A 55,670-nucleotide genomic window follows, 5' to 3' on the forward strand; every position below is an offset into this window, starting at 1 on the left:
GTTGAGCTGATCGTGCCGATCGCCATGGAAGACGGTCTGCGCTTCGCGATCCGCGAAGGTGGCCGCACCGTAGGCGCTGGCGTCGTCGCCTCAATCATCGAATAATCGACAGCCGGGCCTGCTGGCACCTTATTACAAGTGAATGCGGGCAGGCCCGCCAGTCTTATTGGGAACAACAACAATGAACGGTCAGAATATCCGGATCCGCCTGAAGGCTTTTGACCACCGTATTCTCGATGCTTCCACCAAGGAAATCGTCAATACGGCCAAGCGGACCGGTGCACAGGTACGGGGTCCCGTGCCGCTGCCGACGCGGATCGAAAAGTACACCGTACTTCGTGGCCCGCATATCGATAAGAAAAGCCGCGATCAGTTCGAGATGCGCACACACAAGCGCCTTCTCGACATCGTTGACCCGACACCGCAGACCGTGGACGCGCTGATGAAGCTCGACCTGGCCGCTGGTGTCGACGTCGAGATCAAGCTCTGAGGCGAGGCGAAGGGGACACATCCATGCGTTCTGGAGTGATCGCTCAGAAAGTGGGCATGACCCGCATCTATAACGATGCAGGCGAACATGTTCCGGTCACAGTATTGCGGCTGGAAAACTGCCAGGTGGTTGCCCACCGGACTGACGAAAAGAACGGTTACAACGCACTGCAGCTCGGTGCCGGTACCCGTAAAGTAAAAAATACGCCGAAGGCACTGCGCGGTCACTTTGCTGTTGCAAAGGTTGAGCCGAAGCGGACCGTGGTCGAGTTCCGCGTTTCTGCGGACAACATGATCGACGTTGGCGCGGAAATCACCGCTGACCACTACGTCGAAGGCCAGTATGTCGACGTGACCGGAACTTCCATCGGTAAAGGTTTTGCCGGTGTTATGAAGCGTCACAACTTCGGTGGTGGCCGTGCATCGCACGGTAACTCGATCTCGCACCGCTCACACGGTTCTACCGGTCAATGTCAGGACCCGGGCCGCGTGTTTAAGGGCAAGAAGATGGCCGGTCACATGGGCGATGCCCGGGTGACCACGCAGAACCTCAAGGTTGTGCGCACTGATGTTGAGCGTGGCCTGATCATGGTCGAAGGCTCTGTACCGGGCGCCAAGGGCGGCTGGATCCAGGTCCGCGACGCGATCAAAAAGGCGCTGCCGGAAAACGTTCCGGTCCCGGGTGCTTTCAAGGCGTCCGAAGCGGCTGAGGCTGCCGGGAAGGAGAGTGAGTGATGGAACTCCAGGTCAAGACCCTCGAAGGTGGGGCGGCCGGTTCGATCACGGTGTCTGACGAGATCTTTGGTCTCGAGCCGCGCACCGATTTGATCCACCGCGTTGTGCGCTGGCAGCTTGCCAAGCGCCAGGCGGGTACCCACAAGACGCTTGGTCGTTCGGAAGTTACTGGTTCTACGAAGAAATTCGTTCGCCAGAAAGGTTCCGGCGGCGCGCGTCACGGCAACAAGAAGGCTCCGCAGTTCCGCGGTGGTGGTAAGGCATTCGGTCCGGTCGTTCGCGATCATGGCCATGACCTGCCGAAGAAAGTCCGCGTCCTCGGCCTGAAGCATGCACTGTCCGCGAAAGCAAAGGCAGACAGCATTGTTGTTGTTGAAGATGCAAAAGCTGCTGAAGCGAAAACCAAGGCTCTCAAGTCCCAGCTGAACAAGCTCGGCCTGACCAGCGCTCTGGTGATTGACGGCGCCGAAGTTGACAACAACTTCGCACTGGCGTCCCGCAACATTCCGCACCTGGATGTGTTGCCGGTTCAGGGCATCAATGTTTACGACATCCTGCGCGCCAACACCCTTGTGTTGACGAAAGCTGCGGTGTCCGCACTTGAGGAGCGCTTTAAATGAGCAATCTTCCTCACTACGACAAAATCGTTGGCCCGGTAATCACCGAAAAGTCGACGATGGCTTCTGAAGAGAACAAGGTTGTCTTCAAGGTTGCCAATGATGCAACCAAGCCGGAAATCAAGGCCGCTGTCGAAGCACTGTTCGGCGTCAAGGTCACGGCAGTCAACACTCTTGTCCGCAAGGGCAAAGTGAAGCGCTTCCGCGGACGTCTTGGCCGCCAGTCTGACTTCAAGAAGGCCGTCGTAACGCTGCAGGAAGGTCACGCAATCGACGTGGCCACCGGGCTCTAAGACGGGGACTTAAGAAAAATGGCACTTAAGACATTCAATCCGACGTCCCCGGGCCGCCGTCAGCTGGTACAGGTTGACCGCTCCGGTCTTTGGAAGGGCAAGCCGGTCAAGACCTTGACCGAAGGCCTTTCTAAAAAGGGCGGCCGGAACAACACTGGACGCATCACGTCTCCGAACCGCAGTGGCGGTCACAAGCGGACTTACCGTCTTGTCGACTTCAAGCGCCGCAAGTGGGACGTGCCGGCAACGGTTGAGCGCCTGGAATACGATCCGAACCGGACCGCATTCATCGCTCTGATCCGTTACGAAGACGGCGAGCTGAGCTACATCCTGGCTCCGCAGCGCTTGTCCGAAGGCGACACTGTTGTCGCCGGTGAAAACGTAGACGTGAAACCGGGCAATGCGGCTCCTCTGTCGCGCATTCCGGTTGGTACGATTGTGCACAACATCGAGCTGAAGCCGGGCAAAGGCGCCCAGATCGCTCGCTCTGCCGGTGCGTTCGTTCAGATCGTCGGCCGTGACCAGGGTTACACAACGCTGCGCCTGATGTCTGGTGAACAGCGCCGTGTTCTCGGCACTTGCATGGCAACCATTGGCGCTGTGTCCAACCCGGACCACTCCAATGTGAACCTCGGCAAGGCAGGCCGTTCCCGCTGGCTGGGCATCAAACCGCACGTTCGCGGTGTTGCCATGAACCCGATCGACCACCCGCATGGTGGTGGTGAAGGTCGGACCTCCGGCGGTCGTCATCCGGTTACTCCTTGGGGTAAACCGACCAAAGGTAAGCGCACGCGGAAGAACAAGCAGACCGATAAGTTTATCGTCCGCTCCCGCCACGCGCGTAAGAAGTAAGGGACAGGATCGTGGCACGTTCGATCTGGAAAGGTCCGTTTGTCGACGGGTATCTGCTGAAGAAAGCGGAGAAGGTCCGCGAGGCCGGCCGGAACGAGGTCATCAAGACCTGGAGCCGCCGCTCGACGATCCTCCCGCAGTTCGTTGGTCTTACCTTCGGCGTCTACAACGGTCAGAAGCACGTTCCGGTGCTGGTGTCTGAAGAGATGATTGGTCACAAGTTCGGTGAGTTCTCACCGTCCCGGACCTATTACGGGCACGGCGCCGACAAGAAGGCGAAGAGGAAGTAACGATGGGCAAGCCGAAGCGTGAGCGGGTGCTCGCTGACAACGAAGCTCGGGCAATGACGCGGATGATCCGCGTCTCTCCCCGCAAGCTGAATCTCGTTGCTGCTGCTATCCGCGGTAAAAAAGTCGGTTCCGCAATCGCGGACCTGACATTCTCCCGCAAGCGCATTGCGCAGGACGTCAAGAAAACCTTGATGTCTGCGATTGCAAACGCGGAAAACAATCACGACCTGGACATCGACAACCTGGTGGTTGCCGAAGCTCACGTTGGCAAAGCATTTGTCATCAAGCGCTTCCAGGCCCGTGCACGCGGACGGGTTGGCCGGATCGAGAAGCCGTTCTCGAACCTGACCATCGTTGTGCGCGAAGTTGAGGAGAGTGCCTGATGGGACACAAAGTTAACCCGATCGGCATGCGCCTCGGGATCAACCGCACCTGGGACTCCCGCTGGTACGCCAACAAAAACGAGTACGGCGATCTTCTGCACGAAGACTTCCGCATTCGTGAGTACCTGATGAAGGAACTCAAGCAGGCGGCGGTGTCCAAGGTAGTTATCGAGCGCCCGCACAAGAAGTGCCGTGTGTCCATTCACTCCGGTCGTCCGGGTGTGGTCATCGGTAAAAAAGGTGCGGACATCGAGCGTCTTCGCAAGAAGATTGCTGAAATCACCAATTCCGAAGTGCATCTCAACATCGTTGAAGTGCGCAAGCCGGAAATCGACGCGACATTGGTTGCCGCTTCGATCGCTCAGCAGCTGGAACGCCGTGTTGCTTTCCGCCGCGCCATGAAACGGGCTGTTCAGTCCGCCATGCGTCTGGGCGCACAGGGCATTCGGATCAACTGCGGCGGCCGTCTCGGCGGTGCGGAAATCGCGCGTATCGAATGGTACCGTGAAGGCCGTGTGCCGCTTCACACTCTGCGTGCGGACATCGACTACGGTGTTGCAAGTGCGCACACAGCTTACGGCGTGTGCGGTGTGAAGGTCTGGATCTTCAAGGGTGAAATTCTGGAACATGACCCGATGGCGTCCGAACGCCGTGCGACGGCTGCTTCCGAAGGCAACCAGGGTGATCGCGGCGGACGCCGGGATCGGGGCCGCGAGCGCGCAGCTTAATATAAGCTGCCTGCCGCTCGTAAGATAAGAAAGACGAGAGAAGAACGATGCTGCAACCGAAGCGCACTAAGTTCCGCAAGCAGCACAAAGGCCGCATTCACGGCTTGTCGAAGGGGGGGACTGACCTCAACTTCGGCGCATTCGGTCTGAAGGCTCTGGAGCCGGAGCGGGTTACCGCTCGTCAGATCGAAGCGGCCCGTCGTGCTATGACCCGTCACATGAAACGTGCGGGTCGTGTTTGGATCCGCATCTTCCCGGATCTGCCAGTTTCCTCGAAACCGGCTGAAGTCCGCATGGGTAAAGGTAAGGGTTCTCCGGATTACTGGGCTTGCCGTGTCAAGCCGGGCCGGATCATGTTCGAAATTGACGGTGTGCCGGAAGACGTTGCTCGTGAAGCAATGCGTCTTGCCGCTGCCAAGCTGCCGATCAAGTGCCGTTTCGTTCAGCGTATCGGCGAATAAGGCAGGCCAGGAGAGACAGCCATGAAGGCGACCGATGTACGGGCTAAGACCCTCGACGAGCTCCGCACAGAGCTTGAGGGCCTGAAGAAAGAGCAGTTCAACCTGCGCTTCCAGAAGGCTACGGGTCAGCTTGAAAACACTGCACGTGTCCGGCAAATCCGCCGTGATATCGCGCGTATCCAGACCATCATGCGCGAAAAGCGCGTGTCGGCGACCGCATAAGGAGACGGATCAATGCCAAAGCGTATCCTGCAGGGCACCGTTGTCAGCGACGCCAATGACAAGACGGTGACGGTAAATGTGGAGCGCCGCTTCACACACCCGCTGCTGAAAAAGACTGTGCGCCGGACTAAGAAGTACCGCGCACATGATGAAAGCAACCAATACAAGGTTGGCGACACAGTTCAGATTGAAGAGTGTGCGCCGATCTCGAAAAACAAACGTTGGACTGTGGTCACTACTCAGTGATCACGCTCCGTCAGGTGAGCATCAGGCGCCCGCGTAACGGTGCGCCGATAGAAGAACAAGGCAGCCAGTCATGATTCAGATGCAAACAAACCTCGACGTCGCCGACAATTCCGGCGCCCGTCGTGTCATGTGCATCAAAGTGCTCGGCGGCTCCAAGCGCAAATATGCCCAGGTAGGCGACATCATCGTCGTCTCCGTCAAAGAGGCTATTCCGCGGGGCCGCGTTAAAAAGGGCGACGTGATGAAGGCTGTCGTCGTGCGCACGGCTAAGGATATCCGCCGTCCCGATGGCAGCGTGATCCGGTTCGACCGCAATGCGGCCGTGCTGGTGAATAACAACAAGGAGCCAGTCGGCACCCGTATCTTTGGTCCGGTGCCGCGTGAACTCCGCGCCAAGAACCATATGAAAATCATTTCGCTCGCGCCGGAGGTGCTCTGATGGCTGCGAAAATTAAAAAAGGCGACACGGTGGTCGTATTGACCGGCCGTGACAAGGGCAAATCTGGTGAAGTTATCCAGATGCTGCCGGCTGACAACAAGGCGCTGGTACGCGGCATCAACATGGTCCGCCGTCACCAGAAGCAGACCCAATCGCAGGAAGCTGGCATCGTGTCCAAAGAGGCACCGATCCACCTGTCGAACATCGCTCTGGCCGATCCGAAAGACGGCAAGGCGACCCGCGTCGGCTTCAAGGTGCAGGACGATGGTGCCAAGGTTCGTGTGGCCAAGCGTTCGGGAGACCTGATCGATGGCTGAGACCACTAACGTACCGCGTCTCAAGACGCATTATGACGAAGTCGTGCGCAAGCAGCTTCAGGAGAAATTCCAGTACAAGAACGTTATGCAAGTTCCGCAGCTGGAAAAGATCGTCCTGAACATTGGCGTTGGCGAAGCCGTAGGCGACTCCAAAAAGGCGCGTACTGCAGCAGAAGATCTGGCAGCGATTGCCGGTCAGAAGCCGGTCATCACCAAAGCGAAGAAGTCCATCGCGACCTTTAAGGTTCGTGAAGGCATGCCGCTTGGTGTCAAGGTGACCCTGCGCCGCCAGCAGATGTTCGAGTTCCTGGATCGCATGATCACAATCGCGCTGCCGCGCGTTCGTGACTTCCGCGGTCTGAACCCGAAGAGCTTCGACGGTCGCGGCAACTACGCTATGGGCATCAAAGAACACATCGTGTTCCCGGAAATCGAGTACGACAAAGTCGACCAGATCTGGGGCATGGACGTGATCGTCTGCACCACGGCGCCAAACGATGACGAGGCGCGCGAGCTTCTGCGTGCTTTCAACTTCCCGTTCACGAAGTAACGGGCAAGGAAGGGAAACACGATGGCGAAGAAAAGCGCAGTCGAGAAGAACAAGCGTCGCGAGAAGCTTGTCAAAAAGTATGCCGAGAAGCGTGCTGCTCTGAAAGCCATGGCCAAGGACGATACCTTGAGCCCTGAAGAGCAGTTCAATGCCCGCCTGAAGCTGGCCAAACTGCCGCGGAACTCCGCGCCGAACCGCGTTCGCAACCGTTGCGAAGTGTCCGGCCGTCCGCGCGGTTATTACCGCAAGCTAAAGATGTCGCGTATCGCGCTTCGTGAACTGGGTTCCCTGGGTAAGATCCCGGGCCTGGTTAAGTCGAGCTGGTAAGGAGAAACTCCGATGGCAATTTCTGATCCGTTGGGGGATATGCTGACCCGGATTCGCAACGCGCAGCTGCGTCGCAAAAACAAGGTCAGCTCACCAAATTCTAAATTGCGTGCACACGTACTTGATGTGCTTGCAAAAGAAGGGTACATCCGTGGCTACACCACGGTTGAATACGAGGGCGGTAAGTCCGAGTTGGAAATCGAACTGAAGTATTTCGACGGTGAGCCGGTGATCCGCACGATTGAGCGCGTATCCAAGCCGGGCCGCCGCGTTTACTCGTCGGTGAAAAACATCCCGCATGTCTCTAATGGCCTGGGCGTGTCGATCATTTCGACCCCGCGTGGCGTCATGAGCGACCATCAGGCGCGGGACGAAAATGTAGGTGGCGAGGTTCTGTGTCGCGTCTTCTGACGCGGCATTCTCGCTGTTAAAACAACGACAAGGTTGGTCAAATGTCTCGTATTGGCAAAAAGCCAGTCCCCGTGCCAAGCGGGGTAACGGCATCGATCGACGGTCAGACAGTTACGATCAAGGGCCCGAAAGGCGAAAAGTCTTTCATGCTCAATGAACTCGTTCTGGCCGAAATGACTGATGACGGGATCAAAATCGATCCGCGTAACGACTCCAAGCCGGCTCGCTCCATGTGGGGTATGAGCCGCACCATGGTTCAGAACCTGATCACCGGCGTGACCGATGGCTTCAAGAAAGACCTCGCGATCACTGGTGTTGGTTACCGTGCACAGGTCCAGGGTCAAAACCTTCAGCTGGCACTCGGCTTCTCACATGATGTGATCTATGCGATCCCGGAAGGTATCGAGATCAAATGTGCGAAACCGACGGAAATCAGCGTTTCTGGCACCGACAAACAACGTGTCGGCCAGGTCGCAGCTGAAATCCGCGAATTCCGCCCGCCGGAGCCGTACAAAGGCAAAGGCGTTCGTTATGCAGACGAGTTCATCGTCCGCAAAGAAGGCAAGAAGAAGTAACGGACCGAGATCATGGCGAACAGCAAACAAGCTTTCGAACGCCGCCGCGATCGCGTGCGCCGTTCAGTCAAGAAAGCCGCGAACGGTCGTCCGCGCCTTTCTATCTTCCGCTCGTCGAAGCAGATCTATGCCCAGATCATCGACGATGCGCAGGGACATACAATTGTCTCCGCTTCCACGATCGAAAAAGATCTGAAGGGCGGCCTGAAAACGGGCGCCGACGTGTCTGCAGCTGCAGCCGTTGGCAAGCTTGTCGCCGAGCGTGCAGCTGCCGCAGGTGTCAAGCAGGTCGTGTTCGACCGGGGCGGTTACCAGTATCATGGGCGTGTGAAAGCGCTCGCCGATGCTGCCCGCGAAGGTGGACTTGAATTCTGACCAGCGCCCGTTGGCGCTCCTAAGTACGGAAGACGTATAATATGGCGAGACAAGAAAATCGCGAGCGCGAAGAGCGCGACAGCGAATTCGTCGACAAGCTCGTACACATCAACCGCGTTGCCAAAGTGGTCAAGGGTGGCCGCCGTTTCGGTTTCGCAGCCCTCGTCGTGGTTGGTGATCAAAAGGGCCGTGTCGGCTTCGGTCATGGTAAGGCACGCGAAGTGCCGGAAGCCATCCGGAAAGCAACTGAAGCTGCAAAGCGCACGATGATCCGTGTGCCGCTGCGTGAAGGCCGGACTCTCCACCACGATGTGGAAGGCCGTCACGGCGCTGGCAAGGTTCTGCTGCGCGCAGCACCGGCCGGTACCGGTATCATCGCAGGTGGTCCGATGCGTGCGGTCTTTGAAACGCTTGGCGTTCAGGACGTTGTGGCAAAGTCTTTGGGGACATCCAACCCCTACAACATGGTTCGTGCGACCTTTAACGCGCTGACCAAAGAAGACAGCCCGCGCTCCGTCGCTGCCCGCCGTGGCCTCAAGGTCTCTGTGTTGCAGTCCCGGCGCCGTGACAACAACGATGAGGCGGCTCCGGCTGCCGCTGAGGCTTGACCTTAGCGGCGCCAGCCACCAGCTGAATGAGGGTTAGTTCCATGGCGAACACCGAAAAGACTGTTACGGTCGAACAGATCGGCAGCCCGCTGCGCCGTCCGAAGGACCAGCGCGCGACGCTCGTCGGTCTCGGCCTGAACAAGATGCACCGCCGTTCCACACTGAAGGACACACCTGAAGTGCGCGGCATGATCAATAAGGTCCAGCATCTCGTTCGCGTCGTCGAAGACGCGTGAGGACGGGGTGAGGAGAAAAGACATGAAGCTCAACGAACTTCGTGACAACGATGGTGCCTCTTCCGAGCGCACACGCGTTGGCCGCGGTATCGGGTCTGGCAAGGGCAAGACCGGTGGCCGTGGTGTAAAAGGTCAGAAGTCCCGTTCTGGCGTGGCGATCAAGGGTTTTGAAGGCGGTCAGATGCCGCTTCACCGCCGCCTGCCGAAGCGCGGCTTCACGAACATCTTTGCCAAGGACTTCAACACTGTGTCCATTGGCCGTGTTCAACAAGCGATTGATGCCGGCAAGCTGAACGCGTCTGAAGCGGTTACCGTCGAAGCGCTCAAGGCTGCTGGTGTTGTCAAGCGGGTCCGCGATGGCGTGCGCCTCGTTGCTTCCGGTGAGCTCACCGCGGCAGTGACCTTTGAAGTTGCCGGTGCCTCCAAGGGCGCTGTTGCAGCGATCGAAAAAGCGGGCGGCAAGGTCGCCGTTCTGGGAGCTCAGGCTTAACAGCCTGGGCTTTTCCCATTTGTCAGCAAGCATCTGACCGGAGTAGGGCATGGCATCGGCCGCCGAGCAACTGGCGTCAAATCTAAATTTCTCAGCTTTCGCCAAGGCTGAAGAACTCAAAAAGCGCATCTGGTTCACGCTGGGGGCGCTTTTGGTTTATCGACTGGGCACTTACATTCCGATGCCCGGCATCAACCCGGAAGCCTTCGCGCAGGCCTTTAACCAGGCTCAGTCCGGTATCATTGGCATGTTCAACATGTTCGCCGGCGGTGCCGTCGAGCGTATGGCGATCTTCGCCCTTGGCATCATGCCGTACATCTCCGCTTCCATTATCATGCAGCTCATGACGACGGTCGTTCCGTCTCTTGAGCAGCTGAAGAAGGAAGGCGAGCAGGGCCGCAAGGTTATCAACCAGTACACCCGGTACGGAACCGTTGTATTGGCTGCATTCCAGGCCTACGGAATCGCCGTTGGTCTTGAGGGCGCCACCAATGTTGTGACCGATCCGGGCTGGTTCTTCCGTGCATCGACCGTGATCACACTTGTTGGCGGCACCATGTTCCTGATGTGGCTGGGTGAGCAGATCACTTCGCGCGGCATCGGTAACGGTATTTCGCTGATCATCTTTGCGGGCATTGTCGCAGGACTGCCGTCCGCGATCGTGCAGACGCTCGAGCTGGGCCGTCAGGGGTCGCTGGCAACCGGCATCATCCTGGCAGTCATCCTCCTGGCCATTGTCGTGATCGCGTTCATCGTGTTCATGGAGCGCGCACAGCGCCGTCTTCTGATCCAGTATCCGAAGCGCCAGATGGGCAACCGCATGTTCGAGGGCAACACCTCGTTCCTGCCGCTCAAGCTGAACACAGCTGGCGTTATCCCGCCGATCTTTGCATCTTCGCTGCTTTTGGTTCCGGCAACGATTTCCGGCTTCAATGCAGGTGGCGGCAATGAATGGCTGACAACGATCACGGCTCTGCTCGGACATGGACAGCCATTGTTCATGGTGTTCTACGCAGCCATGATCATCTTCTTCTGTTTCTTCTACACGGCGATTGTCTTCAATCCGAGCGACACCGCTGACAATCTGAAGAAACACGGTGGCTTCATTCCAGGCATTCGTCCAGGAGAGCGCACCGCCCAATACATCGACTTCGTGTTGACCCGGATTACGGTCGTTGGTGCGATTTACATCACCATCGTTTGTCTATTACCCGAATTCCTCATTTCGGCGACTGGCGTTCCGTTCTATTTCGGTGGAACATCCTTGTTGATTGTCGTGAGCGTGACAATGGATACCGTATCGCAGATCCAGGGTCATTTGCTGGCGCATCAATATGAGGGGCTGGTGAAGAAATCGAAACTTAGGGGGAAACGTCGATGAGGCTCATTCTGGTTGGACCGCCAGGAGCGGGGAAGGGGACACAGGCCGCAAGGCTGGTTGAGAAATATGGTATTCCTCAACTTTCCACTGGAGACATGCTGCGTGCAGCTGTCGCCGCGGAGACCCCGGTCGGACTGCAGGCCAAGGCTGTCATGGACGCCGGTGGTCTTGTGTCAGACGAAATCGTTGTCGGCATCATCCGGGACCGGATTGCTGAGGACGACGCCAAGAAGGGATTTATCCTGGATGGCTTCCCACGCACATTGGCCCAAGCAGAAGCACTCGACGACATGCTGAGTGAAAACAGCCTGAAGCTGAACGCCGTGATTGAACTCCGCGTTGATCAGACCAAACTGGTCGACCGGATTATCAACCGGGCGGAAGAAGCCAAGGCTGCCGGCCAGCCGGTTCGCAAGGATGACGACCCTGAGGTCTTCAAGGATCGGCTCGAGGCTTACAACCGGGATACAGCGGTTGTTGTTCCCTACTACGAGAAAACAGGTCTCCTGTCCGTCATTGATGGCATGCAGGCAATTGATGACGTAACGGCTTCTATCGAATCCGTACTTCAGGGACTTGACGAGAAGGTTTAGAGCGGCTAAACGACGCGCTCACCTTACAGTTAAGCCGGTTCCATGCCCATGGGACCGGCATTCTCTGTGCCGGGGCTGCCCCGGCATTTTCGTACCCTGCAAGGGCCGGACTCCACCGGACGCGGGGCTTTTTGAAACGCGGTCAGGCGCAAGTTTTGCCCGCAAAACATGGAGACGAACGTGGCACGTATTGCTGGCGTTAACATCCCAACGAACAAGCGCGTGGTTATCGCGCTTCAGTACATTCACGGCATTGGTGCGAAATTCGCCCAGGAAATCATCGAAAAGAACAACATCGATGCGGCCCGCCGTGTAAACGAGCTTTCCGACGCAGAAGTTCTGCAGATCCGTGAAACCATCGACCGCGATTACCTCGTGGAAGGTGATCTTCGCCGTGAGACTGCGATGAACATCAAACGTCTGATGGACCTTGGCTGCTACCGCGGCCTGCGTCACCGCCGCGGCCTCCCGGTTCGTGGTCAGCGGACGCACACGAACGCACGTACCCGTAAGGGTCCGGCGAAACCGATCGCAGGTAAGAAGAAATAAGATCGCTTTGCGATTGGTGGTGGAGCTGCCGGGATTACGGCAGTGACGAGATCAATACAAGGACAACAGAATGGCTAAAGACACGACGCGCGTGCGTCGCCGCGAGCGCAAGAACATCTCTTCTGGCGTTGCGCATGTGAATTCCACATTCAATAACACGATGATCACGATCACGGATGCTCAAGGCAACGCGATTTCCTGGTCTTCCGCTGGTGCACTCGGCTTCAAGGGCTCCCGTAAGTCCACGCCGTATGCCGCTCAGGTTGCTGCTGAAGATGCTGCTAAGAAAGCAGCTGAACACGGCATGCGTACTCTGGAAGTAGAAGTCCGTGGTCCGGGTTCTGGTCGTGAATCTGCTCTGCGTGCTCTGCAGGCTGCCGGTTTCCTCATCACGTCCATCCGTGACGTGACGCCGATTCCGCACAATGGCTGCCGTCCGCGCAAGCGCCGCCGCGTCTAAGGCTTTCCAGCTTTAGGTACTTGTTTCTCCAAATGGCAAAGAATAGCCCGGCATTGAATTGACCCGGGCGGGATAGCCGAAGGGACGAAAACGTGACCATTCAAAAAAACTGGCAAGAACTTATCAAGCCGACCAAACTCGAGATCAAGCCGGGTGATGACCCGCGCTTCTTGGCAACCGTTGTTGCCGAGCCGCTCGAGCGTGGCTATGGCCTGACCTTGGGCAACGCGCTGCGCCGCATCCTGCTGTCTTCTCTGCAGGGTGCTGCTGTGACCGCGGTACAGATTGACGGCGTTCTTCATGAGTTCTCCTCGATCCCCGGCGTTCGTGAAGATGTCACCGACATCGTTCTCAACATCAAGGAAATCGCCATCCGTATGGAAGGTGAAGGCCCCAAGCGCATGGTTGTGCGCAAGCAGGGACCTGGTGTTGTGACCGCAGGCGACATTCAGACCGTTGGCGACGTGGAGGTTCTCAATCCGGATCTGGTGCTATGCACCCTGGATGAAGGCGCTGAAATCCGCATGGAGTTCACTGTTAACACAGGCAAGGGCTATCATTCGTCAGACCGGAATCGTCCGGAAGACGCACCGATTGGCCTGATCCCTGTCGACAGCCTCTACTCTCCGGTCAAGAAGGTTTCTTACAAGGTGGAAAACACCCGTGAGGGCCAGGTTCTTGACTATGACAAGCTGACCCTGACTGTTGAAACCGACGGTTCCGTCAAGCCGGATGATGCCGTGGCATTTGCCGCACGCATTCTGCAGGATCAGCTTTCCATCTTCGTCAATTTCGAAGAGCCGCAGCGCGAAGTCGCCGAGGACACTGTCCCGGAACTGGCTTTCAACCCGGCGCTTCTGAAGAAAGTCGACGAGTTGGAATTGTCTGTCCGGTCTGCAAACTGTCTGAAGAACGACAATATCGTGTATATTGGCGATCTCATTCAGAAGACCGAAGCGGAAATGCTGCGGACCCCGAATTTCGGCCGCAAGTCGCTCAACGAGATCAAGGAAGTTCTCGCCCAGATGGGTCTCCATCTTGGCATGGAAGTGGCCAACTGGCCGCCTGAGAACATCGACGATCTCGCCAAGCGCTACGAAGATCATCAGTATTAAGGGCGTACGCGTCCTAACGGAGCAACCGGGCAAGCGCTCAACACACAAAGAGCGGACTGCCTGAAAGACAAAGGAGAGGGCCATGCGCCACGGTAAATCCGGCCGCAAGCTCAACCGGACCGCTAGCCACCGCAAGGCTATGTTCGCAAACATGGCAGCGTCGCTGATCAAGCACGAACAGATCGTCACGACCCTGCCGAAGGCTAAAGAAATGAAGCCGATCATCGACAAGCTCATCACTTTGGGCAAGCGCGGTGATCTTCACGCACGCCGCCAGGCAATCTCGCAGATTCGCGACGTTGCTATGGTCAAGAAGCTGTTTGACACGCTTGGTGATCGCTACAAGGACCGCGAAGGCGGTTACTCCCGCGTTCTGAAAGCTGGTTTCCGCTATGGCGACAACGCTTCGATGGCTGTCATCGAGCTGGTTGACCGGGATCCGGAAGCACGCGGCGCTGACGACCGGGCACGTGTTGAAGCTGAAGAAGCGGCTGAAAACGCAGCGTAAGTCGAGCCTACAACGTTCAAGAAAAGGCAGGCCTTCGGGTCTGCCTTTTTTGTTTCGGAGGGCTTAATGAAGGTCGCGGGCGGAATTGTAACTCGCGAATTATCAATACTTTAACGGTCGTTCGGTAGTTTTTCCAATATGTCTCGCGGGGGGACCAGGAGAATTACTTTGACCCACTCAGCTTCCTCATCCAAGGCCAGCAAATGGCCGTCTATTCGTTTGTCATTTTTGATACCGGCGCTCATGGTTTTCCTGACGATCGGTGCATGTACGGCAGTCGGCGTGATCGGTTTCTTCAATGCACGAGACGGTCTGCGCGAAGCCGCAGAAGGCGAACTCGGTATGGTCGTCAATGCCAAGTCGGCATTGCTCGAAGCGCGTCTTGCTTCCATCGAAAATGAAATTGTCAATGTGGCGACGGGTGCCGGTATTGGGGAAGCCTTGGTCAACATGACCAACGCCACCATGAACCTGGAGAAGCAGCGCCAGGAAATCTTCGATTACTACAAGGCAGGTGCCACCGCTGAAGAGCGCGCTCAAAAGATGGGCGATGACCACAAGTCCATGTACTCATGGCGCCACTCCGAAATTCACGGCTCCTTCGCCTCTATCTGGAAAAAGGGTGGTTACGGCGACGTCTATCTCATGGATCCGAACGGCCTGGTCATGTACTCGGTTGCCAAGGGCGATGAGTTTCTTTTTCCGGTGACTGAAGTCGGTGGCGGCAACACAGGTCTGCAAACCGCTTTCGAAATGGCCAAGGAAGTCGAAGCCGGCCAGGTCGCAGTCAGCAACTTCGAAGTCTACGCGCCGGGTGGCAACTCCGCGTCGATGTTTGTGGCAGCGCCGGTGTTCGTAAATACCTTCGGCGATATCTCCTTCGGTGGCGTGGTTGCCATCCGGATCGATGCCGGTGTGCTCGATAACGTGGTTTCCTCACGCGCCGATCTCGGCACAACGGGCCAGGCTTTTGTCGTCAACGCCGAAGGCTACACACTTTCCAACAAGCCACTTTCAGATAGTGCTACAGCACTTAACGAGATGAACAGCGGGGATGTTGTCGCGTCAGCGCTCAACGGTGTTGAAAAAGCCGGCATCGAGGCCGGACCCGATGGTGTTGATCGTTTGATGGTCGCAAAGCCTTTGACCTTCCAGGGACGTCAGTGGGCGGTTGTTGCTGAAAAGACCGTTGAAGAAACCTTTGCCAGCGTGACAGCCATGCGGAACTCCATGGTCACCTGGTCGTTGATCGCAATCGCCATTGCGGCTGTTGTCGCGATCTTCTTCTCTCGCAACATCACCAAGCCGCTGACGACACTGGTCGGCGCGCTGAACGCAATCGCGGAAGGTGATCTCAACGCGGAAATCACCGCGGCTCGCCGGAAAGATGAAATCGGTGACATTGGCCGTGCTGTCCTGCAGATCCGTCAGAACGCAGCCGAAGAAAACGAGCAGCGCGCTGCAGACCAGGCCGAAACAGCAGAACGTCAGGCCGCGCAGCGGCAGGAAATGCTGGCAAGCCTTGCCGGCGACTTTGAATCGACCGTCGGTACAGTGGTCGACAAGGTGGCTCAGTCCGCTGCTTCCTTGCGCGAATCTGCCAACAACATGCGCCAGATGACAGAAAGCGCTGGCGAGACATCGTCTAAAGCAGCCGAGATGTCGAAAGAGACCCTGTCTGAAGTGGAATCCATTGCAGCAGCGTCCGATCAGCTGTCCAGCTCCATTCAGGAAATCTCGACCCTGATCGAGCGGTCTTCCAGTGTTGCAGCAGATGCGACCCGCCGGGCCCAGACAACCAACCATACCGTGAAGTCGCTTGCAGAAGCGGCCAACCGGATCGGCGAAGTTGTCACGCTCATCAGCGACATTGCAGACCAGACCAACCTTCTTGCCCTCAACGCGACGATCGAAGCGGCGCGGGCAGGGGAAGCCGGTAAGGGTTTTGCGGTTGTTGCTTCCGAGGTTAAGGACCTTGCAGCTCAAACCGGTAAGGCAACCGGCGAGATCCAGCAGCAGATTGATGCGATCCGCGGTGCGACGGATGACGCGGTCGGTGCGATCGGTGACATTCAGAAGACCATCGACGAGATCACCCAATCCGTCAGTGAAGTTGCTGCAGCTGTCACCGAGCAGAGCTACGCGACCCAAGGCATTGCCGAAAACACTCAGCGTGCTGCCGGCGGGACATCTCAGGTCTCTCAGGATGTCCAGAACGTGTCGTCCCTGTCCGAACAGACAAACGGCGCCGCGACATCCTTCTCCGAAGAAGCTGTTGCCATGGCCAGCCAGGCAGAGCATCTCGATGAAGAAGTGCGCAAGTTCCTGCATCAAGTGCGCTCCGCCTGATCTCAGAACTCATGACAAGTTGAAAAGCCGCGGGCAGGGTCCGCGGCTTTTCTTTTTGTATTTGCCTCCATTTTTCCCTATCTGCCGTGTAAGCATCTTGAAGATATAAGAATCGGGAAAAGGGAAGTGTTCATGGGTCTGTTGGGAACGCGGGCTAGGTCCGGCACGAAAGCCATTACCGCAGGTCTGTTGGCATTGCTCTGGATTGGATCAGCTGCGGCACAGGCGCAACAGCCGACGCCTTCAGACTTGCGTCTTGTTCCGGACAGCGCTGCGCAAATCAAGCTGTCCTTTGCGCCCCTGGTGAAGAAAGTCGCTCCCGCCGTTGTGAATGTTTATGCGAGCCGCAAGGTGGTTCAGCGCCAGCAGCTGTCACCGTTCTTTGACGATCCGTTTTTCCGGCGCTTCTTCGGCCAACCGAATGGCGGATTTGGCCAGCCGCGTGAACGGGTTGAATCTTCCCTCGGCTCCGGCGTGATTATTTCAGCGGATGGAACGGTGATCACCAACCATCACGTGATCAAAGGCGCTGATGAAGTCCGGGTTGCGCTGAATGACCGGCGTGAATTTGATGCGGACATTGTTCTGATGGACGAGCAGACAGATTTGGCGGTGTTGAAAATCCGTGAAGGCGGCCCTTTTGAGCATGTCGAATTCGCGGATGCGGACTTGCTGGAAGTCGGGGACATCGTTCTAGCGATTGGCAATCCGTTCGGAGTTGGCCAGACCGTGACGCAAGGGATCGTCTCCGCGCTTGCGCGAACGCAGGTCGGTGTGACGGACTACCAGTTTTTCATTCAAACCGATGCAGCGATCAACCCGGGCAATTCCGGCGGCGCACTGATTGACATGACGGGCAAGCTGGTTGGGATCAATACCGCGATTTTCTCGCGCTCTGGCGGGTCGAACGGCATCGGTTTTGCGATCCCGGCGCATATGGCGCGCTATGTTGCCCGCGCCGCAGACCAGGGTGGCAAGGTTCAGCGGCCCTGGCTCGGAGCAACTGTCCAGCTGGTCAGTGCGGAAATTGCAGAAGCTTTGTCTCTCGACCGGCCAAAAGGGGTTTTGGTGACCGCTGTGTTTGACGGCTCCCCGGCCCATGAAGCTGATCTGCGTGTAAGTGATCTGGTTGTCGCGATTGACGGCAAGGAAGTGATTGACCCGAATGCATTCGGCTATCGCTTTGCGACCAAGATGATCGGAGAACGTGCCGAGTTTACGGTGCTGCGGTCCGGCCGGGAGGAGACCGTATCCATCAGCTTGCAACCGGCCCCAGAGACCATTCCTCGGGACACTCGCGAACTGCTTGAGTTTTCGCCCTTTGAGGGGGCGACTGTTATGAACCTGTCGCCCGCGGTTGCTCAGGAGCTTGGGCTCGACGGGCTGCCGGAAGGCGTGATCATTGCAGAGGTGCGCAGAGGTGGTCAGGCAGACCGTGTTGGCCTGCGTCCAGGCGATATCGTCCGCGCGATCAACAACCAGTCGATCGACAGCACGCGCATGCTGGAGACGATCACGAAGACACCACCGCGTATCTGGCGTCTTGATATCGAACGGGACGGCAAGGTGTCCCAAATCGTTCTGAGATAGTCAGGCAAAGTACGTGAGTGATCTGTTCGAAGCTTCTGGTTTGGCTGCGTCTGCGCCGCGTCCGTTGGCAGATCGCATGCGTCCGGCACGGTTGGAAGACGTTGTCGGGCAGGACCACTTGCTGGGACCAGAGGGGACGCTGTCCCGGATGCTGAAAACCCGGACGCTCGGTTCCCTGATCTTCTGGGGACCTCCAGGCACCGGAAAAACCACGATTGCACGGCTGCTTGCCAACGAGACTGATCTGGCATTCGAGCAGATCTCGGCCATCTTTTCAGGTGTTGCTGATCTCAAGAAAGTGTTCGAAGCCGCCCGTGCCCGGCGCATGGGCGGGCGGGCAACTCTCTTGTTCGTCGATGAGATCCACCGCTTCAACAGAGCTCAGCAGGACAGTTTCCTGCCCGTGATGGAAGACGGAACGATCACGCTTGTTGGAGCGACCACGGAAAACCCGTCTTTTGAGCTCAATGCGGCTCTTCTATCACGCTCGCACGTGATGACGTTTCAGTCGCTCAACAAGGAAGCGATCGAACAGCTTCTGGCGCGCGCTGAGGAGGTGGAAGAGCGCAAGCTGCCGCTAGATGACGAAGCGCGTGGGGTCCTCATTCGCATGGCGGATGGTGATGGGCGTTCCGCGCTCACGCTGGCAGAAGATGTCTGGCGGGCGTCTGCCGAAGATGAGGTGTTCGATGCTGAACGCCTGCAGGAAATCGTGCAGCGCCGGGCCCCGATTTACGACAAGAGCGCAGACGGCCATTACAATCTCATCTCAGCCCTGCACAAATCGGTGCGTGGATCCGATCCGGACGCGTCCCTTTATTGGTTTTGCCGGATGCTGGATGGCGGCGAAGATCCGATGTATCTCGCCCGGCGCCTGATCCGGATGGCGGTTGAAGATATCGGTCTTGCGGATCCCAATGCGCTGGTTCAGGCAAATGCTGCCCGGGACGCCTACCAGATGCTTGGCTCGCCGGAAGGTGAGCTCGCGCTTGCTCAGTGCGTGATCTATCTGGCGACTGCGCCAAAATCCAACGGAGCATACACCGCCTATAAGGCTGCGATGCGGGATGCCAAGACCAGCGGGTCTCTTCTGCCGCCCAAGCATATCTTGAATGCGCCGACCAAGCTGATGAAGCAGGAAGGATATGGCGACGGCTATCAATATGACCATGACGCGCCAGACGGCTTTTCCGGTCAGAATTATTTCCCGGAAGATATGGGCCGCAAGACTTATTACGATCCGCCGCAACGCGGTTTTGAACGGGATCTGCGGAAGCGCCTGGAGTATTGGGACAAGTTGCGCAAGGACCGCAGTTAGAGCATCGGTCGTTTTGATGAAAACGCCCCAAGATGCTCGACCACTTTATGAGTGATCAGCTTCGGGCGTGAAATCGATCCCGTTTTAACGCCTGTTGATCTAGCGGATCTATTTGTCATCAGCCTCGTTGAGGCGCGCCAAGGCATTTTTCAACGAAGACACAAGGCTTTCACGCTCTTTGCTGCCAATTTCCGACGGCAGTTCGAAAGCAAGATCCTCAAGCTGTTTGGACATGTCCATGAGCTTGTCCGCCGACTGAAAATCTTCCTGCATCTCTTCGCGCAGCACTTCAAAGGTTGTGATCGGATAGGCGATCCCCTTGACGGTGGCATCGCCGGTTTCCCGGCAAACGATATGGTCTTTGACCTGTGAGTAGGTTTCAAAGGAAATCGTGATCGCCCCGGGTGCTGCCAAGCTCTCGAGGCGGGAAGCAATGTTCACACCCCGGCCGATGATCGTATAGTCCAGACGGTCCTCACTGCCGAAGTTGCCAACGGTGCAGTAGTCGGTGTGGATGCCCATCCGGCATTTCAGCGGTTTGGAAATCCCAGCCTTGCGCCAATCCGCCTGCAATTCACTCATGCGGATTTGCATTTCAATCGCCATCCGAACACAGGCGAGGGCATCTTCGCGCGCGCCTTTTGTTTCCGGGTCCCCGAAGAAGATCAGGATTGCATCGCCGACATATTTGTCGATGGTCGCACCGTGTTTGAGCGCGATGTTCGACATCTCTGTCAGATAGTGATTGAGAAGAGCCGTAAGCTCTTCCGATTCCAGCCGGTCGGCGGTCTCAGTGAACTCGGCGATATCGGAGAAGAAAACGGTGAGCTTCTTGCGCGTCGAAGCAATTTTGACGTCCTGCCGCCCTTCGAAAATCGACTTGTAGACCTGCGGAGAGAGGTATTTCGAAAGCTTGCCGGAGAGCACTTCGAGCTTGGCGGTCTGGCCAGCAAGCTGATCCTCGATTGCCTCACTGTGCTCAATCGTTGCTTCATAAAGCAGTGTCAGATCATCCAGCTCCGCCCGAAGGGCAGCATTGTCCTTGCGGAGCTTTTGCAATTCCGAACCGGATTTCGACCGCGTCTTATTGGGCGCTTTGGCGCGGTCCTCCGATTTGATGCTTTTCGTATCTTCCATAAACGCTTGATCCACACCGGCGGTTCGCCGCGGTTGAATGGCTGTTGGCGCCAATGGCCTTGCCTATCAGCAATCTAAAACGCTGCAGATTAATTTGCACGAGTTTCTAAGGGGAAAGCGGTACGCCAGCTCCGAAAAACCATCTGTGAACAGGTTTGAATAAGAAACGCCTGATAGATTCTTAAGAGGGGCGGGGCGAATGCCAACATGAATGATACGGGCGCCGATCTGCGGTAGCATTTGGATAGAAGGACCGAATCAATCCCATGAAGGAAGTCGAGCTCAGACTTGCGCTTGTTTTGTACGGCGGGGTGTCCCTCGCCATCTACATGCATGGTGTGAGCCGTGAAATTCTGAATTTGGTGCGGGCGTCGTCTTATCGCGCAGACCGGAAAACCAAAAATGGCGACAAGCCGGACAGGGCGCAGCACATGGCGCCGTCCCAGGCTGCCTATGAAGACCTACTCAATCTCTTGTCGCCTAAGGCGGACATACGCGTTGTCGTTGACGCGATTGCCGGGGCCTCTGCGGGTGGGGTCAACGGGATCATGCTCGGGCGCGCAATCGCCCACGATCTGCCGCTGGACAGTCATAGTGAGATGTGGCTGAAAAATGCGGATGTGACCCGCCTTGCCCGGCCCCAGAACGGACTGTCCCGATACTTCAAGATGTCGGTGTCACCGATGCTGGACCGGTTGGTCTCTGCGCGGCTTTCCCGGCGGGTTGAAGATCCTGAAACACGTGAAAAGCTGCGCCAGTTTATGCAGTCACGATGGTTTTCTCCGCCGTTTTCCGGGGAACGGTTCATCGGCTGGATGCTCGATGCAAGCCAAAAGATGGAGATCAAACGGCCAGCGGAACGAACCTTGATTCCGAGGGGGCAAACCCTCGATCTCTTTGTGACGATCACCGATTACAACGGTATCAAACGGCGCATTTTGCTGGATGATCCGGATTATGTGGAGGAGTGGGATCACCGGCGCATTCTGCATTTCCGTGCTTCGCATCGGTCGAACCATTTCATTGACAGCCAATTCGACGAAAAAAGCATTCCGGAATTGGTGTTCGCGGCTCGTGCCACATCGTCGTTTCCCGGGGCCTTTCCCCCGGCAACGATTGCTGAGATGGATCGTGTTCTCACCCGCCGCAAGGAACGCTGGGCCAATCGCGACCGATTCTTGTCCCGGGCACTTCATCTCGATGATGACACGACCTCGCGTCACTGTTTTGTGGACGGCAGTGTGGTGATGAACAAACCTTTCGCGCCAGTGATCGATGTCATCAAGGATCGCCCTGCGGCAAGAGAGGTGTCGCGGCGGTTATTGTATGTCGATCCAACCCCGCTTGAATACGCGACCGAGGAGAGGGGTGTCACTGAATTGCCCGGCTTTTTCCGGGTTATTTTGGCATCGCTAGCCCACATCCCTCGCAATGAGCCGATCGGGGATGATCTCAAAGAACTGGAGCAAAACAACCGCCGCAGCCGGTGGCTGGCGAAATTGATCGACACCGCCAACCCGATCGTGGAACAGGCCGTGTCCGGGATTTTGCCAAGCTGGCGGGCCATCACGCCCGATGTCGTGTCGCGTTGCCGGAAACAGGCGACGGTCAAGGCATTTGAGCAGGCCGGATTTGCCTTTCTGAACTATCAGTCCTTGAAACTGCATGCACTGGCAGAACGGCTAGCCACCTTGGTAACAGCCTTCGATAAAAACCAGAATGGGACTCGCCAGGAAGAACGGCTGCTCAACCAATTCTACAATCACTTTCTGAGCTTGCCATCTGATCGTCCGGATGAGCTTGGCAGAAGCGACCCGGCGGTGATTGCACTTCTGAAAGGGCTGGACGTCGACTATCGGATCCGCCGCCTGCGGTTTGTTATTCGCAAGCTGAACGAGTTCTACAACTACGATCGCACTTCCAAACTGCCACCGCCAGACACCGCCGCCCTGGACCGGCTGAAGGGCCTTCTTTACGAGCAGGTTGATCATTTGTCGTGGCGTTGGCAGGAGCGGTTCTACGGAGGGCAATTTGTGCAGTCGGCCCACGAGCTCTGTGCTCGAGAACCCGCATCAGTGTCGTGTGCTCAATCGCTAGAACAAATGATAGATCAGCTGAGCGGCATGATGGGGCTGGCTGATCTGGATCGGTTGCAGGACGAACTCTTTGCCGAGGCAGCAGGAGGGGCGCTGGACAAGGACCGGCATCGGGCACTTCTCCAAGCCTATATTGGCTTCGGCTTTTATGACCTGATCACATTCCCGGTCCTGCAGCGGAACGACTTTTCGGAAGTCACGGAGATCCTTGTCGACCGGATCAGTCCGAAGGATGCCGAAAGCCTCTACACCGACGGGTTTGAGCTCAAGGGAAAACAGCTCAACATGTTTGGCGCATTCTTCAACAGGTCCTGGCGCGAGCATGACTATCTATGGGGCAGGCTCAACGCTGCCGACCGGCTGGTCAGCGTCATTCTCTCAGCTGTCGGCGAAACCACGTTGCCTCAACACCAGGTGAACCAGGCGCGCGCGCGGGTCTTTCTGGCCATATTGGACGAGGAACGGGAAAAATTGGCGAACATTCCCGAAGAACTCGACCGCGTGGATGCATTGGTCCGGTCGATCTACCCTGACTTTGCCCATGTCGCGGAGAATGTGTGACGCAACTCTCGCCGCCCGTGAGCTGCAACGGCCTTTTGGTGTGCAAGAAACCAGACGTCATGGTTGATTTAAGGCGCCGGTCCGGCAAAGACTGAAAGTAGATAACGGAACAGGGCGGATTGGTTTGTATCATCTCCTACTGGTTATGATCGGTGGCGGTATTGGCGCTGGCGGAAGGCATCTCGTGTCGATGGCAACCCTCCGGTTGTTTGGCCCCGGATTTCCGGTTGGCACACTAGCGGTGAATGTGATCGGTTCGCTGGCCATGGGGCTTTTTATTGGCTGGTTGGTCAAGCATGAGGCCGCACACCTGCAACCACTGCGATATTTCCTTGCAACTGGTCTTCTCGGCGGCTTTACGACCTTTTCCGCTTTTTCTCTCGATACGTCGGTACTGTGGGAGCGGGGCGATACAATGCTGGCCTTGATCTATGTGGTTGGCTCTGTCGTGCTCTCTATTGTTGCGGTGTTCGCCGGTCTTGCAGTTATGCGCATTGGCGGAACTTGAGGCCATCGGGTTGCCTGCCTGCACGTTTTCCTTTCCTTTCGGCCCAAATCCGCCTATACGCGGCGGGATGTTTGTTTTGCCTTTGCGACGCCGCGAAGGCCCAGATCGAGCGCAGCACATTCAAGCTGCAGCTGAACGAGTCCAAAAATGTCCGCGATTGAACAGAAAAAAGTGACCGCTGATGAGGCGGGCATGCGCCTCGACCGTTGGTTCAAGGCCCATTATCCCGGATTGGGTTTTGGCCGCTTGCAAAAACTGCTGCGGACCGGACAGGTGCGGGTGGATGGCAAGCGCGTGGAAAGCAACACGCGGATCGCCAAAGGGCAGATTATCCGCATTCCACCGCTCGGTGTTGAACTGCCGGCGGATGACAAGAAAAACGCCCGGCCGAAATCGACCAAGTTGATTGCCGACGACAAAAAGGCAATCGAGGACATGCTGCTCTATGAGGACAACCAGGTCATGGTCCTCAACAAGCCGGCTGGTCTTGCGGTTCAGGGTGGTTCGGGTTTGAAGCGCCACCTGGATGGCATGCTGGATGCCTTTACCGATCAAAAGGGCAACAAGCCGCGCTTGGTCCACCGGCTTGACCGGGAAACCTCAGGGATCATTCTTGTTGCGCGGACCCGTCAGGCGGCCCAGGAACTGACCAAGGCGTTCCGGCATCGCAATACGCGCAAGGTGTATTGGACAATCCTCGCCGGTGTTCCGAAGCCTCATCAGGGACGGATTTCAACCTTCCTCGCTCGCGATGAAGAAGAAGAGCGTATGCAGGTGGTTCGCCAAGGCGGTGCGGATGATGCGCAACACGCAGTCTCGCTCTACTCCGTCTTCGAAAAATCCGGCCAGAAACTCTCATGGGTCACGATGAAGCCGATTACGGGCCGGACACACCAGCTACGCGCGCATGCAGCTCATATCGGTCACCCGATCATCGGGGACGACAAGTATTTCAACATCGAAAACTGGGAGCTGCCGGGCGGTATCCAGAACCGTTTGCATCTCTTGGCGCGGCGGATCGTCATTCCGCACCCCTCCGGCCACGGAAAAATCGATGTGTCCGCACCGCTCCCGCCGCACATGCAGCAGACCTGGAACCTCCTGGGCTTTGATGCGACCGACTATGATCCGGAAATAGATGATCCGGATGAGAACGTCATCAAGCGCTAGGGCCGTTTCTTTCATGCCAGAGTTTGGACATGGTTGATCACCTGGCCGAGTTTGGCCGGACCGCTCATGACCTAGCTGATGCCGCAGGTGAAATCGTGCGGACAGCTTGGTTCAGTGAGGGCGCGGTTTCTTACAAGGCCGACCGTTCTGCCTTGACTGAAGCAGATACAGCTGTCGAACACCGGCTCCGTGATCTGATCGCTCACCGTCATCCGGACCATGGCGTCCTCGGCGAGGAGTTTGGTGCAGAAGATCTCGACAAGGAGTTTGTCTGGGTCCTGGACCCGATTGACGGAACACGGCAGTTTGGTGCCCGGCTGCTCAACTTCGGTGTCCTGATTGCGCTCTGCCACCACGGGAAACCTGTCATAGGCGTCATCGATCAACCGATGGGACATATCCGGTATTGTGGGATCAAGGGCGGTGGGGCGACCTTGAACGGCCGGTGCATCACCAGCCGCAAAGACACAGACTTGGATCACGCGGTCCTGTCGCTGGCCAATCCGAATTCGTTTTGCGGTGAGAGCCGGAGTGGCTTTGAAGCTTTGAACAGCAAAGGCGCCATGACGGGGTTTGATGGCGGATGTCTGGCCTACGGTGCCTTGGCGCGGGGTATGGTGGACGTATGTCTGAACGGTCCGGACCTTGATCCGTTCGATATTTGTGCGCTGGTCCCAATCGTTGAAGAGGCGGGGGGAAGCATCACGGATTGGAGTGGCGCTCCGTTATCGCTGTCGTCACGAGGTGCAATTGTTGCCTCAGGCTCAACGCGGCTTCATGAAACGGTATTGGATCTCCTTCCAGGGCGGACTTAAAGTCCCTGAAACAGTGCGGTCAGAATAACGGATCCGATGGTGACGGCGACCACGCCGGCGGCCAGTTTCCAGGCATCGGACCGCTTCTTAAGGCCTGGCCAGCCGAGGGGCTTGATCACCTGGATTGCAGCCACCAGGATCAAGAATAGCGCGATTATTTTGGTCAAGGATGGCTCCGGGCAGGCTTCGTTTGGAGATGCCTAAAACCCATACCCAATCAACTGACAGACCACAAGCACGCTATCTGGAGGCGTATTTCCGTTCGTTGTAGAGCGCCATGTATTTCGGCAGTTTGCTCATGTCAGGCACGACGATCATCGTTTTGACCTTGCCCTGTTTGAAGGCTCTCAGGAACTTGTCGTAGTGCGTGAACGCAACACAGCCATGCGAGCCCTTGCTGCGCCGAAGAAGCGGAGAGTGCGCCAACATACCGTCACGGCCGCGCATGGCAGCAACGTCGTAGGGCAGCATCCGGATCGCTTCGACCCCATGGAAACGCCGCTCGCGCATCCGCAACTTGTAAACGTTCGGCGGCGTGGGGCCGAGGTTCTTCACATAGGCGTATTTGGGTTTGTTCATCCGGTGTCCGATGCCGGAATTTGCCTTCAGCTTGCTGCCATCCGGCATGTGAACGACAGCTGCGCTGATGTCATACACCGCGATTTTGCTGCTTCGTCCCGGCAAGCCGCCACCTTTGCCGTTAAACAGTTTTCCAAGGCCGCTGAACGGTGAATCTTCCCCACCCGGTTCTTGCGGCTTGGCGTATGCCAAGACAGGCGCCTGATTGGTCTGGCGCGTGTTTGGTACAGAGGAGGGCTTTGAAATTGCGCCGGGTTTCGTTCGAACCAACGGTTTCGGGCGCATACCGGGGACAGGCAGCGCATTTGATGGCGACAGGCTTGCCACCTGAACAGTCGCAGTTTCCGCGTCGATCATCGGCAAGGCATCGACCGTTGACGGATCTGCCGTGATATCGGCCGGTTCTCTAAGGCCCGCAACGACCGTTTCCGGGTCAGCTGTGTCGGCAGCTAGTCCTGCTGGCGCGGTTGCTTCAGCCGTCAGAGTGTTGCTACCAGCTGGAGCGGATGGACCATAAACATCCTCGTTTTTGGCAGGCCTGCTCGCCAAAAGCGCATAGCGGAGGTTTAGGGACGCAAGGCGTTGTGCGAGGGCCACCTTGGCGACGTTCTCTTGGTCCTGTGTTGGCAGTCGCTGTGCCGTAGCCGGGGTACTCCTTGCCTTGTCCACGGCGTCTAAAGAAGTGCGATCGTTTGTAGGAAAGTCCGGTACCTGGATCGACGTTGCGATACGAACCGTGTGGTTAGCATCTTCGGCCTTGGCAACCTGCACCGTAGCCTTGATTGGAGTGAGCGCGACTGCCTTATGCTCAGCTGTGCCTTGCAGGGCAGGCAGTGCCGCCTTGATGGCGAGAGCACCGGCGAGGACTGTAACCGCACCGATTGTCAAAAGATGGCCGCCGAAGCTGCTTTGCTTGGATACCGGAGTGTGCGCCTTGGGCGTGGACTGGTGTGTCTTTGGCATAAAGCACGTATTTCCCTGAGGCCGCAGATCGAATCACACGGCAATGTTTACTGATACTCGCCCGTCAAGCTTGCCTGAGGCGTTTATATAAACTTTTAACCATACGGCGATTTTTTGCCGTTTCGGCCGGGGCGTGGCGCACTCGAAACTCAGACCACCTTGACTGAGGTGTCCGCGAAGTGCCCGTTTGTTTTCCGCGATATCCAAAATTGCTCGCCCGGGAGGGTCGGTTCTGTGGAGGAACCCGGCAACTTCTGCAGGGGCGGGAAAAAATGCTCTATCCGGCAGCGCGCCATTTGACTGCAAATGCGGGCCAAAATATGTCCCAGACCGCTTGACCCTGGCTGGAAAACCCGGCACATGCGGCCAATTGGTGGACCCAACGGACATGGATCCTAATGTACCTGATCATATTTGACGTCGATGGCACGCTTCTCGATAGCCAGAACACCATCGTGCATGGCTTCGAAACAGCGTTTTCCGCTGTCGGGCTCCCAGCTCCCGATCGAAAGACCATCCTGTCAATAGTGGGGCGGTCGCTGGAAGAGGCGTTTCAGGATCTTGTTGGTCCAGATCACACGCATCTGGTCGCGCAAATGGCGGACGCTTACCGGACGGAAAAAATCGCGCGGCGGACGTCCGGGCTGGACCTTGATCCGTTGTATCCGGGCGCCCGTGAAGCGATCGATCGGCTGCATGCACGGCCTGATGTTTTGCTTGGTATTGCAACAGGCAAGGCGATGCGCGGGGTTCGGTACATGCTGGATGTTCATGATCTGCATGGACGCTTCATCACCATCCAGACCGCGGACACATCCCCGTCAAAGCCGCATCCGGACATGATCGAACGGGCTATGCGGGAAACAGGTGCAGAAGCCATAAAGACGGTCATGATCGGCGATACCGGGTTTGATATGGCCATGGCGCGGTCTGCCGGGGTCCATGCGATCGGTGTGACTTGGGGCTACCATGATCACAGCCAGTTGGTAAGTGAGGGCGCGGAGCGGATCGTCGATACTTTCGATGAGCTCGGTGTGGCAATCGATGAGATATTGGAAATTACAGAGGAAGCAGTGTGATGCGTGATTATCTTGAAGCATTGCATGAAGATGCGGTGAAGGATCCGGAGCAACGGGCCCGGGAACTGTCCCGCCGCGAGCTGCCAAAGAGATTCTACAAGAGCGCCGAACACGTTGAAACAGATGATGGTTTTGCCATTCATCTGGATGGGCGTCCAGTCAAGACGCCGGCCAAGTCGACACTTTTGCTGCCAACCGAAGTCTTGGGCGCTGCTGTTGCCGCGGAGTGGGAGGCTCAGGAGAAGGAAATCAATCCGGCCCGAATGCCGCTGACCCGGATTGCCAACTCGGCTCAAGATGCAGTTGCCAAGCGATTTGGCGACGTCGCGGATGACATCACCGGGTTTGCCGGAAATGATGCGCTTTGCTATCGGGCCGACGATCCGGAGAGCCTCTGCGACACCCAGCGCCGTGTGTGGGACCCGGTGGTTGAATGGGCCGGCGATCAACTTGGCGGACGGTTCGTGCTCATCGAAGGCATCATGCACACGCCGCAGGACCCAGCCCTGTTGACCGCGTTCCGCACCAGGATCGGCGAAGACAGCCCTTTGCGCCTTGCCGGGCTTCACACCGTCACCACGTTGACCGGGTCGGCGCTCCTTGCGCTCGCACTGCGCGAGGGTTTCCTGGATGCAGACAGTGTCTGGACTGCCGCCCATGTTGAAGAAGACTTCAACATAGAGCGTTGGGGCGAGGATGCGGAAGCCAAACAGATCCGCGCATACAAGCGCTCAGAGTTCGATGCGGCCGCTCTTGTTCTGGCAAACGCTTAGGGCTCGATAGCCCTGATGGCCTCGGTCTCAGTGGTTACTAGGCCCCTGCCTTCGCAGGGGCGGCCAGTTGTCAATGCGTGTTCAAGCAGGGAAACAAATCGACCCAATGCGGATTATGCTCCTCAATTAAGCGGATCTTCCAACTTCTTTTCCATTTCTTGATGTTGTGTTCCCGCTGATAAGCCTCTTCCGGGCGATCAAACATTTCGAAATATATCAGTCGATGAAGTTTGTGTTGGCGGCTAAAAATGGAGCCGGTGCCGTCGCGATGTTCGGACATCCTGCGAATGAGATTATTCGTCATCCCGACGTATAAGGTTCCGCCGATGCGGTTGGTTAGGATATAAACGAAATACGATCGCTCAGACCGCACGTGTCATGGCGTTTCTTCCCTCCACGCCTGGAAAGCGCTTTTGCCGCCCCTGCGAAGGCAGGGGCCCAGTAACCACTATAATTGGCCTTGCTCTGATTCCTGTCAAAGGCTGACAGTGTCACTGACTTTCGGCTTAGCTTCCCCTAGGAGTTGGAACACCAGACCCCTGCCTTCGCAGAGGTGGCGCATGGATCAGAGACCTGGGCGACCGGGACATCAGCCCAGATAGAATGTTGTTGCCATCAGGAAGAAGATCAGAACGCCTAGCACGTCATTGGACGAGGTGATGAAGACACCGATGGCCATGGCCGGATCGATGCCGATCTTGTCGAGAATAATCGGAATGGTGGCGCCGACCATGGCGGCGATCGTGGTGACGCACAACAAGGAGAGTGATGTCGCCAAAGCCAGATCGAGCGGCGCTTCAAGCGGCACGACGAAAGAGGCGAGCATGACCAGCGTCCCAAGGATAAGGCCCGCCACAGTGCCATTCAAAAGGGCTGCCAGGAATTCCTTGAGCAGCCGGAACACAATGTCACCGGACCAAAGGGCGCCGGTGGCGATCCCCTGAACGGCAACAGCAGAGGCCTGAAGGCCGGCATTGCCCGCCATGGACATGGTCACGGGAATGAAAGCCGCCAGGATCGCAGCTTCGGCCAGCTGGTCTTCGTAGGAACCAACAACAGTTGCCGCAACACTTGCGCCGATCAGTCCGGCAAGCAGCCAGGGCAGGCGGCCCCGGACGATCCGGAACACTGTGTCATCGGAACGGGATTCGGCTGACACACCGCTCATCAAGAGCATGTCTTCATTTGCTTCATCGGATGCGATCCGGGTCAGCTGCTTTGGCGTGATCCGCCCCACCAAATGGCCGTCCGCACCAACAACCGGGACGGTTCGCATGTCCCGTTTTCGGGCGAGGCGCAGAACCTCTTCCTGATCCATATCGGCTGAGACTGAGATGACATCGCGGTTCATGATGCTGGACAACGGCGCGTCTGCTGGGGCCAGCAAGAGTTTGCCGACTTCGACCGTCCCGGTCAGCCGGCCGTCTTTATCGGTGACATAAACGGTGAAAACCTTGCGGATACGGTCGGCCTCCGCGCGCATCTGTTCGACGGCTTCCCCGGCCGTGCAGGCCTCCGGCAGCGCGACAAACTTGCGGGCCATAACCCGCCCCGCCGTGTCGTCGGCATAAGAGGCACGCGTCGCAATATCTTCCACATCGGGCAGACGCGTGATCAACTCATCGGCGGCATCTTCGGGAAACTCGTTGAGGATCTCGATTGCGTCTTCCGGGTCGAGGCCAGCCAGGATATCCCGGAACTGATCGAGGGTGGACTCCTCCATCAAAATAGACCGGAATTCCGGACTAAGCTCCGCAACAACCTTGATCGACGGATTGGCCGGGAGCCATTTGAACAGCTTTCGGGCGTGTTTCAGACGGAGCCGTGTCAGCATCTGCATGACGTCGGTCGGATCCCACAGCTTCAATAGATCAAGGAGTTCTTGCCGTTTCCCGGCCTTGATCATGTCGCGCACGGCGCTCAGCGTTGCGTCGTTCTCGTCAAGGTGTTCCTGGGCCGGTTCGCGGGTCCAGACAAAGTCTGGAAGTGCGGACGCCATTGTGTCGGCTTTGCTCATTCAGGCAGGACTCCGGTTGTCTCCGCACGCTTTTAGAAGCTCAATGTGACGGAACCCTAACAAAGGCGGGCAGTGCCGGAAATCAGTTAGACGTCGAACTCTTCCAGATCGGCAAAACCTTCGCGAAGTTTCTCTGACCAACCGTGGGACAGCTTCTGGAAATACGGGTTGTCCTGCTCGATGCGAATTTGCCGGTCGGTGTTGAAGCTGTCTGTGTTGTAGAGCAGCATGTCGATCGGCATGCCGACGGACAAGTTCGAGCGCAAAGTGGAATCAAAGGACAGGAGGATCATCTTGGCAGCTTCGCCAAGACGCATGTTTTTTCGTGTGACACGATCGAGGATCGGTTTGCCGTATTTGTGCTCGCCGATCTGCAGAAACGGTGTGTCATCCGCGACTTCGATGAAGTTGCCTGCTGCATAGACCTGGAACAGGCGCGGTTCTTCACCCTTGATTTGGCCGCCGAGAATGAAGCTGACATAGAAGTTGTCTGCGTTCGCGGCCAAGGCCTCACCATCGATCGCCTTGACCTCACGAATGGCGCTGCCGACAAGACGCGCGACCTGGAACATGGTCTTTGCGGTCATCACGGTGGTGCGTTCATCGCTTGAGTTGTCGGCGTGCTCGCTCAACAGGGACACGACCGCTTGTGTGACGGCCAGGTTGCCGGACGACAGCAAGGTGATGACCCGCTCGCCGGTGTTTTCCCAGACATGCAGCTTCTTGAAAGACGCAATGTTGTCGATGCCGGCGTTGGTGCGCGTATCGGCAGCCAACACAAGGCCACGGTCCAGTTTAATTCCAACGCAATAGGTCATACGGCTCTTCCCGATCCCGCGAATTTTGGCCGACGCCGTTTAGTCCCAGTTCCCGGCGTTGGCAAGCGGATTCAAAAAGACCCGATTATTGTTGCTGCTGAAGCGCAGCTTGCGCCACATCCACCTCGACATGCAGGTTTTCTTCCTGCCCGCCAAAACGGATCCCCCGGATAGGAGCAGCGGAACGCGAGTCGAGGCCCGTGGTCAAGCGGATATACCGCTCCGTTGGGCAAATAGCGTTGGATACATCGAAACCAACCCAGCCAAGGCCCTCGATCCGGACTTCGGCCCACGCATGATGCGCCTCCGAGGCCTGTTCGTCTTCCAGCAGCAAATACCCGGACACATAGCGTGCCGGTGTCCCGATTGAGCGGGCTGCGGCGATGAAAATATGGGCATGGTCCTGGCAAACACCTTCACCGGCCGCAAGTGCGGTCGTCGCACTGGCGTGGGTCTCTGTCACGCCCACCTTGTAGTCGACCTTGTCGCGGATGGCGTGCATGAGCTCGTGAAACCCGGCGATCGGATCCGGGACTTCTGCAAGGGCTGCCAGTTTCCGGATCGCCTGGTTCGAATGGGTGAGGGGTGTGACACGGGTGTAGATACGCGCCGGTGCGCTCGCACCCTTTTCTTTGCCGATCACGCCATTGGTTTCCGTTGTTTCCACAGTGCCGGTGGCAGTGATTTCGACGTCTTCAACAGGTCCTGCGCGGGAGACCATATGCACGATGTTGTCAAAAGCATCGGAATAGGTTGTTGCGCGCTCAATGCCGGGCGCTTCGATATTCCAGTCAATGATCCGTTGCGCAGGATTGTCGACCGGCGTGAGCCGAAGCTGCTGCATGGCGTTGGCAAGCGGTTGATCGTATTTGTAGCGAGTTGTATGTCGGACGAATAATCGCATCTCGGTTCCGAAATTGTTCGGTTAACAGGTCAGGCGAAGTTGTAGTCTTCACATAGTTGGTGGGCGAACTGGTTGTTCTTGCCGATAAAGTCGATCAGGAAATCATGCAGGCCTTCCTGGTAAATGTCCCGCATCTGCTTTTCCTTCAGATCCTTGAAGATGTCGGCTGCCAGATCCAGGCTGGGTTCCCTTGAACCATAGAACTGACCGAGGTCTTCGGCTGTGTCGGCGAGCCAGTCGTAGCAATAGGCAAGCGACCTCGGCATTTCGCGCCGGAGGATTAGAAATTCGGCAATATTGAAAGCCTTCAACTGAGCATTTGGATAAGCAAATCGGTAGCTCCGGCGGCCGGACAGGGCGCGAAGGATTGCAGACCATTGATACCGTTCCGAACTGCCGTCTTCGATGATGTCGTTGTCCGGCAAGAGCACCCAGTATTGGTTGTCGAGGATCCGTGCCGTGTTGTCGGCCCGTTCAACAAATGTGCCCATCTGGCTGAAGTAGTAGCCGTCATCCCGCAATACGGTGTTCAGAAGGGCGCCCCGGAACAGGTGTGAGCGCTGACTGAGCCAAGCCAGAAAGTCCGGAAGTTTTTCCTGGGTGACTGATTGCGGGCTGGTGTCGCAAAACTCAATCCAGGTCGTATTGATGGCTTCCCAAAGCTCGGCGGTGATGCCTGTGCGCACCGCACGGGCGTTGTTGCGCGATAACTCCAGGCAATTGCGGATGCTGATCGGGTTGTCTTTTGAAAAGACCATGTAGTTCGTGACGTGCCGCGAGTGCAGCTCGTCATGTTTTTCGTGGTAGCCAGTCTCAGCGCCAGAACAGGCCAGAGCGAATTGCCAATGGTGGCCTTCGGCTTGCCCATCGTAAGCCATGATAGCCCCACGATAAGCGACTTCCATCAGTCGGGTGATGTTTTGGGCGCGCTCCTGATAGCGCGACATCCAGAACAAGGAGGCGGCGGTTCTTCCTAGCATGTCGTCTCAGTCCTCCAGTACCCAAGTATCTTTTGTGCCGCCGCCCTGGCTGGAGTTGACCACCAGGGAGCCTTTCTTCAGCGCAACGCGGGTCAAGCCGCCAGGTGTGATCCGCACTTGATCACCGATGAGGACGAAGGGGCGCAAATCCACGTGGCGGGGCGCGATGCCGGAGGCAACATGGGTTGGACAGGCCGACAAGGCGAGCGTCGGCTGAGCGATGTAGTTGGAGGGGTTGTTCTGCAGGATTTTCCTGAACTCTGCGATCTCCCGTTTTGAGGCTGTTGGACCGATCAACATGCCGTATCCACCAGATCCGTGAACCTCCTTCACAACGATGTCGGCGAGATTGTCGAGCACATACGCAAGATCATCTTCCCGCGAACAGTTCCACGTGGGCACATTGTTGAGGATCGGTTTTTGACCGGTGTAGAACTCAATGATGTCCGGCACATACGCGTAAATCGCCTTGTCATCGGCAATTCCTGTGCCCGGCGCATTGCAGATCGTCACATTACCGGCTCGATATGCATCAAACAGTCCGGGCACGCCCAGCATGCTGTCCGGATTGAAAGTGAGTGGGTCGAGGAACGCATCGTCGATCCGGCGGTAAATCACGTCGACCTGTTTTGGCGCCCGGGTGGTGCGCATGAAGACCTTGCCGGCATCGACAAACAGATCGCGGCCTTCAACCAGCTCCACGCCCATACTGTCGGCGAGGAAGGCGTGCTCAAAATAGGCGGAGTTGTAGATACCAGGTGTCAGGACGACGATGGTCTGTTCTGATTTCGCCGGATCCGGCGCGACGCTTTCGAGCGTCTGGCGCAAGTTTTCCGGATAACGTTCGACGGGGGCCACATTGTGCGTTTGGAACAACTCCGGGAAAAGACGCATCATCGTTTCCCGGTTCTCCATCATGTAAGAGACACCGGACGGGGTCCGCGTGTTGTCTTCCAACACATAAAACTCGTTCTCAGAAACCCGGACCAGATCTGTCCCGATGATGTGGGAATAGACCTTTCGCGCCGGGGTGAACCCGGCCATTTCCGGCAAGAATGCCTCGTTCTGCAGGATAAGGTTCGCCGGAATGCGCCCGGCACGGATAATTTCCTGGCGGTGATAAATGTCGTGTAGGAAGGCGTTGAGGGCGCGAACACGCTGGTCGATACCGGCCGACAGGCGGCGCCACTCTGAAGCTGAGATGATCCTGGGGATGGGATCAAAGGGAATAAGCCGCTCAGTGGCTTCTTCGGCACCATAAACCGCGAAGGTAATCCCAAGGCGGCGGAAGATGGTTTCCGCGTCGCGGCTCTTCTTGGTTAGAAAACTGTTCGGCTTGTCTTGAAGCCAATTGGCGATTCTTGAATATGGGGCCCGTGGACTGCCGTCCTGTTCGAGCATCTCATTGAAAAACCCAGAGCTGTCTGACATTGCCTCCCCGCTTGCTTTGTTAATTAAGACTAGGATGGCAGGCCGGATCTGACAACCCAAGGTCATTTTAACGGCGTATTCTGCCTAATTTCTAGGCAAAATTGATAGGACTTCGGGCGGAGGAAGGCGGATAGCTCACCAAATCGCACCGAATTCAGATTTCTAGATCGCACCTGCCATTCTCCCTTGTGCTGACTTTGCCGGGTTCGGTGGGCATGCTAGGACCAAGCAAGACAAAGACATTGGGAGACCCAGATGAGAGACGTTCTGGTGGAGTTGGAGCAGCGGCGGGAAACGGCCAAGATGGGTGGCGGCCAGCGGCGCATCGATTCCCAGCACTCCAAAGGCAAGCTGACCGCTCGGGAGCGGATCGAAATCCTTTTGGACGAAGGTTCGTTTGAAGAGTTCGACATGTTCAAGCAGCACCGCTGCACCGATTTCGGCATGGACGAGCAGCACATTCCTGGCGACGGCGTGGTCACCGGCTGGGGCACGGTCAACGGCCGAACCATCTACGTGTTCTCCAAGGACTTCACAGTTTTCGGCGGGTCCCTGTCAGAAGCCCATGCCGAAAAGATGGTCAAACTGCAGGACATGGCTCTGCAGAACCGGGCACCGATCATTGGTCTTTTCGATGCGGGCGGTGCGCGGATCCAGGAAGGGGTTGCCGCGCTGGGCGGTTATGGCGAGGTGTTCACCCGCAATGTTCAGGCTTCGGGTGTCATTCCGCAGATTTCCCTGATCATGGGCCCCTGTGCGGGCGGTGACGTGTATTCGCCGGCAATGACCGACTTCATCTTTATGGTTCGCGACACCTCCTACATGTTTGTCACCGGACCGGATGTCGTGAAAACGGTGACCAATGAAACGGTTACCGCAGAAGAACTCGGCGGTGCGTCGGTGCACACAACCAAATCCTCAATCGCCGACGGTGCATTCGACAATGATGTTGAGGCGCTTTTGGAGATGCGGCGTCTTATCGACTTCCTGCCGATGAACAATCAGGCAGAGCTGCCCGAGGTCACAAACTACGATGACCCGGACCGGATCGACATGAGCCTCGACTCCTTTATCCCGGACAATCCAAACAAGCCTTACGACATGAAAGAGCTTGTGTTGAAGACTCTCGATGAGGGGGACTTCTACGAGATTCAGGAGAACTTTGCGGGCAACATCATCACCGGTTTCGGCCGCATGGAAGGGCGCACCGTCGGTGTGATTGCGAACCAGCCGATGGTTCTGGCCGGTGTTCTGGACTCAGATGCAAGCCGCAAGGCAGCCCGCTTTGTGCGGTTCTGCGATTGCTTCAATATTCCGATTGTCACCTTCGTCGATGTGCCGGGGTTCTTGCCAGGCACGTCTCAAGAGTACGGCGGTCTGATCAAGCACGGCGCGAAGCTACTGTTTGCCTATACCGAGGCGACAGTGCCAAAAGTTACGGTCATCACTCGTAAAGCGTACGGCGGGGCCTATGACGTCATGAGTTCCAAGCACATTCGCGGTGACATCAACTATGCCTGGCCGACGGCGGAAATCGCCGTGATGGGTGCAAAGGGCGCTGTTGAGATCCTCTACCGCTCTGAACTGGGGGATCCGGAAAAGATCCAGAAGCGCACGCAAGACTACGAGAACCGGTTTGCAAACCCGTTCGTCGCTGCGGAGCGTGGATACATCGATGATGTGATCCGTCCGCATTCGACCCGCCGCCGTGTCTCGAAAGCCTTGGCTTTGCTGCGCGCCAAAAAGGTCGAAACGCCTTGGAAAAAGCACGACAACATTCCGCTCTGATTGCGAAAGATGTTTAGCCTCAAACCCGCCGAGAAAAAAACTTGGCGGGTTTTGTTTTTTAGGCTGACTTTATTGCCGTCATCTCTTCAAAAGTTGACCGTGGCCGCGGTGTCTCAATCGATGAACAGCAGATCCGGGTCTTTACACTCAAAAGCAACATAACACTGCGGATTATCGCGCGTTGTGCCATACTGCGGTGCTAGGGCTTTATCACGTTCACAATATCTGAGGTTCGCGACGAACCTGGAATAAGTGTACTGGCCTGTCGTAAAGACCACCGCTCCGTTTCGAAGCACCATATTTTGTGCCTGGGCACAGGTCATCTGACGTAGATCCGGCCGAGCTTCTGCAACGTTCGCGGCTGACAGAAGCGAAAGAACAGCGGCGGGGATTAGTAGGGCATGCGGCTTCATACGAACCTCCAGCGTGTTTCAGGCACCGCACTTTGCAAGCCTGGTAAGCAGGAGTATAGCGCGATCAAGCCGCCGGACATGTGACCGACAACACGGATTGTCTTGCTTTACGGGATGAAGACCTATTGGTGGTTGGCCTGAAGGCCCGGGTCCGGTTCACAGACCGTTGGCGGGATCACTTCGCCAACGCCGCGGGTTGAAAAGCCCGCATACCGCCGATCCTCGTCAAACAGGACGGCAAAGCGCGCTGAGTTGCGAAGAAGCTGCCAGAAATACCGCATGTTGTCGGCGCAGGCAGGGCAGTCCGGGCGGATGTACCCGTCTCTGTCGGCAGTAAATTTGATCAAGCGGTGGTCGAGTTCGACCCGGATCAAGGTTCTCGGGACCGGAAGACGCCCTTTAATGTCAATGCTGATCAGTGGAAGCACAGCCTTCTTGCTATCAGGGCACCAAATTGAAAACCGCGAACCGAGCTTGTTCTTGGTCCAATAATGCTGATAGCCATTCACTTTTTCACTGTGCCAACTGCCCACGGTTCCCGAAACGCTCGGCGTGACGGAAAGACCGATAAACATTGCAATTAGAAACAGGCGAGTGAACATCTGGAGCCCCAATGTATGCACTGCTGAAAATACCGAGGGTTGTCTTAAATTTTAGCTAATTCCGCTGAGTAGAAACGCCTTGAAATGACACTTGCCGCTCTTGTCTGAGATGCTGCTCATGACGCTTGCTTTTTTTGCCAGTCAGTCGGGCAGACATTTGCCGGTAATATTTCTTTCGCACCTTTGAGCGAGAAACCGGCGTAGCTGTCGTCCTTGAACTTCACCGCAATGGCTGTTGCGGCGCGGAGCCGATGCCAGACATATTCGAACGTGTCGGCGCAGGTTGCGCATCCTGTGTCGATATATCCCTGTTCGTTGACCGGAATTTCCATGATTTCGTTGTCGATGATCAGCTTCATGCGTGTGTTTGGAGTGGGTGTTTTGCCGTCAATGACGACGTGCAACAAAGTGCCGTTGACTGGACGCTGTGGATGGCACCAAACGACGAAACTCGCGCCGATGTTGTTTGTGGTCCAATAGCGGGTGAAGCCGTCGACTTCTCCGGCATGCCACTTCTCGATCGTTTTTGCCTGAACAGAACTCGTCAGGGCAAAGCCGATGATCAGTGATGTTATTAGTTTTTTTGCCACGTCGTCTTCCTCCAAATACATGGTAGAATTTGCAATATATTTGTTAAGAAAAAGGAAAATCAGCGCCTTGCCGCAATAGACAGTGATCCAAATCTATCGATTGTTTTGCCTGAACGGCCGTAGAAAGATGGTTCTCACATCGTCTGACCACCCTTTGGATAAGTTGCACTGGAGGGGAGGACCGGCCTACAACTCAGAAAACAGATCCAGCTGGGTGGAATTGCATGTTCTCGAAAATACTGATCGCCAACCGGGGTGAGATTGCGTGCCGCGTTATCAAGACGGCACGGAAGATGGGAATCAAAACCGTTGCGGTCTATTCAGATGCCGATCGGAATGCACTGCACGTGGAGATGGCTGACGAGGCCGTTCACATCGGTCCTGCAGCGGCGGCTGAATCCTACCTGATTGCCGACAAGATCATTGCGGCTTGTAAGGAGACTGGTGCTGAAGCTGTGCATCCCGGCTATGGCTTCTTGTCTGAGCGGGCAAGCTTTCCGGAGGCGCTCGCAAAGGAAGATATCGTTTGGATCGGTCCGAACCCGCGCGCCATTGAAGCGATGGGCGACAAGATCGAATCCAAGAAGTTTGCCAACGAGGCGAAAGTCAGCACGGTTCCAGGATATCTCGGTGTCATTGAATCACCTGATCAAGCCGTCGAGATCGCAGAGGACATCGGCTACCCGGTGATGATCAAGGCTTCGGCCGGCGGTGGCGGCAAGGGGATGCGGATCGCCTGGAACGCCGAAGAAGTACGTGACGGCTACACCCGGTCCAAATCAGAAGCCGCGTCTTCCTTTGGCGATGACCGCGTCTTCATTGAAAAGTTCATCGAGAACCCGCGCCATATTGAAATTCAGGTTCTTGGCGACAAACACGGCAACGCGATTTATCTGGGCGAGCGAGAGTGTTCGATCCAGCGCCGGAACCAGAAGGTTATTGAAGAAGCGCCGTCGCCGTTGCTGGATGAAGACACCCGCCGGCTCATGGGCGAACAAGCGGTCGCCTTGGCAAAAGCCGTTGACTACGACAGCGCGGGCACCGTTGAGTTTGTGGCTGGCCAGGACAAGAGCTTCTTCTTCCTTGAAATGAACACCCGACTTCAGGTGGAGCACCCGGTTACCGAGTTGATCACCGGGGTCGATCTGGTCGAGCAGATGATCCGCGTTGCCTATGGCCAGAAGCTTGAAATCGCACAGGACGACGTGAAGCTGAACGGCTGGTCCGTGGAAAGCCGGATCTATGCCGAGGATCCTTACCGGAACTTCCTGCCCTCAATTGGCCGGCTCGTGCGCTACGTCCCGCCGGAGGAACTGGAAAGCGATGGACTGACCATCCGGAATGACACCGGTGTGGTCGAGGGGTCGGAGATCTCCATGTTCTACGACCCGATGATTTCCAAGCTGATCACCCATGCCCCGACCCGCGAAGAAGCGATTGACGCCATGAGCAAGGCACTGGACGGGTACTACGTTGACGGCATTCAGCACAACGTGCCGTTCCTCACCGCGTTGATGAACCATCCGCGTTGGCGGTCCGGTGAACTGGCGACCAGTTTCATTGCAGACGAATACCCGGACGGCTTTTTCCCAGCTGAGCCGGATGACGAAGCGCGGGGTGTTTTGGCGGCGGTGTCGTTGTCCATGGCGGCGATTGAGCGCGAACGTCTCGACCATCTTCCTGGCCGTTTGCGGCCGCACTCCGGTGCGATCCGCGAAGACTGGGTGGTCAAGCTCGACAAGACCTATGTTCCCATTCGTCTTGCCGCCGGTTATCCGGGAACGCCGATTGAGCTTGATGTCGCGATTGGCGACGGGCCAGTTGTCAATGTGGAATCGGATTGGGCGCCAGGCGCTGCACTTTGGAGCGGCCGCGTCGGGGACAAGGACATCACGGTTCAGGTCCGTCCGGTTCGTGGTGGCTACCGCCTCGATTGGCAGGGCTATTCCGTCACAGCCAAGATCATGACGCCACGTGTTGCCGAACTCGATGAGTTGATGCCGGAAAAACTCCCGCCGGACACATCGAAAATGCTGCTGTGCCCTATGCCGGGTCTGGTCGTATCCATCGCCGTCAGTGAAGGGCAAGAAGTCAAAGCGGGCGAACAGCTGGCCATCGTTGAAGCCATGAAGATGGAGAACGTCCTTCGTGCCGAGCGGGACTGTGTCGTGACTGCCATCAAGGCCGAGCCGGGCGACAGCCTCGCGGTCGACGCAGTGATCATGGAGTTCTCCTGATCCACCACGTGAATGTTGCTGAACACACAGAACCCGCCGCGAACACGGCGGGTTTTTTGTCCGTTGTGCGGCTTTACGCGCTCAGTTCCGAAGTAGCCTGTTTCGATCCAGATTTCTCATGCAGAAACTGGATGAAATGATCAGAGGGCATGGGGGTGGCAAAATAATACCCCTGCAAAAGGCGGCAGCCTTGTGCTGCAAGGATGTTGGCGTGTTCGAGGGTTTCGACACCCTCGGCAACAACTTCGACACCAAGAGCTGTGGCCATATCGACAACGCTTTTTACAAGTTTGCGGGAGCCTTCAGACACAATAATGGGAGCGATAAGGTTCCTGTCGATTTTCAGGCGCTTCGGTTCCATCTCAAGAAGACTTAGGATGGAGGCACGTCCGGACCCGAAGTCATCAATCTCTACTTCGAAACCTTGTTCAGCGAGTGCTTCAAGGTTGTATCGGGACATGTCATCAAGTGTGTCAAAGGTGACAGCTTCACTGATTTCGAAGATTAGTGACGCCGGATCCACATTTATGTTGCGAACCATGTGCAAGAACAGCGGTGATTTCAGCCGGTCTGCAGATATGTTGACGGATATTCGCGGTGCGACCAGACCGCTGGCTTCAATCTTGTGACGGATCTTTATGGCTTCTTCCAGCATGGCTTGGTCGATCTGGCTGATGAGGCCAAGGGTCTCAGCTGTGTCCAGAAATTCTGCCGGTGCAAGAAGACCTCTTGTTGGATGGCGCCATCTGACGAGCGCCTCGGCGCCAACGACGTCAAATGTTTGCGCATCAACAAGTGGTTGAAAAAAAGCTTCGAACTCTTTTTGCTCACATGCTCTGATCAGGTCATCGCCCAGGATCGTCTGCTCTTCGAATTTTTGCCGCATGGCCGGATGATAGACCTCGCATCTGTTCCGGCCATTGGATTTTGCCGTGAACATCGCAATGTCTGCGCTGGTCATCAGACGTTCGGAATTCAAATAGTTCTGAGGCGTAAAATCGTCGTTTATTGCGATGCCAATCGAAGCCGTTACGGAATGCTCAACTCCTTGATACTGGAACGACCGATCAAGCAATGAGACAAGGTATTGTCCCAAATCTGTGACATCCGATCGTCTCTTGTATGGCTTAAGAAGCAAAAACTCATCGCTGCTTACTCTTGCAAGCAGGTCTTGGTCGTCAAGCCGATCTTCAATGAGGTTTGCAACTTGCTTGAGAACGCCATCACCGACTACCGGACCATAACGGTCGTTGATCTGCTTAAAGCGGTCCAGATCGATATGGAACAGTGCGTAGCAGGCCTTTTTCCTAAGGCCAACGCTGAGTGTCTGTTTGATGTCTATGAAAAATTGAAACCTGTTCGCCAGACCGGTCAATGGATCGACCGACGCAAGATGGCGCGCTGTTTCTTGGGCATTCACACGCAAAGCCATTTCGCGCTTTAAGTCAACGAGCCGGCGGACCACGATGATCAGCAATATTGCAGGCAACGCCATAAACGCTGCAAACACGTCATCCAACTCGTAGTCTTCATGAGCGCGTGAGAATTTATAAAGCCATTCAAATAAATCGATGGATGAAAACAGAGTTGCAAGGGCGACAAACGCCAAAAGTGACGCGCTTGTTTCCCATAGAAATCTCGTTCTCATCGACGGTTTTTCGCTCATGACGATGTTCTGCTACTCGCCCCTTATTGTGAATACTGACAGTGGGAATTCTAAAGGTTTCAAAATTGTTTATTCTCGCAAAATTCATGTATAAATTCCATAATTTGTTTGTTTTGAGGGGCTAATAAGGGTTATTTTTATTAATGAATGCATTTTTTTCTATTTATTTCTGAATTTCTATTTACGATGAATTAATTTATTGGCGAGTGATGTTCTAAATATTTTGTGGTTTCACGCGCCGCCACTTTCATTGCCATGATTTCTAGAATTCGTTTGACAAAGCCTGCTGGAGCTGCGGGAACAACTTGAGATAGGGCTTGAGGTGGCGGTTGATGGAAACGTCTCAGATTTTGTTTTCAGTCATACTGAATTATCCGGCCCGCAGCCGTTGCGCCGATCGGTTGAGGCGGGTAAATACGGATTTCAGGAACAGTTCTCGGGGCGGGGTGAAAGTCCCCACCGGCGGTATCAGGGAAACCTGGAGCCCGCGAGCGCCTTGGCAATTCGTGTATGCCAAGGGTCAGCAGATCCGGTGAGATGCCGGAGCCGACGGTTACAGTCCGGATGATAGAGAGCTTGGCTGGGCCGCTTTTCTCAAGCGGTGCAGCTTTTTGGTCTTATTGAGACTGTTCTGGATGAAAACTGGAACGGACTTGAAGACGATGGACACCAAATCCTCCTCACTTCAGGCGCAGCCGGTGCTGGCAGCGCTTGCCATGGTCGGCGCAGGCGCCTCATTTGCGCTCGTAAATGGCGCCCTGCAGGCATCGACAATGCAGCTCGGTGTGCCGTCAACGTCGGCAGCTTTCTGGCAATATGCGCTTGGACTTGGCTTTGCGCTTCCCTGGGTGCTCAGGCGCGGGCGCACCGCCTTGAAAACACAGCAACTCGGGTTGCATCTCCTGCGGGCTTTCCTGGCCGTCATTGGCATTCAGCTGTGGGTTGCCGGTCTGGCGCGCGTGGAAATCTGGCAGGCGATTGCCCTTGTGATGACCTCGCCGTTTTTCGTCATTCTTGGCGCCCGGATCTTTCTGGGGGAACAGGTTGGCTGGGTGCGATGGCTCGCGACCATTGCCGGCTTTTCAGGTGGGATGGTGATCCTCGAGCCCTGGTCACAGGCGTTCAACTGGGGCGCTTTGCTCCCTGTCGCTGCTGCTGCGTTTTGGGCAGGAACGTCGCTTGTGACAAAAAAGCTGACACAGCGGGAGGAGGCCGATTCCATCACGCTTTATCTGTTGCTCCTGCTGACGCCCGTGAATGCCGTGCTGGCCTTCGCCGATGGTGGTCTCGTCGTGAGCGGTTCGGCGCTTGTCTTGCTCGTTGGGGCCGGCCTCTTGACCGTTCTTGCGAACTATCTTTTGACGCTGGCCTATCAAAAGGCGGACGCGACCTTTGTTCAGCCGTTCGATCATCTCAAGCTGCCGCTCAACATTGCTGTTGGCTTCATTGCCTTCGGCTTTGCGCCAACGGGTGCGTTTTGGTCGGGTGCTCTCGTCATTGTGGGGGCATCGCTCCTGGTGATGCTCGATGAGCAGAGGCGGGGAAATGCCGCGCCAAAGACCGCGTGAGCCCTCAGAGACAGCCCATATCAGTCGATCGGCTTGAAGATCGTATCGATGGCTTCGAACATGATGTTGTAGTTTCTGATCTCATGGTCCGAGAAATCGCTATGTGGAACTGCCTTCTTGGCTTCATTGATGAGGTCGGTTTTGATCTGATCCAGATCCAGTCCAATCGCTTCTGCATGCGTGCTGAGTTCCACATGCAGCCTCTTTGCAATCCCCGCATAAGCAACAATGGCCGTGATCGCTTCAGAGGGATCTTTGGGCACGCGGATGTTGAGTGTTTTCTGTGTGGTCACGCCGAAGAGATCCTCTTTCAAAAAATGCGGGCTGGGTTGGATGTAGGTCATTTATCGTCGTGCACAAAGGCGTACGGATAGGTTGGTGCAAGATATCATCCTCATGCTGCAAGGATTGCTGCATGAAGCCCCATTGCAGGTATGAAACGATCCGCAATACTCTAAGCTTTGAGCCAAGGTAACGCTTTTGGAACAAGGAAGTGCCGATGACCCAGGATCCTTTGACCGTCCATCTCCTGATCGAGGGCAGGGTGCAAGGCGTCGGATACCGGGCCTGGTGCGCCGAGGAGGCAGTCGCGCGGGACCTCGCCGGCTGGGCGCGAAACCTCAAGAATGGTGCCGTTGAGGCCGTTATATCCGGTCCCTCCGACACAGTAGTTGACATGATGGACGCCCTTTGGCGCGGCCCTGCGCTCGCCCGGGTCACGTCTGTATCTGATCTCGAGCCGGTCGAACCTGCTACCGGACGTTTCACAGTCCGCGAAACGGTTTAGCATGTGGAAGAAGTGTCCAATCTCTTTACGTGTGTATCAATTTCAAAATAATGCATTGAACTGTCATTGAATTATCGCAATCATCTGATCTCACATGTGAAACAATCATGGCGGTGGAACAGGTCCATCGGAACGAATGCAGGAGTGGTCAGGTGAAGATTGCAATTCTTGGTGGCGATGGGTTTGTTGGTTGGCCGACGTCCCTGCATTTGTCCGACAAGGGCCACGAAGTCCACATCATCGACAACCTGAGCCGCCGCTGGATCGATGCCGAACTGGGTGTTCAATCACTGACGCCGATGGATTCCATCCAGGAGCGCACCCGGATCTGGAAACAGGAAACCGGCAACACGATCCGCTTCCATCTGATCGACATTGCGGAGAACTACGAGGTCTTCAAGGCTTGGCTCGCCGAAGAGCGCCCCGATGCGATCATTCATTTTGCCGAACAGCGCGCTGCGCCTTATTCGATGAAATCGGACCAGCACAAAAACTACACGGTCACTAACAACGTCAATGCGACGCACCACCTGCTCAATGCCATGGTGGAGCTCGATCTTGACGCCCATCTCATTCACCTCGGCACCATGGGCGTTTACGGGTATTCCAATGTTGGTGCGGCGATTCCGGAGGGTTACCTGAGCGTTGACGTAGAGACCTTGTCTGGCGCAACAGCCAGCCAGGAAATTCTGTATCCGGCCAATCCCGGTTCGATCTATCACATGACCAAGTGTCTCGATCAGCTCCTGTTCCAGTTCTACGCCAAGAACGATGGCTTGAGGGTCACGGACCTGCATCAGGGCATTGTCTGGGGAACGCACACAGAGCAGACCCGCAAGCACAAGCAGCTGATCAACCGGTTCGACTATGATGGCGACTATGGCACCGTCCTCAACCGGTTCCTGATCCAGGCGGCGATCGACTATCCGCTGACGGTTCATGGCACCGGTGGCCAGACGAGGGCCTTCATTCACATTCAGGATTCGGTTCGCTGCATCGAGCTTGCCCTGAACAACCCGCCGGACCGCGGTGATCGGGTGATGGTGTTCAACCAAATGACCGAAACCCACCGCGTGCGCGATCTGGCCGAGCTCATTTCCAAGCTGACCGGCGCAAAAATCGCCTACCTTCCGAACCCGCGCAAGGAAGCGCCGGAAAACGATCTGGTGGTCAAAAATGACCAATTTCTTGAGCTGGGCCTCAACCCGATCAAGCTGGAAGACGGCTTACTGAGTGAAGTCGTCGATGTCGCCAAGGCGTTCTCATACCGGATCGACCGCAGCCGGGTTCCGGCTGTCTCTGCCTGGACGAAGGAGATTGCGGTGGACATCGAACGCGATCCGGAGCATCCGCGTCTAAAATCTGTTTCTTGAAGTCCCAATGGCAAGCGATCATCCGGTCTTTGAGACAGCGGCTAATAGTCGACACGCCTATGTGACGCTGGTGACCAACGCTGATTACGTGCTCGGTGCAATTGCGCTGCTGCGTTCTTTGCGGCTCAGCGGCACGAAGGCAGATGTCGTGGTGCTCTATACGCCGGGTGTCGATCCGGGCGATCTGGAAGCGCTCCGCGAATTCTCCCCAAGGCTTGGCCGCTGTGACCGCCTGCCGACATCAGACGCGTTTAATGAGAGGCACGAGCGGGGACGGCTGCACAAGGCGGCGCCGTTCACTAAGGGCGGCAAGCCAGTGTTTCATACCCCGCTCGACAACTTTGTCAAACTGCGCCTGTGGCAGTTGGAGGATTACGACAGCGTGGTCTTCATTGATGCTGATGCACTCGTCTTGAAAAACTGCGACAAGCTGTTTGGCTATCCGGAGTTTTGTGCCGCCCCGAATGTCTATGAGGCGCTGGGCGATTTTCACCGGATGAACAGCGGTGTCTTCACAGCCCGCCCGAATGCGTCAACCTATGCGGATATGCTCAAGCAGCTGGATGCCCCGGAGGCGTTTTGGCGGCGCACGGACCAGACCTTCCTGGAAAGCTATTTTCCCGACTGGCACGGTCTGCCGGTGTTCTGCAACATGCTGCAATATGTTTGGTTCAATCTGCCGGATCTCTGGGATTGGGATCAGATCCACATTCTGCACTACCAGTATGAAAAGCCGTGGCAAACGGACCACGCTCGGTCAGATCTCTTGCGCCCCCTGATTGATCTGTGGCAGGCCTTCTATGAGGGACGGGATATCGGTGAAACACTCGCCAATCTGCCGTCACCGCCCGCACAGAATTAGAAAAGTCGATCAATGCATATTCTTATCACCGGAGCGACGGGGCAACTCGGCCGGTTTATTGCCAGCCGTTTGCGCCAGGATGGCCACCAGCTCACGTGCCTCGGACGCACGCCGTCCGACAATCTGGCAGACAGATATGTCAAATGGGGGCTGGATGATCGGGCGTTTGAACTCCCCGCAGCCGATGCGCTGATCCACTGTGCCTTGTCCCATGTGCCGGGAAAGTACCGGGATGGGGAGGGGGATGACCCCCATGGGTTCATTGACCGGAACGTCGAAGGAACGCAGGCGTTGTTCCAGGCAGCAAAGGCTGCTGGTGTCGCTCAGTGTGTGTTCCTCTCCAGCCGCGCGGTCTATGCCGGTGCGGGCGAATGGGGCGTTTTGACGGAAGAGGCGCCTGTCGACCCGGACAGCTTTTACGGCAAGGTCAAATATGCCGGTGAGCTGGCTCTTGAGGTGCTGAGCGATGCCAGCTTCAAGGGCACTGTCATCAGGGCCACCGGCGTTTATGGATGCCCTCCGGGCCTGGAAACACACAAATGGACCAAGGTGCTGGATGACTTCGCCAAGGGCGATGCCGTGATCCCTCGGGTCGGCACGGAAGTTCACGGCGAAGATCTGGCAGATGCGGTTGCGCTGCTTTTGGAAACGCGCGGCGACAGCGAGGCCGTCTTTGATGTGTTCAATGCGTCAGACATGCTGCTCGATCTTCAGGACCTTTTGAAGATCTACAAGGAAACATTCAGCCTTGAGTGGCACCTGCCGATCCGCGCGCCGGGACCCGTGGGCGTGATGGATGTCGCAAAATTGGTGAGACTCGGCTGGTCTCCCGGCGGCAAGGCTAAACTGGAAAGTTTTGTCCAGTCATTGCCTGCGCCCGCCCAAACTGAAGCAACAGCGGGTTAAATCTGAAATCCGTTTGGACTACTCCGCAGGCGGGGTTTCGGCTCCTGCCGTGGGGCCGCGTTTGCCGAGTTCCGTGTTCAGCCGCCGCTCGATCGCGGAACGTGGTTCGGTGAAACGTGCGAGCAAGCTGTAGAGCACAGGCGTCAGGAACAGCGTCAGGATACCGGACAGGAGTAACCCGCCGACAATCACGGTTCCAATTGCAATGCGGCTCTCGGCACCTGCACCGCTCGCCAGCACCAGCGGCATTGCCCCCAATACGGTGGAGACGACTGTCATGACGATTGGCCGGAGGCGCAGGACCGTTGAATCAATAACGGCTTGCGTGACGTCCTTGCCTTCGTCCCTAAGCTGATTTGCGAATTCGACGATCAGAATGCCGTTTTTCGCCATTAGCCCGACAAGCAATATGATGCCGATCTGGCTGTAAATGTTGAGCGACAAGCCGGCCGCTGCCAGCGAAAAGACGGCGCCCGCAACGCCAAGCGGCACGGTCAGCATGATCACGAACGGGTGGACAAAGCTCTCGAATTGGGCGGCGAGGACCAGAAATACAATTAGGAGCGCCAGCGCAAAGGTGAAACCAGCACCGCTCGATGTTTCGCGGAACTGTTGCGACTGACCGGCAAGGCTGATCCTGGCCTCTGCGGGCAGGATCTCGGCTGCAGCACCCTCCATGTATTCGATGGCATCGCCAAGCGAATACCCTTCCGCAATGGAGCCTTCGATCGTGATGGACGGCAAACGGTCGTAGCGGCGCAGTTCTGCAGCCGCAGCGTTGACATCGAGCGACACAAGAGCGCTGAGCGGGACGAGCGTGTCGCCGTCATCTGCGCGCAGGAAGATAAACTCGATATCCGTTGGAGAGGCCCGATCATTGGCCGCAGCTTGAACGAGGACCGGATACTCTCGGCCGCGTTCCAGATAGGTGGTTACTTCGCGAGAGGCCAGCAGCGTTTGCAGTGTCGTTGCAATCGTCTCTACGGAAATTCCAAGGTCATCAGCGCGTTCACGGTCGACGGAAATGTCGAGCTGCGGCTGGTTTTCCTCGTAGTCCATTTCCAGATTGCGGAGGTTCGGGTTTTCCTGACCGCGCTCCAGGAGCTGCGCGGCCCACACCTTCACGCTTTCAAAGTCAGGACCACTGACAACGATGCGCAGCGGTGTCCGGCTGCCGCGCAAGCCAAGGCCGGCCGGGGTAATAGGAAAGCCGCGAGCCGCAGTAATCTGGCCCATGCTCGGGATCATGGCCCGAACGACATCGCGGTGGGTTTTTTCCCGGTCTTCCCAGTCAGCGAGGCGCAGGACAACAAAGGCCCGGTTCTGGCGGCCCCAGGTGCCGGTGTAGGTGAAGACCGTTTCGATATCGCCGGAAGCAACGAGTGGCTCAGCAATGCCTTCGACCTGGCGGGAGGCCTGATCGGTGAATCCCACCGTGCTGCCTTGTGGGGCCGACAGGGGCACAAAAACAATTCCGCGATCCTCACTCGGGGTCAGTTCGCGCGGCAGCTGTTCATAGACGACAAAGCCGAGTGCGGCGATGCTGCCTGCAATCGCCAGGATGACGAGCGGCATTCGGACCGCAAGCGTGACCACTTTCCGAAACCACCGAAGGATCAGAGTCTCGGCGGGCGTATCTTCATTGGATCCGGCCTGAGGTGTTTTGGATCTGGTCAGAATACGGGATGCCAGCGCGGGGCAAGCGGTCAGCGCAACAAAGGTCGATATAACCACCGCGCTCGCCATGACGAACCCGAACTCGACAAAGAGCCGACCGACCTGGCCTTGCAGGAAGGAGAGGGGGACGAACACGGCAATCAGTGTCATGGATGTTGCAAGGACGGCAAATGTAACCTGGCGGGTGCCTAGGAAGCTTGCCATCAATGGGCTCTCGCCGAGGTCGATACGCCGCTGGATATTTTCCAGAACGACAATCGCGTCATCAACCACCAAGCCGATGGCAAGAAGGAGGGCGAGAAGGGTCAGAACGTTGACCGAGAACCCGAGTGCGGAGATCGCCGCAAAGGTTCCGATCAAAGCGATCGGGATCGTGATTGCCGGTATCAATGTTGCGCGCAGGGATCGCAGGAACAACAGGATGACCAGGACAACAAGCCCGAGTGACACGCCCAGAGCAATCACCACTTCCCGGATTGAAGCTCCCACGAAAATGGCATCGTCCGAGCCGACTTCGATCTGCATGTCGGCCGGCAGGTTTGGCTGAAGCGCATCGATTTCTTCACGGACGGCTTCTGAAATGGCAAGCGTGTTTGATTGGCTTTGCCGGATGACCGCCAATCCGACAGCGGTCTTGCCGTTGTTCCGGACAATCGTGTCGTCCTGCGCGACGCCGGCAACAACCGTCGCAACATCCCGAAGCCGAATCGGATAACCTCCGACCCGCTCAATCACGACATTTGAAAATGCATCAACGGTCGGCAGCCGGCTGTTGAGGCGCACCGACAATTGGCGTGCATCCGACTCCAGTTCGCCGGCCGGCAATTCGAGGTTGGCGCGCTGGAGCGCACGTTCAATGTCGACAACCGTGAGATTTCGGGCGGCCATGGCGCGGCGGTCCAGCCAGACCCGCACGGCTTTTGGCCTGCCGCCATAGGTGTCAATCGATGCAACGCCCGGGACGGTCGCCAACCTGTCGATCACATATCGGTCGACATAGTCGGTGATCTCAGCGGCACTCAACCTGTCGGAGGTGACGGCAAGGCGCATGACGGGGTCAGAATCCGCGTCGTTCTTGACCACCTGCGGTTCGTCCGCATCGGCCGGAAGATCTGCCCGGACACGGGAAACAGCATCGCGCACATCGTTTGCCGCCGCATCAATGTCGTTGCCGACTTCAAACTCCACGACAACCCGGCTGCGGCCACGGCGGCTGCTCGAGCTGATCGTCTTGACCCCGGCCACACCAGCCACGGAGCCCTCAATGATCTCCGTAAGGTCCGTGTCGATGACTTCCGGAGCCGCACCGCGATAAGTTGTCGTGACTGTGACGACCGCCGTGTCGATGTCCGGAAGTTCGCGGACCGGGATCGAGGTCAGGACACCAATCCCGAACACGATGATCAGAAGACTGGCAACGGCGGCCAAAACCGGGCGGCGGATGGCAAGATCGGACAACATGGACCGTCAGCTCCGTTGACGCGGTTGCGCCTTCGCAGCCGTTTCCGGCGTTCCGGAGGCATCATCCTGGGCTTCGGGCTGCCCTTCGATCACCTCGATCTTGCTGCCATCGCGCAGCGATTGAATCCCGCGGTAAATAACGCTTTCGCCGGTTTCCACACCCTCTGAGATTTGAACCAAGCCGCTGCGGCGCAGGCCGGTCGTGACATTGCGCCGGTCAGCCGTGTCCCCATCTGCGACAAACAGGAAGATGGTCCCGCCTTCGACCTGGAGCGCTTCTTCTGGTACGACAATCGCTTGGCGGATGCTCAATTCGATCTCGAGCCGCATGAACATTCCGACCGGCAAGACCCGATCCGGGTTGGGCAGGCGGGCCCGGACGCGGAAGGACCGAGAGGCTTGATCGACACGGCTGTCGATCGCAGCAACGTTTCCGGTAAACGAGCGGCCAGGAAATGCTGCGCTGGTGGCGGTGACCGGCTGGCCTTGCACGATTTGACCGTAGACTGTTTCCGGTAAGCGGAATTCGATTTCGACCTCGGCCAGATCATCCAGATGAGTGAGTACTGTGGAGGTTTCCACCCGGGCTCCAAGATCAATCGAACTGATGCCCAAAACCCCAGTGAATGGTGCCCGGATGGTGCGGTCCGCCAAGCGGCGCTGTGCCCGGTCGAGCTCAGCATTGGCGATGGCAAGTTCGGAGCGCAATTGTTCCAGGTTTGCCTGACTGATGGTGTTGGTTTGGCGCAGCGCTTCTGCGCGTTCCATGGCGAGGCGGCGTTCATTCACACGCGCCTTGGCTTCTGCCAGCGTTGCCCGTTCAATCTCATCATCCAGCCGCGCAAGAACGGTGCCCGCCATGACTTCTTGGCCGGACTTGATGTCGATCTCGACAATGCGTCCCTCTGCCAGCGGCACGATATCGACAGCCCGCAAGGCGCGTGTCGTACCGACCGCTTCGGCAAAGACGGGGAGTTCTGTTTCCTTGGCAGGAACCGCCTCAACCTTGACCGTTCTGGCACCACGTTGGCTGCGTTCACCAGAGCCCTCGGCCGCGATCGTCATGTGGGTTTCGTAGTACCAGTAACCGCCGCCGGCGAGCCCAGCCAGTACACACAGCACCAACAGTTGCTTGAAAAATCCCATTATCCAATGCCTTCGTCGGAATGGTCCAGCGTGACACCGGGTCAGCATTGGTCCTTGCAACTTATAGATATATTGCCGGTGGCAATCAGATCAAGTCGACGGAGCGGTCAAGCAAGACGGGACAAGAGATGACGCAGCGGATCTCGCCAATCTCCGCACGGCTACGATGAGCCGTGCGGAGATTGTTTGTGCACAGGCGAGTTAGGCCGCGCGGATGCCGTCGAAGAACTGGTCGACTTTCGAGCTCAGGGTCTTCGATTGCGCCATCAAGGCTTCGGCAGTGGACAAGACATCGGTCGCATTGCGTCCGGTCGATTGCGCGCCGCTGGAGACCTGCGACATGGTCTCTGAAATTGCATCCGTGCCGGATGACACTTCGTTGACGTTCCGCGAGATCTCCGTTGTTGCCATGCTTTGCTGCTCGACGGAGACCGAGATGTCTTGTGAGATCTCGGTCATTTCACCGATGACGCTGGCAATGTCCTTGATCGCCGTTGCTGTCTGATCGGACACAGACTGCATGGCCTGGATCTGTGTGGCGATTTCCTCGGTCGCCTGCGCTGTCTGGTTCGCAAGCGATTTCACTTCGGATGCCACGACAGCGAAGCCCTTACCGGCTTCTCCGGCGCGTGCAGCTTCAATCGTCGCGTTCAAGGCCAGGAGGTTGGTCTGTGCCGCAATGTCGTTGATCAGGCTGACAATCTGGCTGATCCGGTCCGTGGTTGCGACAAGGCTTTGAACCGTCTCATCGGTATTGGCTGCAGCTGTCGAGGCCTTGCCGGCAATGCTCGCCTGGTCTTCAACCCGGCGGGCAATTTCTGCAATCGACGAGGTCAACTCTTCGGAAGCAGCTGCAACCGAGCGGACGTTCGCGGCGGTGTCGCCCGTTGTCTTGGCGGCTGAGGCAGCATCGTTGGAGCTCTTCTCGGACGTTTCCGCCAGTTCACGGGCCGTGCCTTCCAGCTCGCCCGTTGCATGGGCAACGGTTTCCAATACACCGCGGATTTCGTGGTTGAAGTCGTTCAGGAGGCGATCGACGGTTTCTGCGCGGTTTTGCTTGGCCAGCTGCTCGGATGCCTGTTCCGCTTCCAGTTGCTGCTGGGCCTTGCCATTTGTCTTGAAGACCTCCACAGCATTGGCGATCGAACCGATTTCGTCCTTGCGTTCTACGCCCGGAACCGGGAAATCAAGATCGCCGCCGGCGATCTCGCTCATGGCCCGTGTGACCGATGCCAAAGGCCGCGCGAGCAACGTCTGGAAGAGTGATCCAAGGATCACCAGCATCAGGACCGTTGCGATTGCTGTGGCAATGAATGCCGAATTGCGAAGGCTCGCCAAGCTGGCATAGGCCGCATCCCGGTTAAGGGACAGGCCAATCTGCCAATCAACCGGCAGGCCTTCGATTGGAACAAACTGGATGATGCGATCGCCGAACTGCGTCGACGCATACTGTGTATCGCTGGAGACAGAAACAGGGTCGTTCGGAAACAAGTCTGAGAGTGGTTTGGATACCAGCTCATTCTCAGGATGTATAAGGATTGTCCCTTGCGAGTCGGTCACAAACACATAGCCGTTTCCGCCAAGATCGGACTCTGAGAGCATTTTTGCGATCTCGGTAATATCGAAGTCACCGCCGACCACTCCCGACAAGGCGCCACCCGATTTCACAGGCGTTGCCGCCGTCACAATCAAACGATCGCTGGAGGCATCCTGATAAGGCGCGGTGATCGTCGGGCCGTTTTCCGCAACAGCGTCCTTGTACCAAGGGCGGACGCGCGGGTCATAGCCCTCCGGCAAGTTGGTTTCCGGCCAGATTGTGAATGCACCGTCTTCCTGTGCGCCGAAATAGGTGCCATCGAAGTTGGACGTCAGGGTCGGCAAATCAAAGAACTCAGCGCCGAGGCTCTCCTGCCGGGCAACGCCTTCCGCTGTGGAGGTAATCAGCATCAAACGGGCCTGGAACCAGTTGCGGACTGAGTTGGCTTCCGCAAAACCGACCCCGGTCATGTAGTCCCGGATCTCCTCCGACTTCGCAGAGCGTTGCAAGGTGTCGTTGAAAAGGCCGAAGCCTGCAAAGATGGCGATGATCACTGCGGCAGCAGCCAGCAGGATCTTGGTGATGATGCTCTTGGCAGCATGTTTTGTGGACGCTTGTGTCACAACCGATGTCCCAGATGTGTTGAATTGGTCGGACACTGCCTGTTTTCGATAAATAAAGACTAAATTTCGATGTCTGTGACGCGTAATGGCGTCATCTATCTGAGGTAACTCAAAGTATTATTGTTATTAATGACAATGTATTTGTGATGATTTTGTTTTCAGTTTCAATTCGTTTGGTATATGAGCAGTCCTCAGCGAAATCGCCGGGCACTTAAGCAGATGTCGTTGGACCAAAAATTTTCTCAAACTCGGCCCTGAGCACACTGTCGTTCTCCGCCATTGTCACCGGGATGCCCAAATCCACCAGGCTCGTGACACCGTGTTCGCTGACGCCGCAGGGGACGATCCCGGAGAAATGGTCCAGCTCTGGTTCCACGTTGAAGCTAATGCCGTGAAATGTCACCCATTTGCGCATGCGAATTCCGATCGCGGCAATCTTGTCTTCAACGCTTGTGCCGCGATCCGGCCGGCGCACCCAGACGCCGACACGGTCTTCCCGGCGTTCGCCGCGAATGTGATAGTGCCAGAGCGTGTTGATGAGCCAGGCTTCTAGCGCTGACACAAAGCCGCGCACATCCTGTTTGCGGCGTTTGAGGTCCAGCATGACGTAAGCGACACGCTGGCCCGGGCCGTGATAGGTGTGCTGGCCACCGCGACCCGTGCGGTAGACCGGAAAGCGGTCCGGTGCGATCAGGTCCTGGTCGTCGGCTCTGGGACCGGCGGTATAAATCGGCGGATGCTCCAAAAGCCAGACCTGCTCATTTGCCTCGCCTTCGATGATTCGCTGGACCCGTTCGTCCATTTCCCTCGAAGCGGCTTCATAGTCGACCAGGTCGTCAGAGATGCGCCATTCGACGGGTGCCGAGCCGGTTTCCGGCAGAAAACTGAAGTTCAGGGCGTCGCGGAGGTCAGGTGACATGTGGATGACACTTCTTTGTTTTTTGAGCAGGCTGCCGATCCCGTGGTAGGATCAGCGCTGGCGGGTGTTCGCCCTATTTAAGGACTAAGGCGTGTTATGGCCACCTTTGATGAAATCAATGTCGATATCTCAGTCGTGCTCGGCGAAAACCATATGCCCGTGCACCAGCTGCTGCGC

General features: G+C 56.8%; 62 protein-coding genes, 1 pseudogene and 1 riboswitch (1 of these 64 running past the window's edge). Of the genes and pseudogenes, 45 read left to right on the top strand and 18 right to left on the bottom strand.

Features of this window, described 5'->3' with window-relative positions:
* The 31 genes from RBB44_RS13820 to RBB44_RS13970 form a co-directional block, all read left to right on the top strand.
* The coding region (locus tag RBB44_RS13820) for a hypothetical protein (RefSeq protein WP_306150545.1) at positions 1-105 on the top strand (105 nt) is incomplete at its 5' end.
* 76 nt (positions 106-181) lie between these two features.
* Positions 182-490 (top strand): 30S ribosomal protein S10, encoded by a 309-nt coding sequence (gene rpsJ, locus RBB44_RS13825; protein ID WP_006936455.1) that lies wholly within the window; start codon positions 182-184, stop codon positions 488-490.
* Between the two features lie 23 nt (positions 491-513).
* Positions 514-1,224: a 50S ribosomal protein L3 gene (gene rplC / locus RBB44_RS13830; protein WP_306148348.1), complete on the top strand. Its 711-nt coding sequence runs from the start codon at positions 514-516 to the stop codon at positions 1,222-1,224.
* Positions 1,224-1,844, top strand: coding sequence for a 50S ribosomal protein L4 (gene rplD / locus RBB44_RS13835; RefSeq protein ID WP_133946857.1), 621 nt, complete (start codon positions 1,224-1,226; stop codon positions 1,842-1,844). Before rplC ends, rplD begins: the two co-directional genes overlap by 1 nt.
* Positions 1,841-2,134: a 50S ribosomal protein L23 gene (locus RBB44_RS13840; RefSeq protein WP_008196252.1), complete on the top strand. Its 294-nt coding sequence runs from the start codon at positions 1,841-1,843 to the stop codon at positions 2,132-2,134. The genes rplD and RBB44_RS13840 overlap by 4 nt, the downstream gene beginning before the upstream one ends.
* Before the next feature lie 18 nt (positions 2,135-2,152).
* Positions 2,153-2,986 (top strand): 50S ribosomal protein L2, encoded by an 834-nt coding sequence (gene rplB, locus RBB44_RS13845; protein ID WP_133946858.1) that lies wholly within the window; start codon positions 2,153-2,155, stop codon positions 2,984-2,986.
* Positions 2,987-2,997: 11 nt separating this feature from the next.
* Positions 2,998-3,276, top strand: coding sequence for a 30S ribosomal protein S19 (gene rpsS, locus RBB44_RS13850; protein WP_133946859.1), 279 nt, complete (start codon positions 2,998-3,000; stop codon positions 3,274-3,276).
* A gap of 2 nt (positions 3,277-3,278) precedes the next feature.
* Complete coding sequence (gene rplV, locus RBB44_RS13855) at positions 3,279-3,659, top strand: 50S ribosomal protein L22 (protein WP_008197234.1); 381 nt, start codon at positions 3,279-3,281, stop codon at positions 3,657-3,659.
* Positions 3,659-4,387: a 30S ribosomal protein S3 gene (rpsC, locus tag RBB44_RS13860; protein ID WP_040450745.1), complete on the top strand. Its 729-nt coding sequence runs from the start codon at positions 3,659-3,661 to the stop codon at positions 4,385-4,387. Before rplV ends, rpsC begins: the two co-directional genes overlap by 1 nt.
* Before the next feature lie 47 nt (positions 4,388-4,434).
* Positions 4,435-4,848 carry a 50S ribosomal protein L16 gene (gene rplP / locus RBB44_RS13865; RefSeq protein ID WP_133946860.1) on the top strand — a complete coding sequence of 138 codons (414 nt, stop codon included), beginning with the start codon at positions 4,435-4,437 and terminating at the stop codon, positions 4,846-4,848.
* 21 nt (positions 4,849-4,869) lie between these two features.
* Positions 4,870-5,070, top strand: coding sequence for a 50S ribosomal protein L29 (gene rpmC / locus RBB44_RS13870; RefSeq protein WP_133946861.1), 201 nt, complete (start codon positions 4,870-4,872; stop codon positions 5,068-5,070).
* A 12-nt stretch (positions 5,071-5,082) separates the two neighbouring features.
* Positions 5,083-5,316: a 30S ribosomal protein S17 gene (gene rpsQ, locus RBB44_RS13875; protein ID WP_008195414.1), complete on the top strand. Its 234-nt coding sequence runs from the start codon at positions 5,083-5,085 to the stop codon at positions 5,314-5,316.
* A 70-nt stretch (positions 5,317-5,386) separates the two neighbouring features.
* Entirely contained in the window at positions 5,387-5,755 is a 369-nt protein-coding gene (gene rplN / locus RBB44_RS13880) for a 50S ribosomal protein L14 (protein ID WP_008191626.1), read from the top strand.
* The gene (gene rplX / locus RBB44_RS13885) at positions 5,755-6,072 is read left to right on the top strand and encodes a 50S ribosomal protein L24 (protein WP_133946862.1); all 318 of its coding nucleotides are present in this window, start codon (positions 5,755-5,757) and stop codon (positions 6,070-6,072) included. Before rplN ends, rplX begins: the two co-directional genes overlap by 1 nt.
* Positions 6,065-6,622 (top strand): 50S ribosomal protein L5, encoded by a 558-nt coding sequence (rplE, locus tag RBB44_RS13890; RefSeq protein ID WP_133946863.1) that lies wholly within the window; start codon positions 6,065-6,067, stop codon positions 6,620-6,622. Before rplX ends, rplE begins: the two co-directional genes overlap by 8 nt.
* A gap of 21 nt (positions 6,623-6,643) precedes the next feature.
* A complete protein-coding gene (gene rpsN, locus RBB44_RS13895; protein WP_008189926.1) occupies positions 6,644-6,949 on the top strand; it encodes a 30S ribosomal protein S14 in 306 nt (101 codons plus the stop codon).
* Between the two features lie 12 nt (positions 6,950-6,961).
* Entirely contained in the window at positions 6,962-7,360 is a 399-nt protein-coding gene (rpsH, locus tag RBB44_RS13900; RefSeq protein ID WP_133946864.1) for a 30S ribosomal protein S8, read from the top strand.
* A gap of 41 nt (positions 7,361-7,401) precedes the next feature.
* Entirely contained in the window at positions 7,402-7,935 is a 534-nt protein-coding gene (rplF, locus tag RBB44_RS13905) for a 50S ribosomal protein L6 (protein ID WP_055671481.1), read from the top strand.
* Positions 7,936-7,947: 12 nt separating this feature from the next.
* Complete coding sequence (gene rplR / locus RBB44_RS13910; RefSeq protein WP_133946865.1) at positions 7,948-8,310, top strand: 50S ribosomal protein L18; 363 nt, start codon at positions 7,948-7,950, stop codon at positions 8,308-8,310.
* Positions 8,311-8,351: 41 nt separating this feature from the next.
* Positions 8,352-8,918, top strand: coding sequence for a 30S ribosomal protein S5 (gene rpsE / locus RBB44_RS13915; RefSeq protein WP_008195825.1), 567 nt, complete (start codon positions 8,352-8,354; stop codon positions 8,916-8,918).
* 41 nt (positions 8,919-8,959) lie between these two features.
* Positions 8,960-9,154 carry a 50S ribosomal protein L30 gene (gene rpmD / locus RBB44_RS13920; protein ID WP_133946866.1) on the top strand — a complete coding sequence of 65 codons (195 nt, stop codon included), beginning with the start codon at positions 8,960-8,962 and terminating at the stop codon, positions 9,152-9,154.
* 22 nt (positions 9,155-9,176) lie between these two features.
* A complete protein-coding gene (gene rplO, locus RBB44_RS13925) occupies positions 9,177-9,644 on the top strand; it encodes a 50S ribosomal protein L15 (RefSeq protein WP_008192103.1) in 468 nt (155 codons plus the stop codon).
* Between the two features lie 49 nt (positions 9,645-9,693).
* Positions 9,694-11,025 (top strand): preprotein translocase subunit SecY, encoded by a 1,332-nt coding sequence (gene secY, locus RBB44_RS13930; protein WP_008193531.1) that lies wholly within the window; start codon positions 9,694-9,696, stop codon positions 11,023-11,025.
* Positions 11,022-11,618, top strand: a complete 597-nt coding sequence (locus tag RBB44_RS13935; RefSeq protein WP_133946868.1) for an adenylate kinase — start codon at positions 11,022-11,024, stop codon at positions 11,616-11,618. The genes secY and RBB44_RS13935 overlap by 4 nt, the downstream gene beginning before the upstream one ends.
* A 180-nt stretch (positions 11,619-11,798) precedes the next feature.
* Positions 11,799-12,167: a 30S ribosomal protein S13 gene (rpsM, locus tag RBB44_RS13940; RefSeq protein ID WP_133946869.1), complete on the top strand. Its 369-nt coding sequence runs from the start codon at positions 11,799-11,801 to the stop codon at positions 12,165-12,167.
* A gap of 70 nt (positions 12,168-12,237) precedes the next feature.
* Positions 12,238-12,627 carry a 30S ribosomal protein S11 gene (gene rpsK / locus RBB44_RS13945; protein ID WP_006936427.1) on the top strand — a complete coding sequence of 130 codons (390 nt, stop codon included), beginning with the start codon at positions 12,238-12,240 and terminating at the stop codon, positions 12,625-12,627.
* A 92-nt stretch (positions 12,628-12,719) separates the two neighbouring features.
* Positions 12,720-13,742 carry a DNA-directed RNA polymerase subunit alpha gene (locus tag RBB44_RS13950; protein ID WP_008190287.1) on the top strand — a complete coding sequence of 341 codons (1,023 nt, stop codon included), beginning with the start codon at positions 12,720-12,722 and terminating at the stop codon, positions 13,740-13,742.
* A gap of 82 nt (positions 13,743-13,824) precedes the next feature.
* Complete coding sequence (gene rplQ / locus RBB44_RS13955) at positions 13,825-14,250, top strand: 50S ribosomal protein L17 (RefSeq protein WP_306148349.1); 426 nt, start codon at positions 13,825-13,827, stop codon at positions 14,248-14,250.
* A 168-nt stretch (positions 14,251-14,418) separates the two neighbouring features.
* Complete coding sequence (locus RBB44_RS13960) at positions 14,419-16,599, top strand: methyl-accepting chemotaxis protein (protein WP_209173840.1); 2,181 nt, start codon at positions 14,419-14,421, stop codon at positions 16,597-16,599.
* A gap of 132 nt (positions 16,600-16,731) precedes the next feature.
* Complete coding sequence (locus RBB44_RS13965) at positions 16,732-18,189, top strand: DegQ family serine endoprotease (RefSeq protein ID WP_371932265.1); 1,458 nt, start codon at positions 16,732-16,734, stop codon at positions 18,187-18,189.
* 13 nt (positions 18,190-18,202) lie between these two features.
* The gene (locus RBB44_RS13970) at positions 18,203-19,507 is read left to right on the top strand and encodes a replication-associated recombination protein A (protein WP_306148350.1); all 1,305 of its coding nucleotides are present in this window, start codon (positions 18,203-18,205) and stop codon (positions 19,505-19,507) included.
* Between the two features lie 108 nt (positions 19,508-19,615).
* On the opposite strand, the pseudogene RBB44_RS13975 reads toward RBB44_RS13970, so the two are convergent.
* Positions 19,616-20,440, bottom strand: a pseudogene (locus RBB44_RS13975) (adenylate/guanylate cyclase domain-containing protein); the annotation flags it as partial.
* A gap of 470 nt (positions 20,441-20,910) precedes the next feature.
* Here RBB44_RS13975 and RBB44_RS13980 point away from each other — a divergent pair.
* The 4 genes from RBB44_RS13980 to RBB44_RS13995 all read left to right on the top strand — a co-directional run bounded on the left by RBB44_RS13980 (position 20,911) and on the right by RBB44_RS13995 (position 25,794).
* Entirely contained in the window at positions 20,911-23,301 is a 2,391-nt protein-coding gene (locus RBB44_RS13980; RefSeq protein WP_306148351.1) for a patatin-like protein, read from the top strand.
* A 124-nt stretch (positions 23,302-23,425) separates the two neighbouring features.
* Positions 23,426-23,809, top strand: coding sequence for a fluoride efflux transporter CrcB (gene crcB, locus RBB44_RS13985; RefSeq protein ID WP_306148352.1), 384 nt, complete (start codon positions 23,426-23,428; stop codon positions 23,807-23,809).
* A gap of 147 nt (positions 23,810-23,956) precedes the next feature.
* Positions 23,957-24,979, top strand: a complete 1,023-nt coding sequence (locus tag RBB44_RS13990) for an RluA family pseudouridine synthase (protein ID WP_306148353.1) — start codon at positions 23,957-23,959, stop codon at positions 24,977-24,979.
* A gap of 29 nt (positions 24,980-25,008) precedes the next feature.
* The gene (locus RBB44_RS13995) at positions 25,009-25,794 is read left to right on the top strand and encodes an inositol monophosphatase family protein (protein ID WP_306148354.1); all 786 of its coding nucleotides are present in this window, start codon (positions 25,009-25,011) and stop codon (positions 25,792-25,794) included.
* Here RBB44_RS13995 and RBB44_RS14000 read toward each other — a convergent pair.
* Complete coding sequence (locus RBB44_RS14000; RefSeq protein WP_008192193.1) at positions 25,791-25,961, bottom strand: hypothetical protein; 171 nt, start codon at positions 25,959-25,961, stop codon at positions 25,791-25,793. The genes RBB44_RS13995 and RBB44_RS14000 overlap by 4 nt on opposite strands.
* Before the next feature lie 73 nt (positions 25,962-26,034).
* Positions 26,035-27,336: a DUF2778 domain-containing protein gene (locus tag RBB44_RS14005; RefSeq protein WP_306148355.1), complete on the bottom strand. Its 1,302-nt coding sequence runs from the start codon at positions 27,334-27,336 to the stop codon at positions 26,035-26,037.
* 398 nt (positions 27,337-27,734) lie between these two features.
* Here RBB44_RS14005 and RBB44_RS14010 point away from each other — a divergent pair, with 398 nt between their 5' ends.
* Positions 27,735-28,415, top strand: a complete 681-nt coding sequence (locus tag RBB44_RS14010; protein WP_306148356.1) for an HAD-IA family hydrolase — start codon at positions 27,735-27,737, stop codon at positions 28,413-28,415.
* Entirely contained in the window at positions 28,415-29,188 is a 774-nt protein-coding gene (locus tag RBB44_RS14015; RefSeq protein WP_306148357.1) for an ATP12 family chaperone protein, read from the top strand. The genes RBB44_RS14010 and RBB44_RS14015 overlap by 1 nt, the downstream gene beginning before the upstream one ends.
* A 70-nt stretch (positions 29,189-29,258) precedes the next feature.
* Here RBB44_RS14015 and RBB44_RS14020 read toward each other — a convergent pair whose 3' ends face one another.
* The 6 genes from RBB44_RS14020 to RBB44_RS14045 form a co-directional block, all read right to left on the bottom strand.
* Positions 29,259-29,561 carry a GIY-YIG nuclease family protein gene (locus RBB44_RS14020; RefSeq protein ID WP_306148358.1) on the bottom strand — a complete coding sequence of 101 codons (303 nt, stop codon included), beginning with the start codon at positions 29,559-29,561 and terminating at the stop codon, positions 29,259-29,261.
* 216 nt (positions 29,562-29,777) lie between these two features.
* Positions 29,778-31,205 (bottom strand): magnesium transporter, encoded by a 1,428-nt coding sequence (gene mgtE, locus RBB44_RS14025; protein ID WP_306148359.1) that lies wholly within the window; start codon positions 31,203-31,205, stop codon positions 29,778-29,780.
* An 86-nt stretch (positions 31,206-31,291) separates the two neighbouring features.
* Positions 31,292-32,023, bottom strand: coding sequence for a proteasome-type protease (locus tag RBB44_RS14030; RefSeq protein WP_133946882.1), 732 nt, complete (start codon positions 32,021-32,023; stop codon positions 31,292-31,294).
* Positions 32,024-32,108: 85 nt separating this feature from the next.
* Positions 32,109-32,927, bottom strand: a complete 819-nt coding sequence (locus RBB44_RS14035; protein WP_133946883.1) for a transglutaminase family protein — start codon at positions 32,925-32,927, stop codon at positions 32,109-32,111.
* 29 nt (positions 32,928-32,956) lie between these two features.
* Entirely contained in the window at positions 32,957-33,907 is a 951-nt protein-coding gene (locus RBB44_RS14040; RefSeq protein ID WP_209173827.1) for an alpha-E domain-containing protein, read from the bottom strand.
* Between the two features lie 6 nt (positions 33,908-33,913).
* Positions 33,914-35,338 carry a circularly permuted type 2 ATP-grasp protein gene (locus RBB44_RS14045; protein WP_286183195.1) on the bottom strand — a complete coding sequence of 475 codons (1,425 nt, stop codon included), beginning with the start codon at positions 35,336-35,338 and terminating at the stop codon, positions 33,914-33,916.
* A 255-nt stretch (positions 35,339-35,593) separates the two neighbouring features.
* Between RBB44_RS14045 and RBB44_RS14050 the strand changes: the two genes are divergently transcribed.
* Positions 35,594-37,126: an acyl-CoA carboxylase subunit beta gene (locus RBB44_RS14050; RefSeq protein ID WP_306148360.1), complete on the top strand. Its 1,533-nt coding sequence runs from the start codon at positions 35,594-35,596 to the stop codon at positions 37,124-37,126.
* Positions 37,127-37,239: 113 nt separating this feature from the next.
* On the opposite strand, the gene RBB44_RS14055 is transcribed toward RBB44_RS14050, so the two are convergent.
* The 3 genes from RBB44_RS14055 to RBB44_RS14065 all read right to left on the bottom strand — a co-directional run bounded on the left by RBB44_RS14055 (position 37,240) and on the right by RBB44_RS14065 (position 38,731).
* Entirely contained in the window at positions 37,240-37,539 is a 300-nt protein-coding gene (locus RBB44_RS14055; protein WP_306148361.1) for a hypothetical protein, read from the bottom strand.
* A 122-nt stretch (positions 37,540-37,661) separates the two neighbouring features.
* Positions 37,662-38,141, bottom strand: a complete 480-nt coding sequence (locus RBB44_RS14060) for a hypothetical protein (protein ID WP_306148362.1) — start codon at positions 38,139-38,141, stop codon at positions 37,662-37,664.
* A gap of 116 nt (positions 38,142-38,257) precedes the next feature.
* Positions 38,258-38,731 (bottom strand): hypothetical protein, encoded by a 474-nt coding sequence (locus RBB44_RS14065; RefSeq protein WP_209002162.1) that lies wholly within the window; start codon positions 38,729-38,731, stop codon positions 38,258-38,260.
* A gap of 224 nt (positions 38,732-38,955) precedes the next feature.
* Between RBB44_RS14065 and RBB44_RS14070 the strand changes: the two genes are divergently transcribed.
* Complete coding sequence (locus RBB44_RS14070; protein ID WP_306148363.1) at positions 38,956-40,968, top strand: acetyl/propionyl/methylcrotonyl-CoA carboxylase subunit alpha; 2,013 nt, start codon at positions 38,956-38,958, stop codon at positions 40,966-40,968.
* Positions 40,969-41,041: 73 nt separating this feature from the next.
* Here RBB44_RS14070 and RBB44_RS14075 read toward each other — a convergent pair whose 3' ends face one another.
* Positions 41,042-42,634 carry a bifunctional diguanylate cyclase/phosphodiesterase gene (locus tag RBB44_RS14075; protein ID WP_306148364.1) on the bottom strand — a complete coding sequence of 531 codons (1,593 nt, stop codon included), beginning with the start codon at positions 42,632-42,634 and terminating at the stop codon, positions 41,042-41,044.
* A gap of 428 nt (positions 42,635-43,062) precedes the next feature.
* A riboswitch (FMN riboswitch) is annotated at positions 43,063-43,214 on the top strand.
* Between the two features lie 55 nt (positions 43,215-43,269).
* Between RBB44_RS14075 and RBB44_RS14080 the strand changes: the two genes are divergently transcribed.
* Positions 43,270-44,202, top strand: coding sequence for a DMT family transporter (locus RBB44_RS14080; protein ID WP_306148365.1), 933 nt, complete (start codon positions 43,270-43,272; stop codon positions 44,200-44,202).
* Between the two features lie 20 nt (positions 44,203-44,222).
* Here the strand turns inward: RBB44_RS14080 and RBB44_RS14085 are convergent, their stop codons facing one another.
* Positions 44,223-44,546, bottom strand: a complete 324-nt coding sequence (locus tag RBB44_RS14085; RefSeq protein WP_306148366.1) for a hypothetical protein — start codon at positions 44,544-44,546, stop codon at positions 44,223-44,225.
* A 155-nt stretch (positions 44,547-44,701) separates the two neighbouring features.
* Here RBB44_RS14085 and RBB44_RS14090 point away from each other — a divergent pair, with 155 nt between their 5' ends.
* The 4 genes from RBB44_RS14090 to RBB44_RS14105 all read left to right on the top strand — a co-directional run bounded on the left by RBB44_RS14090 (position 44,702) and on the right by RBB44_RS14105 (position 48,130).
* The gene (locus RBB44_RS14090) at positions 44,702-44,989 is read left to right on the top strand and encodes an acylphosphatase (RefSeq protein ID WP_306148367.1); all 288 of its coding nucleotides are present in this window, start codon (positions 44,702-44,704) and stop codon (positions 44,987-44,989) included.
* Between the two features lie 152 nt (positions 44,990-45,141).
* On the top strand, positions 45,142-46,362 hold the full coding sequence (locus RBB44_RS14095) for an NAD-dependent epimerase/dehydratase family protein (protein WP_306148368.1): 1,221 nt from the start codon (positions 45,142-45,144) through the stop codon (positions 46,360-46,362).
* A 7-nt stretch (positions 46,363-46,369) separates the two neighbouring features.
* A complete protein-coding gene (locus RBB44_RS14100) occupies positions 46,370-47,224 on the top strand; it encodes a glycosyltransferase (protein WP_306148369.1) in 855 nt (284 codons plus the stop codon).
* Positions 47,225-47,236: 12 nt separating this feature from the next.
* Positions 47,237-48,130, top strand: coding sequence for an NAD(P)-dependent oxidoreductase (locus RBB44_RS14105; protein WP_306148370.1), 894 nt, complete (start codon positions 47,237-47,239; stop codon positions 48,128-48,130).
* Between the two features lie 18 nt (positions 48,131-48,148).
* On the opposite strand, the gene RBB44_RS14110 is transcribed toward RBB44_RS14105, so the two are convergent.
* The 4 genes from RBB44_RS14110 to lipB all read right to left on the bottom strand — a co-directional run bounded on the left by RBB44_RS14110 (position 48,149) and on the right by lipB (position 55,493).
* Positions 48,149-51,268 (bottom strand): efflux RND transporter permease subunit, encoded by a 3,120-nt coding sequence (locus RBB44_RS14110; protein ID WP_306148371.1) that lies wholly within the window; start codon positions 51,266-51,268, stop codon positions 48,149-48,151.
* A 6-nt stretch (positions 51,269-51,274) separates the two neighbouring features.
* Positions 51,275-52,414 carry an efflux RND transporter periplasmic adaptor subunit gene (locus RBB44_RS14115; protein ID WP_306148372.1) on the bottom strand — a complete coding sequence of 380 codons (1,140 nt, stop codon included), beginning with the start codon at positions 52,412-52,414 and terminating at the stop codon, positions 51,275-51,277.
* Between the two features lie 201 nt (positions 52,415-52,615).
* Positions 52,616-54,574: a methyl-accepting chemotaxis protein gene (locus RBB44_RS14120; RefSeq protein WP_306148373.1), complete on the bottom strand. Its 1,959-nt coding sequence runs from the start codon at positions 54,572-54,574 to the stop codon at positions 52,616-52,618.
* Positions 54,575-54,785: 211 nt separating this feature from the next.
* On the bottom strand, positions 54,786-55,493 hold the full coding sequence (gene lipB, locus RBB44_RS14125) for a lipoyl(octanoyl) transferase LipB (protein WP_306148374.1): 708 nt from the start codon (positions 55,491-55,493) through the stop codon (positions 54,786-54,788).
* A 96-nt stretch (positions 55,494-55,589) separates the two neighbouring features.
* Between lipB and RBB44_RS14130 the strand changes: the two genes are divergently transcribed.
* Positions 55,590-55,670, top strand: the 5' end (the start) of a protein-coding gene (locus RBB44_RS14130) for a FliM/FliN family flagellar motor switch protein (RefSeq protein ID WP_008192565.1). It continues 186 nt past the right edge of the window; the window shows 81 of its 267 coding nt (coding positions 1-81); it begins with the start codon at positions 55,590-55,592; its stop codon lies beyond the right edge, outside the window.

The organism is Roseibium sp. MMSF_3247, from assembly GCF_030733765.1.
Taxonomy (GTDB): domain Bacteria; phylum Pseudomonadota; class Alphaproteobacteria; order Rhizobiales; family Stappiaceae; genus Roseibium.

Bases quoted from the DNA above. Each gene is read 5' to 3' on its own strand.
- rpsJ (WP_006936455.1), top strand. From the start codon at position 182: ATGAACGGTCAGAATATCCGGATCCGCCTGAAGGCTTTTGACCACCGT.
- rplC (WP_306148348.1), top strand. From the start codon at position 514: ATGCGTTCTGGAGTGATCGCTCAGAAAGTGGGCATGACCCGCATCTAT.
- rplD (WP_133946857.1), top strand. From the start codon at position 1,224: ATGGAACTCCAGGTCAAGACCCTCGAAGGTGGGGCGGCCGGTTCGATC.
- RBB44_RS13840 (WP_008196252.1), top strand. From the start codon at position 1,841: ATGAGCAATCTTCCTCACTACGACAAAATCGTTGGCCCGGTAATCACC.
- rplB (WP_133946858.1), top strand. From the start codon at position 2,153: ATGGCACTTAAGACATTCAATCCGACGTCCCCGGGCCGCCGTCAGCTG.
- rplV (WP_008197234.1), top strand. From the start codon at position 3,279: ATGGGCAAGCCGAAGCGTGAGCGGGTGCTCGCTGACAACGAAGCTCGG.
- rpsC (WP_040450745.1), top strand. From the start codon at position 3,659: ATGGGACACAAAGTTAACCCGATCGGCATGCGCCTCGGGATCAACCGC.
- rplP (WP_133946860.1), top strand. From the start codon at position 4,435: ATGCTGCAACCGAAGCGCACTAAGTTCCGCAAGCAGCACAAAGGCCGC.
- rpmC (WP_133946861.1), top strand. From the start codon at position 4,870: ATGAAGGCGACCGATGTACGGGCTAAGACCCTCGACGAGCTCCGCACA.
- rpsQ (WP_008195414.1), top strand. From the start codon at position 5,083: ATGCCAAAGCGTATCCTGCAGGGCACCGTTGTCAGCGACGCCAATGAC.
- rplN (WP_008191626.1), top strand. From the start codon at position 5,387: ATGATTCAGATGCAAACAAACCTCGACGTCGCCGACAATTCCGGCGCC.
- rplX (WP_133946862.1), top strand. From the start codon at position 5,755: ATGGCTGCGAAAATTAAAAAAGGCGACACGGTGGTCGTATTGACCGGC.
- rplE (WP_133946863.1), top strand. From the start codon at position 6,065: ATGGCTGAGACCACTAACGTACCGCGTCTCAAGACGCATTATGACGAA.
- rpsN (WP_008189926.1), top strand. From the start codon at position 6,644: ATGGCGAAGAAAAGCGCAGTCGAGAAGAACAAGCGTCGCGAGAAGCTT.
- rpsH (WP_133946864.1), top strand. From the start codon at position 6,962: ATGGCAATTTCTGATCCGTTGGGGGATATGCTGACCCGGATTCGCAAC.
- rplF (WP_055671481.1), top strand. From the start codon at position 7,402: ATGTCTCGTATTGGCAAAAAGCCAGTCCCCGTGCCAAGCGGGGTAACG.
- rplR (WP_133946865.1), top strand. From the start codon at position 7,948: ATGGCGAACAGCAAACAAGCTTTCGAACGCCGCCGCGATCGCGTGCGC.
- rpsE (WP_008195825.1), top strand. From the start codon at position 8,352: ATGGCGAGACAAGAAAATCGCGAGCGCGAAGAGCGCGACAGCGAATTC.
- rpmD (WP_133946866.1), top strand. From the start codon at position 8,960: ATGGCGAACACCGAAAAGACTGTTACGGTCGAACAGATCGGCAGCCCG.
- rplO (WP_008192103.1), top strand. From the start codon at position 9,177: ATGAAGCTCAACGAACTTCGTGACAACGATGGTGCCTCTTCCGAGCGC.
- secY (WP_008193531.1), top strand. From the start codon at position 9,694: ATGGCATCGGCCGCCGAGCAACTGGCGTCAAATCTAAATTTCTCAGCT.
- RBB44_RS13935 (WP_133946868.1), top strand. From the start codon at position 11,022: ATGAGGCTCATTCTGGTTGGACCGCCAGGAGCGGGGAAGGGGACACAG.
- rpsK (WP_006936427.1), top strand. From the start codon at position 12,238: ATGGCTAAAGACACGACGCGCGTGCGTCGCCGCGAGCGCAAGAACATC.
- rplQ (WP_306148349.1), top strand. From the start codon at position 13,825: ATGCGCCACGGTAAATCCGGCCGCAAGCTCAACCGGACCGCTAGCCAC.
- RBB44_RS13965 (WP_371932265.1), top strand. From the start codon at position 16,732: ATGGGTCTGTTGGGAACGCGGGCTAGGTCCGGCACGAAAGCCATTACC.
- RBB44_RS13980 (WP_306148351.1), top strand. From the start codon at position 20,911: ATGAAGGAAGTCGAGCTCAGACTTGCGCTTGTTTTGTACGGCGGGGTG.
- RBB44_RS13990 (WP_306148353.1), top strand. From the start codon at position 23,957: ATGTCCGCGATTGAACAGAAAAAAGTGACCGCTGATGAGGCGGGCATG.
- RBB44_RS13995 (WP_306148354.1), top strand. From the start codon at position 25,009: ATGGTTGATCACCTGGCCGAGTTTGGCCGGACCGCTCATGACCTAGCT.
- RBB44_RS14005 (WP_306148355.1), bottom strand. From the start codon at position 27,336: ATGCCAAAGACACACCAGTCCACGCCCAAGGCGCACACTCCGGTATCC.
- RBB44_RS14010 (WP_306148356.1), top strand. From the start codon at position 27,735: ATGTACCTGATCATATTTGACGTCGATGGCACGCTTCTCGATAGCCAG.
- RBB44_RS14015 (WP_306148357.1), top strand. From the start codon at position 28,415: ATGCGTGATTATCTTGAAGCATTGCATGAAGATGCGGTGAAGGATCCG.
- mgtE (WP_306148359.1), bottom strand. From the start codon at position 31,205: ATGAGCAAAGCCGACACAATGGCGTCCGCACTTCCAGACTTTGTCTGG.
- RBB44_RS14030 (WP_133946882.1), bottom strand. From the start codon at position 32,023: ATGACCTATTGCGTTGGAATTAAACTGGACCGTGGCCTTGTGTTGGCT.
- RBB44_RS14035 (WP_133946883.1), bottom strand. From the start codon at position 32,927: ATGCGATTATTCGTCCGACATACAACTCGCTACAAATACGATCAACCG.
- RBB44_RS14040 (WP_209173827.1), bottom strand. From the start codon at position 33,907: ATGCTAGGAAGAACCGCCGCCTCCTTGTTCTGGATGTCGCGCTATCAG.
- RBB44_RS14045 (WP_286183195.1), bottom strand. From the start codon at position 35,338: ATGTCAGACAGCTCTGGGTTTTTCAATGAGATGCTCGAACAGGACGGC.
- RBB44_RS14050 (WP_306148360.1), top strand. From the start codon at position 35,594: ATGAGAGACGTTCTGGTGGAGTTGGAGCAGCGGCGGGAAACGGCCAAG.
- RBB44_RS14055 (WP_306148361.1), bottom strand. From the start codon at position 37,539: ATGAAGCCGCATGCCCTACTAATCCCCGCCGCTGTTCTTTCGCTTCTG.
- RBB44_RS14060 (WP_306148362.1), bottom strand. From the start codon at position 38,141: ATGTTCACTCGCCTGTTTCTAATTGCAATGTTTATCGGTCTTTCCGTC.
- RBB44_RS14070 (WP_306148363.1), top strand. From the start codon at position 38,956: ATGTTCTCGAAAATACTGATCGCCAACCGGGGTGAGATTGCGTGCCGC.
- RBB44_RS14075 (WP_306148364.1), bottom strand. From the start codon at position 42,634: ATGAGCGAAAAACCGTCGATGAGAACGAGATTTCTATGGGAAACAAGC.
- RBB44_RS14080 (WP_306148365.1), top strand. From the start codon at position 43,270: ATGAAAACTGGAACGGACTTGAAGACGATGGACACCAAATCCTCCTCA.
- RBB44_RS14085 (WP_306148366.1), bottom strand. From the start codon at position 44,546: ATGACCTACATCCAACCCAGCCCGCATTTTTTGAAAGAGGATCTCTTC.
- RBB44_RS14090 (WP_306148367.1), top strand. From the start codon at position 44,702: ATGACCCAGGATCCTTTGACCGTCCATCTCCTGATCGAGGGCAGGGTG.
- RBB44_RS14100 (WP_306148369.1), top strand. From the start codon at position 46,370: ATGGCAAGCGATCATCCGGTCTTTGAGACAGCGGCTAATAGTCGACAC.
- RBB44_RS14105 (WP_306148370.1), top strand. From the start codon at position 47,237: ATGCATATTCTTATCACCGGAGCGACGGGGCAACTCGGCCGGTTTATT.
- RBB44_RS14110 (WP_306148371.1), bottom strand. From the start codon at position 51,268: ATGTTGTCCGATCTTGCCATCCGCCGCCCGGTTTTGGCCGCCGTTGCC.
- RBB44_RS14115 (WP_306148372.1), bottom strand. From the start codon at position 52,414: ATGGGATTTTTCAAGCAACTGTTGGTGCTGTGTGTACTGGCTGGGCTC.
- lipB (WP_306148374.1), bottom strand. From the start codon at position 55,493: ATGTCACCTGACCTCCGCGACGCCCTGAACTTCAGTTTTCTGCCGGAA.